Raw genomic sequence first — 54,523 nt, forward strand, 5'->3', positions numbered from 1 at the left:
TTGGGGGGCGGGTTCGCGGGGTCGGATTCGCCGGCCATCAGATGGTCGGGATGCACCGGGGCGATGGGCAGGTGCGCGGGCGGGTGCAGCGAGGCCGCCGCGGAATAGATGCCGGTCTGGCGCAGGCCCGCGGGCGCAGCGGGCGCGGGCTGGGCGGCGACGGTGGCCGGCGTGATCTTGTGCAGGGGGTGGCAGCGCCGGCTCGCGACACGGATCGGTGCGTTGGTCGCGCCGCCGTCCCAGGCCGGGTCTTCGATGCTGTCGAATACATGGCGCAGGCGCTCGCCCCAGCTGTCGTGCAGCAGCCGGTAATAGGGGTTGCTTTCGTCTATGCAGACGATCTTGTCGCTGGCGAACTGGTCGGCTTCGTAGACGATCAGGTCCAGCGGCAGCCCGACCGACAGATTGGACTTGATGGTGCTGTCCATGGAGATTAGCGCGCACTTGGCGGCTTCGTCCAGCGGTGTCTGCGGCGTGATCACGCGGTCGAGCACGGGCTTGCCGTATTTCGATTCACCGACCTGGAAATACGGCGTCTCGTGCGTCGCCTCGATGAAGTTGCCCGCCGAGTAGACCTGGAACAGGCGCATTCCTTCGCCGCGGATCTGCCCGCCGAGCACCAGCGAGACATTGAAGTCCAGGCCCGCGCGCTTGAGCGCGACGCCGTCGCGGTCATAGACATGGCGCACGGCGGCGCCGAGAATGCGCGCGGCATCGAACATGCTGCGCGCGTTCCAGATGGTGAGCATCTCGCCCGTGCTCTCGTCACGCAATTGCTGCAATTGCAGGATTTCGCGCACCGATTGGGAAATCGACAGATTCCCGGCCGAGAGCAAGACCATGAAGCGGTCGCCCGGCGACTCGTAGACCATCATCTTGCGAAAGGAGCTGATGTGGTCGAGTCCGGCGTTGGTGCGCGAGTCGGCCAGAAACACCAGCCCCGCGTCAAGTTTGATGGCTACACAGTAGGTCATGGCTTTTGAGCGAGTCCTTGAAGAGCGTACAAAAGATCGAGGGCCTCACGCGGGCTCAGCGTATCGAGTTCCAGGGCCAGCAGGCGCTGCTGCAGCAGGCTGACTTCGGCGCGGGGTTCGGGCGTCTGCGGCGCGGCGAACAAATCCACCTGGCGCCGGTCTTCGCCAGCGCGCTCTTCCAGCGCGGCCAGCGTATGCCTAGCATGGTAGAGCACGGCGGTGGGCATTCCGGCAAGTTTAGCCACCTGGATACCATAGCTTCTGCTTGCAGGGCCGGGCTGGATTTCGTGCAGAAACACGATGTCGCTGCCCGATTCGGTCGCGCCCACATGCACGTTCACGGCCTGGCGCGCCTTGGCCGGCAGGTCGGTGAGCTCGAAGTAATGCGTGGCGAACAGCGTGAACGCGCGCGTCTTGTCGTGCAGATGGCTGGCGATGCCGCTGGCCAGCGCCAGGCCGTCGAAGGTGCTCGTGCCGCGGCCGATCTCGTCCATCAGCACCAGGCTGTGCGGCGTGGCCGCGTGCAGGATCTGCGCGGCTTCGGTCATCTCGAGCATGAAGGTCGACTGCGCGTTGGCCAGGTCGTCGGCCGCGCCTATGCGCGTGTGGATGGCGTCGATGGGCCCGAGGCGGCAGGACGCAGCCGGCACATGGCTGCCCATGCTGGCCAGCAGCACGATCAGCGCCACCTGGCGCATATAGGTCGATTTACCGCCCATGTTGGGGCCGGTGATGATCTGCATGCGCGCATTGGCGTTCATGCGCGTGTGATTGGCGATGAAGGCGCCGCTGGAGGTTTCGGCCAGCCGCGCTTCGACCACGGGGTGGCGGCCGCCTTCGATCTCTATGCAGGGCTGGCCCACGAACTCGGGCGCGCACCACTGCAGCGTCAGAGAGCGTTCGGCCAGCGTGCACAGCAGGTCCAGCGTGGCCAGCGCACCGGCCACGCGCGTCAGGCCCGGCACATGCGGCTGGAGCTGGTCGAGGATCTGCTCGTAAAGCCACTTCTCGCGCGCCAGGGCGCGCTCGTTGGCCGACAGCGCCTTGTCCTCGAAGTTCTTGAGCTCGGGCGTGATGTAACGCTCGGCGTTCTTGAGCGTCTGGCGGCGGCGGTAGTCGTCGGGCACGCGGTCGAGGTAGCTGGTCGTGACTTCGATGTAGAAGCCATGCACCTTGTTGAACTGCACGCGCAAATTGGGAATGCCGCTGCGCGCCTTCTCGCGGGTTTCGAGGTCGAGCAGGAAGCTGTCGCAGTTGGTCTGGATGGCGCGCAGCTCGTCGAGTTCGGCGTCGAAGCCCGACGCGATCACGCCGCCGTCGCGCACCAGCGCGGCGGGTTCTTCCAGCAGCGCGGCCAGCAGCAGCGCCTCGCAGCCCGCGGGCGGGAGGGTGTCGGCAAAGACCTGGTTCAGATAGCTGGACGGCGAAGCGCCGGTCGCGGCCAGCAGCTGGGCCTTGGCGAGTGTCCTGGCGAGCGCCACGAGTTCACGCGGGCGCACCTGGCGCAGCGCGATGCGCGCGGTGATGCGCTCGACATCGCTCACACCCTTGAGTTCTGCGCGCAGCATCTGCCACGGCGCCGCGCCCGAGGCCTGGTGGCCGCGCAGCACTTCGGTCGCCGCGAGGCGCTCGCGCGCGGCGCTGCGGTCGCGTTTCGGTTCGAGCATCCAGCTCTTGAGCAGGCGGCTGCCCATGCCGGTCTGGCAGGTGTCGAGCAGCGAGAACAGCGTGGGGCTGTCTTCGCCGCGCAGCGTCTTGAGCAGCTCGAGGTTGCGGCGCGTGGCCGGCGGCAGATCGATCAGCTCGTCGTCGCGCTGCACCTGCACGCTGTGCAAGTGGGTCAGCGTGCGGCCCTGGGTGTGCTCGGCATAGGACAGCAGCGCGGCCGAGGCCGCATGCGCCAGGCCCAGGCCTTCGGCATTCCAGGCCAGCAGGCTGGCCGCGCCCAGTTGCTCGAGCAGCTTGCGCTCGCCCAGCGCCTGGTCGAACTGCCAGTCGGGCCGCGGGCTCAGCGGGCAGGCGAGGCTGCCGTTCTGGCGCAGGCCGTGGAGCTGCTTCTCGAAGCGCTCGGTCACGCCGGCGCTGTAGATCACTTCGCTGGGCGCGATGCGCACCAGCCAGTCGCCGAGTTCGTCGGGCGAGCATTCGGCCAGGTGCACCCGGCCCTGGGTCACGCTGAGCCAGGCCAGGCCGCAGCGGTTGCGCGCGCCCGCATGCACGGCCAGCAGCATGGCTTCGCTCTTGTCGGACAGCAGCGCCGCATCGGTCAGCGTGCCGGGGGTGACGACGCGCACCACCTTGCGCTCTACCGGGCCCTTGTTCGCACCGACTTCGCCGACCTGCTCGCAGATCGCCACCGATTCGCCCATCTTGATCAGCCGCGCGAGGTAGTTCTCGAGCGCATGGAAAGGCACGCCGCACATCGGAATCGGCTGGCCGCCCGACTGGCCGCGCTGCGTCAGCGTGATGTCGAGCAGCCGCGTGGCCTTCTCGGCATCGGCGTAGAACAGCTCGTAGAAGTCCCCCATGCGGTAGAACACCAGCGTGTCCGGGTACCCGGCCTTGAGGCCCAGGTACTGCTGCATCATCGGCGTGTGGGCGGAAAGCGGCGTGCTGGCCAGCCCCTGGTCGGCTTCGGTATTCTCGATAATCACTTTTGAATCAATAACTTAGGTTGGCTGCTGGAATGGCGTGCAGCCCGAGGATTGCCATGAGCGCATCGCCATTTTGTGCGCTGCGGCGTAGGTTTTGGCGTAGGTTTTTCATCCACGCGGCGGCTTAAGAATTCTGAAGGGACAGCGAAGTTGCAAAGCATGCTGAAGTGTTTTCCCTGCGCTCGCCATGTCCACCCGCCTGAAGCGGGGAATACATTATTGTCGATGACGCGCCGGACCTGCGCCGCGCGTGCAGTGCCACACCCCGGGCGTGGACTTAAGCCGCGCCATCGTCAACACCCGCCGCATTGCGCCGTGCTCTGGCAGGTGTATTAATGAGAATACGTCTCAATTGATATACACTGCGGCGGAGCTCGGACAGCGCCTACCGAAGGGGGCGACACCAGGGCTCGGCCGCCGTACGATGGCCTGGCGCTCCGGGTCATTCTTCGGCATTCATTTTCCTGCGGCCCGCGTGCCGCGACCGCACCCAGCCGAGGCCGACCATGCACCTTGCCGCGCACGAAATCCCGCAACTGATCAGCGAATACCACGCGTTGATGCGCCACTTTGGCCAGGCGCAGACGCGCTGCGATGCGCTGGTGCGCGCCCAGGCCGCAGAAATCGAGCGCCTGCAAAGCCAGGCCATGCGCCTGCGCGCTGCCGTGATCGTGCGCGACACGGCGCTGTCCTGGGAGCGGTCGCAACGCATGGATGCGCTGCGCATCTGCATGCAGAACATGGCGCTGGAGCGCATGCAGTGGCAGTTGCGCGATCAGGGCGCGGCGGCCGATGCCGCATTTGCCCGAATGGAGGCCGATGCCGTTCACCAGGCGGATGCCGATATGCCGGTCGAAGACCTCGAAGGCAGCTTTGAAGCCGCCGACCTGGTGATCTGCCAGACCGGTTGCCTCAGCCACGGTGCCTACTGGCGCGTGCAGGACCACTGCCGGCGCACGGGAAAGACCTGTGTGCTGGTCGAGCAATCGGCGGCCGCGAGCATTACCGGCTTTGAGCCGTCGCCGCAGTTCGAAAGCGCCATCGAATGGTTGGCCGCGCCTGCATCTTGACCCCTGCGGTGCGTTTCCTGCGGGCGCGCCCTCTTTTTTTCAGGGGTAACCCGTGCCAGGGTTGTTAGTATCTGCCAGCGGATTTGCGCGATGGTGTCACCACATCAGTGCGCAGACCGGGCGGAAACGGGCACTACAGGCCCGTCTGCCGAGCGGCAGATAACAATGAAATGCTGGATCGCGGCGGCCACAAGCCGGTCGCGATGCACAGAGGCAAGAGGGCTGGCATGCGGGATCAGAGTGAACGAATACGGGCGATGGCGGCTTGGCGCCAGGGCCTGAATGCCATGGAGGGGTGGTTTCCGGGAGGGCCTGCGCCCACGCGCCGGGGCTCGCGCCTGCGCGATCTGCTGGGGCTCGCGCTCGCGGCCGGCATGGGCGCGCTGCTCGCGGTACAGGCGGTGACGCTGTGGCGCCTGGACGATCGCGCGCAGCAGCGCCAGCGCATTCTCGATGAGACCCGGCAGGCGCTGCTCGCGCAGACGCTGCACAGCGCCACGCTGTCGGGCGCGGTCGCGGTGGGACTGGCCGATCCGGCGATCAAGGATCTGGCGCGCGGTCTCGATGTGCCATCCGAAGTGGTGCAACTGCACTTTGCGCAGTTGCGCATGCGATTGCCGGTGCTGAGCGTGCATGTGATGGACCGCGACGGCCGCAGCATGGCCCGGGACGACAGCGAGCGCGTCTCGCCTGCGCGGCTGCAGGCCTTCCTGCCGTATTTCCGCCAGGCCCTGCAAGGCCAGGCCAGCGTGTTTGCGGCGCTTGAAGTGGGCAATTTCACGCGCAACCTGTTCTATGTGGCGCCCGTGCGCTCCAGCGAGGCAATCGATTCGCCGGTGCTGGGCGTGGTCGTGCTCAAGACCGACGCCGCCGCGCTCGATGCCGTGCTCAACCGCAACGACATGACCACCTTGCTGCTCGACCCGCATGGCGTGGCGTTTTCCTCGACGCGGGCCGACTGGCGCTATGCGATGACCGCGCCGTTGACGCAGCAGCGCATCGACGCCGTGCGCCAGAGCGGACTGTTCGGCGGACATTTCGACAACGGCGTGGCCTCGGCGCTGCCGTTTGCCGAAGACAGCCGCGAAGTGCGCGTCGACGGGGGCCTGCATGTGGTGGACAGGCGCGCGCTCAACTGGAACGACCCGGAAGGCGCGTGGCAGCTCGTGGCGCTCGACAACGTCAGCGCCTTGATGACCTGGCGCGACCGCTGGTGGGTGGCATCGGTGTCGTTTGCGCTGCTGCTGCTGGGGGGCGCGATGGTGCTGCGCCTGCGTGCGCTGGGTCGGTGCCTGCAAGCCGTGCAGCAGCGCCATGATGTGCTGCTCGAGGCGTTGCGCGTAAGCCCGGTGGCTGCGGTGCTGACCGATGCCGACGGGCGCATCGTCTGGGTGAATGCACGCTATGAGCAGGAGAGCGGCCACGCGCTGGCCGCGCTGCGCGGCAACAAGCCGTCGATGGTGGCCAGCGGACAGACGCCGCAGGCGACCTATCGCGACCTGTGGTCCACGCTGATGGCGGGCCAGCGCTGGGAGGGCCGCCTGGTCAATCGCGACAGCGCGGGCCGGCTCCATGAGGAACTGGTGCAGATCATGCCGGTGTTCGACCGCTGCGGACGGCGCATCGCGATTGTCGGCTGGCACCAGCGCCTGGGCAGCGCGGCGCCGGTGACGCCCGCCTTGCCTGCGCCCTGAACGGGGCTGTACAGGCGAAAAAAATGCCGCCTGACAAGGCGGCATTTTCTTTCAGGCGCCGGGAATCAGGCCTGGTCGTCCGCGGGAGCGGGAGCTGCTTCTTCAGCGGCCTGCGCGCCGTCTTCGGCCAGGGCCTGGCGCACGCCGGCCTTTTCGCCCGCACCGGCAAACTTGCTGTACTTGCCCAGCAGGCTGACCAGATTGCCATAGATGCGGGGGTTGCCGGCCATGCACTCGCGCTGCTCGAGGAAGTCGGCTTCACCGGTGAAGTTGCCGACCAGGCCACCGGCTTCGGTGACCAGCAGCGAGCCGGCGGCGACGTCCCAGATGCTCAGGCCGTTATGGAAGAAGCCGTCGCTGAAACCGGCGGCGACATAGGCCAGATCGAGCGCCGCCGAACCCGACTGGCGCACGCCTGCCACGCGCGGCATGACGTCGTTCACCATGGCCATATAGGCCTTGAAGTTGTCGCCCTGGCGGAAAGGAAAGCCCGTGATGATCAGGCTGTCGCGCATCTGCGCGCGCTTGCTCACGCGGATGCGGCGGTCGTTGAGGAAGGCGCCGCGGCCGCGCGTGGCGGTGAACAGGTTGTTGCGGGAAGGGTCGTAGACCACGGCGTGCTCGATCTTGCCCTTGACGGCCAGCGCGATGCTCACGCAGTACACGGGCATGCCGTGGATGAAGTTGGTCGTGCCGTCGAGCGGGTCGATGATCCAGACGAAGTCGGAATCCTTGGCGCCGAATTCCTGGCCGGTTTCCTCGGCGAGGATGCCGTGGCCGGGGTAGGCGGTCAGCAGCGTTTCGATGATGGCTTTTTCGGCCGCCTGGTCTGTTTCGGTCACGAAGTCGTTGACCTGCTTTTGTGCGATGCGCACGGATTCCACGTCAAGGGCCGCGCGGTTGATGAGGGCGCCGGCGGCGCGTGCGGCTTTGATAGCCACGTTGAGCATGGGATGCAGGGTAGACGACATAGATTGTGAGCGTTGGCGCCGCGCTGCAAAAAGGCAGCGCAACACGCGGGTAAGAACAGGGGAAGGCCGGCCTCGGCGATGCGGGCGGCGACAATGGCTGGCGATTTTACCCGGCCTGCCCGATTTGTGCTGCGCTTTGTGCTGCAACCTTTGGTGCCTGCCGCCTTTTGCCAACGCTTTTGTGAATGCCATGAAGACCCGATTCGTCCTGATCCAGACCAGCCATGCCGGCAATGTGGGGGCCGCCGCCCGCGCCATGAAGACCATGGGTTTCGACGACCTCGTGCTGGTCGCGCCGCGCTGGGAGAATGTGCTGCGGCGCGAGGAAACCATACAGCGGGCGAGTGGCGCGCTCGATGTGCTGGCCCGGGCGCGCATTGTCGAGACGCTGGACGAGGCGCTCGACGGCATGAGCCACCTGTGCGCCACGGCCATGACGCCGCGCGACTTCGGCCCGCCCACGCGCACGCCGCGCCAGCACCTTGAAATGCTGGTCCAGGGGAAGCTGCAGCCGGCGTCCGCCGAACCCGCTGCGCCCGCTGCTGCCCCCGAGACCGGCGTGGCCTTTCTGTTTGGCTGCGAGCGCTTCGGCATGGCCAACGAGGACGTCTACCGCTGCGATGTCGCGCTGTCGATTCCGTCGAACCCGCAGTTCGGCTCGCTCAACCTGGGCGCGGCCATCCAGCTGATTGCCTATGAATGGCGCCAGGCGCTGGGCGGTTTCGCGCTCGAGAACGCCGCGCCTGCGCAGCTGCCCGACCGCGCCGATGCGGCCCAGGTGGGGGGCATGCTCGCGCACTGGGAGCAGGCGCTCACGCACATCGGATTCCTTGATCCGTCGGCGCCCAAGAAGCTCATGCCGCGCCTGAACCAGCTTTTCAATCGCGCGCAACTGAGCCCCGAGGAAATCCACATCCTGCGCGGTGTCGCCAAAGCCATGCTGCAAAGCACGCCGCCAAACCGCTAGACTGATCGACTCCCCACTATTTTTTCCCCGCGATGCTCGCACGCCTGCGCTCCGATATCCAGTGCATTCTCGACCGTGATCCTGCGGCACGCAGCACCTGGGAAGTGGTGACCTGTTACCCCGGCCTGCATGCCATCTGGCTGCAGCGGCCCGCGCATTGGTGCTGGAACCATGGCCTGCGCTGGCTCGGGCGTTTCATTTCCCACCTGGGCCGCTGGCTCACGGGCATAGAGATCCATCCCGGCGCGGTGATAGGCGAGCGCGTGTTCATCGACCACGGCATGGGCGTGGTGATAGGCGAAACCGCCGTCGTCGGCGACGGCTGCACCATCTACCACGGCGTGACGCTGGGCGGCACCTCGCTGTACAAGGGCGTCAAGCGCCACCCTACGCTGGGCCGCGATGTCGTTGTGAGCGCCGGTGCCAAGGTGCTTGGCGGCTTCGAGGTCGGCGATGGCGCGAAGATCGGCAGCAACGCCGTGGTCATCAAGCCCGTGCCGGCGGGCGCGACGGCCGTGGGCATTCCCGCGCGCATCCTGCCGTCCAAGGCCGGCCAGAGCGCCGACGTCGTCGACCACGATGCGCCCGCGGCCGCGCCGCGCGCCTTCACGGCCTATGGCGTGACCCAGGAAGACGACCCGATCTCGCAGGCCATGCGCGGCCTGAGCGAAGGCGCTGCGGGCCACGAGCAGCAGATTGCGCTGCTGTGGCAGGCAATCGAGAAGCTCTCGGCCCAGACCAAGACCGACGACTGCGTGCCCTGCGAATCCGAGCGGCCGCAGAAGTTCGAGAAGGACAAGATCGACCAGTTGATGGGCAAGTAGGGCGGGGCCGCACAGGGGGGTTCGCAGCGTTCGTATCAGCAACAGCCCACGCAACTGGCGCGGCCCAACTCAGGGGCCGCGAGGAAGGGCCGTCCCGCACCGAGGCTGCCGTCCCCCTCCACCGAAGGTTGAGAGGGGGAAGCGGCGTGAGCCGCTCAGGGGGTGAGTAATTCCACCTTTCCGCTGTCCAGGTCGTAACGCGCTGCCACCACGCGCACCTTGCCCTGGGCAACGCCCTGGCCTATGGATTCGCTGCGCGTGGCGATGGCCTGCGCCGTGCGGCGCGCGTTTTCGCGCACCGCATTGTCGAGAAAATCGCCGGGCTGATCGAGCACGGCGCGCGCCGCGGGCACGATGGCTTCGACCAGCGGGGCGATGAAGCCGGGAAAGCGGGCGTTGTCCCGCACCGCCGCGCAGGCCGCGGCCACCGCGCCGCAGCGCTCGTGGCCCAGCACCACGATCAGCGACACGCCCAGCATGCTGCAGCCGTATTCGAGCGTGCCCAGCGTGGCGCTGTCGGGCAGATGGCCCGCATTGCGCGCGACGAACAGCTGGCCCAGGCCCAGGCCGCCGAACAGCAGCTCGGGCGGCACGCGGCTGTCGGCGCAGGAAACGATGGACGCCCACGGCGCCTGGTGCGTCGCGAGTTGCGCGCGCTGCTTACCCAACCGCGCCGCGCACAGCTGCGGTGCCTGGACGAAGGCCGCATTGCCGGCCTGCAGCCGGGCCAGCGCGTCGTCGGGGCTGACGGAGGGCGCGGGTGGCAGCCCTGCTGCGCGACTGCCGGCCGCGGCGCTGCACAGGCCCGCTGCGGCCAGCGTCAGAAAAGCGCGCCGGCTGCCGGCACGCGCATCGCAGATTTCACACATGATGTTCCTCTAAAGGAAGGTTAGTGGAAGCCGGCCGCCATTGTGTTCCGTCTGCGGCGGCTAGACTCGTGCGCATATCGTCTGGAGGACCCCATGCCATGAATGTGAAAGATGCCCTGCATGCGCGCCGCTCGGTGCGCGCTTTCCTGCCCCGCGTGCCCGAGGCCGCGGTGGTGCGCTCCATGCTGCACTCGGCCGCGCGCGCCGCGTCGGGCGGCAACCTGCAGCCCTGGCGTGTGACCGCGCTGACCGGTGCGCCATTGCACAAACTGCTGGCAGCCGTGGCCCAGGCAGAGCCCCGGGACGGCCCCACGGGCACATCCTATCCTCCCAGCCTCTGGGAGCCGTATCGCAGCCGCCGTTTCGAAAACGGTGAAGACCTGTACCGCACGCTGGACATAGCCCGCGAAGACAAGCCCGCAAGGTTGAACCAGCTGGCCCGCAATGCGCAGTTCTTCGGCGCGCCTGTGGGCATCTTTGTGAGCGTGGACGCGCGCATGGGGCTGGCGCAATGGGCCGACCTGGGTATCTATCTGCAATCGCTGATGCTGCTGGCCGTGGAGCAGGGGCTGGCGACCTGCGCCCAGGGATTCTGGCGCCGCTTTGGCGATACCGTGGCCACGCAGCTGGCGCTGCCCGAAGGCTATGAGGTGGCTTTCGGCATCGCGCTCGGTTGGGAAGACGTGAATGCGCCCATCAACCGCCTGCGCGCGACCCGCGCCGACCCTGGCGAATGGCTGGACCTGCAGGGCTTTTGAGGCATCCAGGCTTTGCCTGCGCTGCGCAGGGCCGCGATTTCAACGCAGCCCTGGCCTGCCGTGGCGCGGTCGGGCATGGACAAGACCTTGCTCTGGCCACTGTCAATCCAGAACGCGCATGTACATTTGCATTCGCAGTTCTTCCTTCAGGCGCTTGATCTCGGCGGTCAATTCTTCAATATCCCTGCTGCTTTTGTATGTCTTGCGTGATTCTTCACGCAGCAATTCATTCTTCGTGGAAATCTGCGATTGCAGCTCGCTGATTTTTTTCTGGAATTTGTATTTCTGATAGGCTGGCGTATATCCCGAAAGAAAATCGCTCTCGGTGTTTGGTGGGCAAAATCCGCGGTGATATGTGCCGCCATTTTGTCCATGGTAGCGGCCTGACGAAGCGGTGCAGAAACCGATGAGGCCTGCTTGCATGCCGCGATCATAGGATGATTTGTCCGCGCCCAGACCATGCTTTCTGCAGGCTTTTTCGCGTGAGGAGAATACATATTCTCCGTTCAAGGCGTCCATTTTTCCCAGCTCGTGCCAATTGGCATTCATGCAATCCGATTTGTCCATCACGGCGCAGCCGGACATTCCAAGAAATATGAAAAGAAAACTGATCCGTAGAAAAATGGATCTTGATTTCTTGTGCATTGCGGTTTCCTTTTTTCAGGTCATTCGTTGTCCATCCTGCGCATCCAGGCGGCGATGGATAGCGCGCGGCGATGGCCTCCAGGTCATTCTTGGTCACAGAAAGCCTGGCAGCGTTCCCTGCGCACGGCCGCGCCTGCTGTTGACCATTCGGCGCAACAAACAGCACCGGGGCTTCCCACACCGCTATACTCGTGCCAGCTCCGGGGTGTGCGTATGCGCTGAGATGCCAGACGGTCTGTGTGAACAGGCCGGCTGGCGAACCCGACGAACTTGATCCGGTTCATACCGGCGGAAGAAGAGCGAGACCCTGAAGCGGGGTGGGGGAGGCAGGTCGGAGTGTCACGGGCGGCGTCATGCGCGCCGCAGGCACCAGCCCAGGCTTTTCATCCACCCGCGCCACCCATGGCTGCTCGTGCACCTGGGTGCGCGTGCGGGGCAAGTCCCCGGCCGGCGGTGGTCCGTCCAAAGCCCTTGCGGCGCGTGGGCGGGCAAAAGGTCCGGCCCGGCATTCCTCGGAGCGTTGTTGATCCAACCACCACCGAGGAGACTGCGATGAATGCCCGCGAAACGGAATTTTCCACCCCCCCATCCACGTCCTTTGCGGATCTGCTCGCGCAATCGCGCCAGCCGTTTCCCGCGTCGCGCAAGAGCTATCTGCCGGGCCAGCTGCATGCCGACCTGCGCGTGCCCGTGCGCGACATTGCGCTGACCAACGGCGAACAGGTCAGCGTCTATGACACTTCGGGTCCCTATACCGACCCGAGCGTGCAGATCGATATCCGCCAGGGCCTGCCCAATCTGCGCGCGCCCTGGATAGACGCGCGCGGCGACACCGAGTGGTACGTAGGCCGCCCGCGCGTGGCGCTCGACGACGGCGGCCGCAGCGATGAGGCGCTGCGCCTCAAGCAATTGCGCGCCGAAGCCGCGGGTCTGCAGCGCCAGCCGCGCCGCGCCAGGAGCGGCGCCAACGTGTCGCAGATGCACTACGCGCGCCGCGGCATCATCACGCCCGAAATGGAGTACGTTGCGCTGCGCGAAAACGGCAGGCGTGAATGGATCGCCGCCTACCAGCAGGACACGGCGCGCGAAAGGCGCCTCGCGGGCAACCCGCTGGGCGCGAGCATTCCGCAGATCATCACGCCGGAATTCGTGCGGGATGAAGTCGCGCGCGGCCGGGCCATCATTCCGGCCAACATCAACCACCCCGAAATCGAGCCCATGGCGATAGGGCGCAACTTCAAGGTCAAGATCAACGCCAACATCGGCAACTCGGCGGTGACGTCGAGCATCGAGGAGGAAGTCGAAAAGCTGGTCTGGGCCACGCGCTGGGGCGCCGACAACGTGATGGACCTGTCCACGGGCAAGAACATCCACACCACGCGCGACTGGATACTGCGCAATTCGCCCGTGCCCATCGGCACCGTGCCCATCTACCAGGCGCTGGAGAAAGTCGGCGGCGTGGCCGAGGACCTGACCTGGGCGATCTTTCGCGACACGCTGGTCGAGCAGGCCGAGCAGGGCGTGGACTACTTCACCATCCACGCGGGCGTGCGGCTGGCGTTCATCCACCTCACGGCCGCGCGGCGCACGGGCATCGTCTCGCGCGGTGGCTCGATCATGGCCAAGTGGTGCATGACGCACCACCGCGAAAGCTTCCTCTACGAGCATTTCGAGGACATCTGCGACATCATGAAGCAGTACGACGTGAGCTTCAGCCTGGGCGACGGCCTGCGCCCGGGCTGCGCCAGCGACGCCAACGACGAAGCCCAGTTCGCCGAGCTGCAGACGCTGGGCGAGCTCACGCAGATCGCCTGGAAGCACGACGTGCAGACCATGATAGAAGGCCCTGGCCATGTGCCCATGCACCTGATCCAGGCCAACATGGAAGAGCAGCTCAAGCACTGCCACGAAGCGCCGTTCTACACGCTGGGCCCGCTGACCATCGATATCGCGCCGGGCTATGACCATATCGCCAGCGCCATCGGCGCGGCCATGATCGGCTGGATGGGCACGGCCATGCTGTGCTACGTCACGCCCAAGGAGCACCTGGGCCTGCCCGACCGCGACGACGTCAAGCAGGGCATCATGGCGTACAAGATCGCGGCCCATGCGGCCGATGTCGCCAAGGGCCATCCGGGCGCGCGCGCGCGCGACGACGCGCTGTCGCAGGCACGCTTCGATTTCCGCTGGCAGGACCAGTTCAACCTGGGGCTCGATCCCGACACGGCCCAGGCCTACCACGACGAAACCCTGCCCAAGGACGCGGCCAAGGTCGCGCATTTCTGCTCGATGTGCGGCCCCAAGTTCTGCTCGATGAAGATCACCCAGGAAGTGCGCGAATTCGCCGCGCAAAAGGGCCTGGCCGAGGATGCGGCGCTGGCCCAGGGCATGCAGGCCAAGGCGCAGGAGTTCCAGCAGGCGGGCGGGCAGTTTTACTTGCCCATCACGCCCGTGTAAGGGCACAGCCCCGAAACTAGGCGAGGCCCAGCGTCGGGGCAGCGAGGAAGGGCCGCCCCGCACCGAGGCTGCCGTCCCTGGCCGGGCGCCCCCCTCCACCGAAGGATGAGAGGGGGAAGCGACGTAGTCGCTCAAGGGGTGGTTAGTTCAGGCTGGCAAGGCGAATCGCGTGGCAATGCGCGACAAGGCGCCGGCCTGCTCCTGCAGGCTCAGCGCCGCGGCCGCCGATTCCTGCACCAGCGCGGAATTGTGCTGGGCATGGTCGCTGAGCGCATGCACGGCGGCGTGCAGCGCGGCGATGTCCTGCTGCTGGCCATGGGCCTGGCTGGTGATGTCGGCCATGCTCAGCGTTGCCTGTTCTATGGCCTTGAGCATCTGCGCGGTGCGCGTGCGCGCTTCGGTCGCCAGGCGGCTGCTTTCGCCGACCTGCGCGCCCGAGGCCTGGACCAGTTGCTTGATTTCCTTGGCCGCGGCCGCGCTGCGGTTGGCCAGCGCACGCACTTCGGCCGCGACCACGCTGAAGCCGCGGCCGTGTTCGCCCGCGCGCGCGGCTTCCACGGCGGCGTTGAGCGCCAGCAGGTTGGTCTGGAAGGCCAGCGCGTCGATCACGCCGGTGATGTCGGCAATGCGCTGCGCGCTGCCGGCCATGTGGTGGATGGTGCCGGCCAGCGCCTCGATGGAGGCACCGCTGGCCTGGGCGCTGACGCTGGCCTGCTGCGCCACCTGCTGGCCGCGGTCGGCGGCCTTGGTGGCCCGCGTCGTGGTTTCCGAGAGCATCGCGAGATGCTCGCTCGCGGCCTGCAATTGCAGCGCGCCGTGTTCGGTGCGCTGCGACAGGTCGTGGTTGCCGCGTGCGATGTCCTGCGAGGCGTGGGCCACATGGCGCGTCGCGCCCTGGAGTTGGCCGACGAGATCGCGCAGGCTGGTCTGCATGCGCGCCATCGCGCCCAGCATCTGGCCGGCTTCGTCGTGTCCGCGGCTTGCGAGGTCGGTGCGCAGGTCGAGCGCGGCCACGCGCTGGGCGGCGCTGTGCGCCAGCGCCAGCGGCTGCACGATCCAGCGGCGCAGCGCCCAGCCCAGCCACAGGCCCAGCAGCACGGATGTCGCGCACAGCGCGAGCAGCACGCGGCGCGCCGTGGCGGCGCTCTCGCCCGCTTCGCGCGCAGCGTCGTCCATGGCCTGGCGCTGGTAGCTCGACAGCGCCTGCAACTGTTGCGTGAGCGCCTGCGCGGCGGGCAGGAACTGCAGGTCCACGGTCTCGCGTATGCGCTGCGTCAGGCCGCTGTCGCGCGCCGTGACCAGCGCCGCGCTCGCGGCGAGAAAACCGGCATGGCGTTGGTCCAGCCCTTGCCACAGTGCCTGTTCGGCCGTGCCGTGCATGCTCTGGTTCACGGTCTGGCGCAGCGTGGCATAGGCGGCTTCGTCGCTCGCCACTTCGGCGCCCAGCACGTCGCCGACTTCGGGCTCGGAACTCAGCGCCATGGCCTTGAGGCGTTCGATATTGCGCGACTGCAGCCAGAACGCGTCGGCGACCTGGCGCTCGGCCGCGCTGCGTTCGGCCATCACGCGGTGCAGCGCATCCTGGCTGCGATCCAGCGCCCACAGGCCTACGCCGGCCGAGCCCCAGCCCAGTGCCAGGGCCAGCGCAAAAATCATCTGCAGCCGGGCACCGAGCGAGCGCCGCCAGGCGATGCGCGTGCGCGCCGGGGGTGTCGAATCAGCAGGGGGGGCGGCCGGAGCCAGCAGGGCCTGGGCCGGCAGTCGAAGAGCGAGGGAGGAGGGCATGGGCGGGCTGTGAAGAGAGCAGGCCCGGCGCGCCTGGGGGCGACCTCGGTGTCCGGGCGGATTGTCACATCCTAGTTACACCATGTGTCACCTATGTGACATTCCCTGTCGCTTTATGACGGACTGTGCAGCGGGCCCGCCCCTGCGTCATCCGCGGTGTTCTCTTGCAAAAAAGGCCCAAAGCGTCATTCCGCTGACGACCAGCGCCGCATGCCCCAGCGCCAGCCACAGCGCGCTGTGGAACAGCAGTGGCACCAGCGCGGAAGTGATGAGCGCGAACAGCATCATCTGCACAAAGCCCTGCAGTGATGACGCCAGGCCGCGCATCTGCGGAAAGAAACCCACGGCCTGCAGCACGACCAGCGGGCTGATCAGCGACCACGACAGCGTGTACAGCGCAATCGGCAGCACCGCCCAGGGAAGGCTGGCCGTGAAGAGCGCGTTGTAGCTTACGTTGACGACGCAGGCCAGTGCCATCAGCGCAAAGCCGATCTGCTTTTGGCGGCGCGGCGACGAACGCGACGCCAGGATGGTGCTGATGACCGAGCCCAGCATGCCGCCGCCCACCAGCGGAATGAACAGCCAGCCAAAGCCGGTCTCGTCCTGGCCCAGCAGCGTGATGACGAACTCCGCGGCCGAGGCGATGTAGACCGCCATGCCCGCGCCCATCAGGCCTATGGCCAGCAGCATGCGGCGAAACGGCTTGTGGCGGATGGCGATCAGGTAATTGTGCGCAATCGGCCGCCAGGCCAGCGGCGTGCGCTTTTCCTGTGCCAGCGTTTCGGGCAGACCGCGCCAGGCCGTGGCCAGCAGCAGCAGCGAAAACAGCGCGAGGAAACCGAATGAAGCGCGCCAGCCGCCATGCAGCTGCAGCCAGCCGCCCAGGATGGGCGCGAGCGCCGGCGCCAGGCCGAAGACCACCATGATCATGGCCATCATGCGCTGGGCCTGCGCGCCGTGGTAGCGGTCCTGCACCATCGCGCGCGATACCACCATGCCCGCGCCGGCCATCACGCCCTGGGCGGCGCGCAGCGCGATCAGCGTCTCTATGCTCGGCGACAGCGCGGCGAGCAGCGACACCAGGCCAAAGCCGGTCACGGTGAACAGCATCACGCGGCGCCGGCCTATCGCATCCGACAGCGTGCCGTAGACCAGCATCATCAGCGCCAGGCCCAGCACATAGACGCTCAGCGTCTGCTGCACCACTGCGGCGTCGACCGAGAATTCCTGGGCGATGGCGTGGAACGAGGGCAGGTAGGTGTCTATCCCCAGCGGGCCTAGCATGGTGAACAGGGCCAGCAGCAGGGTCAGTTTCAGATGTTGCATAAGCGGAAAACGGCAGCGGCCAGGGTGAACCTGGCCGGCCTGAAAATGGAAAAGGCGCCCCATGGGGGCGCGGCCCGTGCGCGGGCCGTGAAGCGCTCAGCCCGCAGCAGGGGGGCGCTGCGCACTCTTGGGGCGAAAGGCATTGCAGACTTCGCTGCGGGTCTCGAGGTAGGGGCCGCCGAGCAGATCGATGCAGTAGGGCACGGCCGCGAAGATGCCGGGCACGAGGCTCTTGCCGTCGGCGTCCTTGAGGCCTTCTAGCGTCTGGGCGATGGCCTTGGGCTGGCCCGGCAGGTTGATGACCAGGCTCTGGCCGCGGACCACCGCCACCTGGCGCGACAGAATGGCCGTGGGCACGAAGCGCAGGCTGATCTGGCGCATCTGCTCGCCAAAGCCCGGCATTTCCCTGTCGGCGATGGCCAGCGTGGCTTCGGGCGTCACATCGCGCAGCGCCGGGCCCGTGCCGCCCGTGGTCAGCACCAGGCAGCAGCCGGCGTCGACCAGCTCGACCAGCGCCTGGCTGATCACCTCCTGCTCATCGGGAATCAGCCGCGACTCCCATGTCACCGGGTTGCGCAGCGCGCGGCCCAGCCAGTCCTGCAGCGCCGGCAGGCCCTGGTCGACGTAGACACCGCTGCTCGCGCGGTCGCTGACCGACACGATGCCTATGCGCACGGGGTCGCAGGGCGCAGCGTTCTCAGTCATCGCTGTCGTCGTCGGCCGTGGGCGCCGCAGGGGGTTGGGCGCCACGAAAGCCATTGCTGCCGGAAAGCTGCTCGCGCAGCAGGGCAAACAGCTCGCGGTAGGCGCGGCTGACCTTGCGCGGAGCGCTGGGCGCGCCGTCTTCGGCGGCTTCGGCCGTTGCCGGGGTGCCGGCGGGAATGTCCTTGCGGGCCTGGCGGATCAGCGCGCGGATCTGCTGCGAATCGGTCGCGGGGAAGCTGTCCAGCCATTCGGCCAGCGCGCCGTCATCGGCCATCAGGCGCTCGCGCCATTGCTCGGCCTGCAGCACCGTGAGCTTTTCGGTCGGCGAGCCGCTGCGCTGCTCTTCCATCGCCGCGTGAATGGCCGCGACCAGGGGTTCCTCGAGCTTGCGCATGATCTTGCCGATGTATTGCATCTGGCGGCGCTTGCCTTCGAAGTTGGTGATGCGGCGCGCTTCGGCGAGCGCGTCGAGCAGCTTGTCGGACAGCTGCAGGCGCGCGAGCAGGTCGCTGCGCAGGTCCAGCAGGTCTTCACCGAGTTTTTGCAGCGCATCGCTTTCGCGCTTCATATCGGTGCGGCTGGAATCCCAGGTTCCTTTGAGTTCGGCCTTGAGTTCGAGGTCGAGTTCGCTGCCTTCGGCAACGAACTGGCCTTTCACAAAATAGCCTTTTTTTGGTTTGCGTGACATGGTAGGGGGCAATAGGGAGGGCAATGCAGGGCGCATCGCAGTGGCAAGTATCATAGCTGTCGCTATGAAAAAACCCCGCCCCCGCTCCGTAAGCACCGCCGCAACGCAGGCCGATTCCGGCTTCAGCTACAGCCGCCCCTTCTTTGAAGACCTTGTGGACCGTGCCTTGGTGCATGCCAAGAAGCTTGGCGCCACCGACGCCGGCGCCGAAGCCTCCGAGGGCTGCGGCCTGTCGGTGAGCGTGCGCAAGGGCGCCCTGGAGACCGTGGAACGCAACCGCGACAAGTCGCTGGGCGTGACCGTCTACCTGGGAAACCGCCGCGGCAATGCCAGCACCTCCGACTTCTCCGATGCCGCGATTGCACAGACCGTGCAGGCCGCGTACGACATCGCGCGCTTCACCGCCGAAGACCCCACGGGCGGCTTGCCCGATGCCGCCGACATCGCCGAACCCGGCACGCACCGTGACCTCGACCTGTTCCACCCCTGGGCGATCACCAGCGAAGAGGCCGCCGCCATCGCCATGGAATGCGAAGCCGCGGCGCTCAAGACGCACAAGCGCATCACCAACAGCGAAGGCGCGGGCGTCTCGGCCCAGCAAAGCCATTTCTTCAGCGCGCATTCGAATGGTTTTCGCGGCGGCTATGCGAGCTCGCGCCACAGCCTGTCGGTCGCGCCCATTGCCTCGCTGCCCGGGCGCAACGCCGAAATGCAGCGCGACGCCTGGTACAGCTCTATGCGCGCGGCTTCCGAGCTGGCGTCGCCGGCCGAAGTCGGCCGCTACGCCGCGCAGCGCGCGCTCAGCCGCCTGGGCAGCCGCAAGATTCCGACCACCGAATGCCCTGTGCTGTTCGAATCCACGCTGGCCGCGGGCCTGCTGGGCGGCTTCGTGCACGCGGTCAGCGGCGGTGCGCTCTACCGCAAGACCAGCTTCCTGCTCGACTCGCTGGGCAAGCCGGTGTTCCCCAAGCACATCGATGTGCTCGAGGACCCGTTCATCCTGCGCGGCAAGGGCAGCTCGCCGTTCGATGAAGAAGGCGTGCGCGTGCAGCCGCGCAAGGTCGTCGATGCGGGCCGCGTGCAAGGCTATTTCCTGTCGAGCTACTCGGCGCGCAAGCTGGGCATGAAGACCACGGGCAACTCCGGCGGCTCGCACAACCTGGTCATGAGCTCGCGCCTCACGCGCGAAGGCGATGACCTCGATGCGATGCTCAAGAAGCTGGGCACGGGTCTGTTCGTGATCGAACTCATGGGCCAGGGCGTGAACTACGTGACCGGCGACTATTCGCGCGGCGCGAGCGGCTTCTGGGTCGAGAACGGTGAAATCGCTTTCCCTGTGCATGAAATCACCATCGCCGGCAACCTCAAGACCATGTTCAAGGGCATTCAAGCCATCGGTGCCGACGCCTACAACTATGGCGCCAAGACCGTGGGTTCGGTGCTGATCAACCGCATGAAGGTTGCGGGTAGTTAAGCGATTCGATTTGCGTGGATGAAGGCCTGTGCCAGCGATGGCCCAGGCCTTTTTTTGCGCTTGCTGGCGGCGCAAGGGAACCGGGGCCGCCGGGATGTGTCTGACCCTCTTTGCACCAAGGATTTTTCATGCGCGTGATGACTCCCACTCTTTCCTGCCTGCGCGTAGCCGCTGCCGGCCTGCTGCTGGCGCTGCCGTTCGGCGCCGCCATGGCCCAGGGTGCCCACCACGGCCATGGCGCGCCGGCCCAGGCCTCGCCCATGCAGCGCGCCTATGTCGAGTCCATGGGCAAGATGCATGCCGACATGGAAAAGAGCGCGGCCGAAACCGACGCCGATGTGGCCTTTGCCAAAGGCATGCTGGCCCACCATGAAGGCGCGATCGCGATGGCGCGCATCCAGCTGCAATACGGCAAGGACCCGGCCATGCGCCAGCTCGCGCAGGAAGTGATCGCGGCGCAGGACAAGGAAATCCAGCTGATGCAGGACTGGCTCAAGGCCAGGCGCTGAGGCGGCAGCCCGGCCCCTCGACCCTTCGACCCTTCGACAAGTTCAGGACTCGGGGTGAGAGGTGGTTTCAGGGCGCGGTGAAAAATCCGTTCGGGCCGAGCCCGTCGAAGCCCGGTATTCAACGGGGGCGGCCGTTCGTGTGGAGTCGGTCGAAAGATGAGCGGCCTGCCGCCCGATACACCCACAGCACGAAAAAAGAGCGCCCTCGGGCGCTCCATTGCGATGATGCGCGGCGTATCAGCCGGCCAGCGCAGCCTTCACGGCGGCAGACACCTGGCCCATATCGGCCTTGCCCGCGAGTTGGGTCTTTACCGCGCCCATGACCTTGCCCATGTCGCCCGGGCCCTTGGCGCCGAGTTCGGCGACGATGGCCTGCACGGCGGCAGTGACTTCCTCGGCCGACATGCGCTGGGGCAGGTAGACCTTGAGCACTTCGAGCTCGGCCTTTTCCTTGTCGACCAGGTCCTGGCGGCCTGCGGTCTCGAACGCGGCAATGCTGTCCTTGCGCTGCTTGATCAGCTTGTCGACGATGGCGATGATGGCCACATCGTCGAGCACCACGCGCTCATCGACTTCCTTTTGCTTCATGGCCGCCATCAGCATGCGAATGGTGCCCAGGCGCTCGCTGTCCTTGGCGCGCATGGCGGTCTTCATGTCTTCTGTGATCTGGTCTTTGAGGCTCATGGCATTTCTCCTGAGGGTGGAAATAGGCAATCGGAAATCGTAATTCGGAAAACAAAAAACCCGCGCCTGGCGTCCCGAGCGCGGGTTTGCGGCTTTTGAAGGCCGGCTTGAGCTTAGTACAGCTTCTTGGGCAGCTGCATGCTGCGAACGCGCTTGTAGTGACGCTTCACGGCAGCGGCCTTCTTGCGCTTGCGCTCGGAAGTGGGCTTCTCGTAGAACTCGCGAGCGCGCAGGTCGGTCAGCAGGCCGAGCTTTTCGATCGTGCGCTTGAAGCGACGCAGAGCGACGTCATAGGGTTCGTTTTCTTTTACGCGGATGGTGGTCATTAGCTAATGTTTCCAAATATTTGTTGCCGACAGCGGGCGCACGGGAGATCGAGCCTGTGCGCCATGTGCGGCGGTTGTTCCCCGTCTATAACTAGTATTGGCCGACGGGGCATTGCCAGCAAAGCCAAGGATTATAGACTAGTAATTGCCGGCTGCAGAGAATTCGCGCAGGCATGGGCACTGGCCCAGGCCCACTGGAAGTTGTAGCCGCCCAGCCAGCCCGTGATGTCGACCACTTCGCCTATGCAAAACAGGCCGGGCTGCGCCCGGCACTCCATGGTCTGCTGCGACAGCACGCGGGTGTCGACGCCGCCGAGCGTGACTTCGGCTTTCTTGTAGCCTTCCGAACCATTGGGCGTGATTTCCCAGCGGCTCAGGCGCTCGGCGAGGCGGTTCAAGGCCTTGTCCGAAGCTTCGGCCACGGGCCGCTGCCATTCGGCGTCCTGGGCGACCCAGGCATCGGCCAGGCGGCTGGGCAGCCAGGCGGTGAGCTCGTTGGCGATCAGCTTGCGCGAACGCAGCTTGGCCTGTGCCAGTGCCGCGGCCAAATCCACATTGGGCGCGAGGTTGATAGACAAGGGCGTGCCCGGCTGCCAGTAGCTCGAGATCTGCAGCACGGCGGGGCCCGACAGGCCGCGGTGGGTGAACAGCAGGTCTTCGTGGAAGGCCATGCGCTCCTTCTTGCTGCCGGTGCTGATTTCGACCGGCAGCGCCAGGCCCGACAACTGCGCATAGGGTGCCCAGGCGTCGCCATCGAACGTCAGCGGCACCAGGCCCGGCGTGCGCTCGATCAGCGGCAGGCCGAACTGCTGGGCCAGCCGGTAGCCGAAGTCGGTCGCGCCGATCTTGGGAATCGACAGGCCGCCGGTGGCAATCACCAGGTTGGGTGCACGCACCGGGCCGCGGTCGGTGGCCAGCAGGTAGCCGCCTTCGCCATGGCTGACGCTGCCTGCCTTGCACGGCTGCCAGCGTTCGACGCCGCCGGCCGCGCATTCGGCGAGCAGCATGGCGATGATGTCTTCGGCCGAGCGGTCGGCAAACAGCTGGCCCTTGTGCTTTTCATGGTGGGCAATGCCATGGCGGTCCATCAGCGCGATGAAATCCGCGGGCGTGAAGCGCGACAGCGCCGAGCGGCAGAACTGCGGATTGCGGCCGACGAAGTGCCTGTGCGGCTGGCGCACATCGAGTTCACGGTTGGTGAAATTGCAGCGCCCGCCCCCCGAAATGCGGATCTTTTCGGCGACCTTGGCCGCATGGTCGATGAGCAGCACCTTGAGGCCGCGCTGGCCCGCCTGGGCGGCGCAGAAAAGGCCGGCAGCGCCGGCGCCGAGAATGATGGCGTCGTAGGAAAGAGGGGTGGTCACAGGCAGGCAGGGCAGGTCGGTGCGCCGTAGGCGCGGATGCGCGCAGCGCCGGGAGCAGCGTTGCGGGCCAGCGCGCATTGTCCCCGAGCCGCGCTCGCTTGCCCCGGCGCACGCGAATAGCCCGCGACCGGCCGCTGGTTCGCCATGTTTTTACAATCGCCGCCATGAACCAACCTGCACACCAACTCAGCATGACCGTGCTGATGTCGCCCGACATGGCCAACTTCTCCGGCAATGTGCACGGCGGCGCGATTCTCAAGCAACTCGACCAGGTCGCCTACGCCTGCGCCAGCCGCTATGCGGGCCGCTATGTGGTCACGCTGAGCGTGGACCAGGTGATGTTCCTGCAGCCCATCCATGTGGGCGAGCTCGTGACCTTCCTGGCCAGCGTCAACCACACCGGCACCTCGTCGATGGAAGTCGGCATCAAGGTGGTCGCCGAAGACATCCGCAACCAGAGCGTGCGCCATGTCAACAGCTGCTTCTTCACCATGGTCGCCGTGGATGACGATCGCAAGACCGTGCCCGTTCCCCCGCTCAAGCCGTCGAACTACGACGAGCGCCGCCGCTGGGGCGCGGCCGTGCTGCGCAAGCAGATCCGCAAGGAACAGGCCGAGCGCTTCGAGCAGGTGCGGCAGGCGGCAACACTGAGCACCCCCTGAGCCGCTGGCGCGGCTTCCCCCTCTCATCCTTCGGTGGAGGGGGACGACACCGTCGCTGCGGGGCGGCCCTTGCTCGGTGTCCCTCACCTGGGGGAGCGTCAGCTCTAGACGCTGCGCCGCAGGGACGGATGGGTTGTGTTCAGGCCACGTGTTGGGCCTGCGTCGGCGCAGCCGCCCAGGCGGCCACGCCTTGCACCACATCGCCGACCACGATCACGCTGGGGCTTGCCAGCTTTTCGGAGTCAATGGTCGATTGCAGCGCGGCCAGCGTGGTCACGCCATGGCGCTGCTGGGGCAGGCTGGCGTTCTGGATCACGGCCACGGGCGTCTGTGGCGCCAGGCCTTGGAGCAGGCCTTGCTGGATGTGCGCTGCGCCGCGCATGCCCATGTAGATCACCAGCGTCAGGCGCAGCTCGCGCGCCGTGATGGCCAACTGGGCCCAGTCGGTGTCATCGGCGCCGGGCTGTGCATGGCCGGTGATGAAGACCACGCCGCGCGCATGCGCGCGGTGGGTCAGCGGCGCACCCAGCGAAGTCAGGCCGGCCAGACCGGCGGTGATGCCGTTGACGATCTCGACTTCGATGCCGGCCGCGCGCAGGTGCTCGACCTCCTCGCCGCCGCGGCCGAAAATGAACGGGTCACCGCCCTTGAGCCGCACCACGTTGTCGCCGTCCAGCACGGCCTGCAGCATCAGCTTTTCGATGAACGCCTGGGGCGTGCTCTTGCAGCCGCCGCGCTTGCCCACATAGACGATGCGCGCCGTGGGCGCGGCGTGGGCGACGATGGCATCGCTGACCAGGTCATCGACCAGCAGCACGCTCGCCGCCTGGATGGCCTTCAAGGCCTTGAGGGTCAGCAGTTCCGGGTCGCCAGGGCCGGCGCCGACCAGGGTGCAACGGCCAGTGAGTCGGGAAGAGGATTGGTTCATGGCATGAACTCCGTCAGACGCTGGGCGCCAGTGGGGTCGGTGCGGGCGCGGCTTCGAGCGCCTGCACGATTTGCAAAATATAGGCGACCTGCTGGGCGATCGCCTCGGGCACGGGCAGTTCGCCCGCAAGTACGCGACGGGTGTAGTCGGCCGTGGTCGCGACATCGATGGCCTCGGGCAGGCCAGGCACTTCACTCGCCGTTCCAGGCTGCTGCTCCTGCAACAGGCGGTGCACGCCGTGCACAAAGCCGTCATAGCGCGGTGAGCGGCGCGGGTCGGCGACCACTTCACCTTCGAGCCCGCGCGACAGCAGCGCCGACGCGCCCTGGCCTTGCAGGCAGTCGTGCAGCATGCTCGCGTATTCGGGATGGGTATAGCTCGTGACCAGCACGCCGGGGCCGGCACAGGGGATGTACAGCTTGGCCGCGCTGTGGCCCGGATTGCGCAGGCCTATCACTTCGCGCACCGCCAGCAGCCGCGCGAGCCCGGGCTGCAGTTCGCCCGTGGCAATGTGCGCGACCGTGCCGGGGGCGATTGCGGGCAATTCCTTCGACAGGTCCGTGGGCGCGTGTGTGGCCGCAATGCCCAGGGCTTGCAGCACATCGCTGGCCAGCACCCGGCGCGCTTCGGTGCGCATGCCGTGCAGCAGCACCGGCAGGCCTTCGCGCGCCAGCAGCAAGGCGAGCAGCGGCGTGAGCACCGGCAGGCGGCGCGCGCCGTTGTAGCTGGGCAGCACCACGGTCGGGCGACTGCCTGCCGCGAACTTGCGGCTGCGCGCATGCAGCGCATCGAGAAAGCCGCCCATCTCGTCGGCGGTCTCGCCCTTGATGCGCATGGCAATGCAGAACGCGCCGATTTCCAGGTCCGTGACCTGCCCGTCGAGCACCTGCCCCAGCAGATCCCGCGCCTGCGCGCGCGTGACCGCACGCGCGCCCCGCGCGCCGCGGCCTATGTCTTTGATGTAGTGGCTGATGCCCATGAATGCGCTACCTGGATTGGTTGGTAGCGTTATTTTCGGGTATTTTTTATAACTTTTGGTTATATGGTGGTTGCAATGGTCCGCAGAGCTTGGGTATTGCGCTACGAGTGAGGATGCTCAGGGGATTCACTGGTCGTGTGGCGCTGCATGCTCAACTCGTGTCTCGTCGCTAGGACTCCGGGGGGGCTGAAGCGCGTGTGTACCTTGCTACTAGGGGAGTTGCTTGAGGGTAGATCCTGCTTGTTGAGTGGCTATCGATCTTTGAATTCTTACGAATAAGATTCTATATTTTGTTAATTTTCTTCTAGATATCTTCGTATGGTGCGTTGATTAGCGTAATTTCTATTTCTTTTTTTCTCTTTTCGTACCATGCATTATTTATTTTTTTGAATAGATGAAGTTCATGTTCGAATATTAATCTTCTGCTATCTTTGTTTTCTTTCCTATGGTTTAGCTCGTATTCAACGGAAATGTCGAATACGATGTCGCTTACTATCCAGTAGATTAACAGGTCAAGACTGTCGGTAGATTTTTTCTGGAAAATATTTCCCCGCTCCTCTATTATGTAGTGGTACTGGTTGTTGTTGGTATTTATGTATGGCGTTCCATCTGGTTGCGGGCTGTTGAAAACAGTTAATAATTCTTTTGGGGAATTGATTATTTTCCCAATTTCTATAATAATTTTTTGTATTTCATTGATGGTTTTCATTCTGAAATCCTTATATATTTATTTTTCATTAGCCAGTTGATGTTCGCTTCGATTCCTAGGTCCGGTATTATCTGTAGCCCACCCCCTGCTTGACCAAATGCAGGCGATACTCGTCCTTCAATTACCGGTAAGGGTTTGATGACTTCATAAGTGTAAGCTGGTAATCCGCCGGATCCAGGAGGCAGTGATCTGGCCTCATATAGGGTGCCGGCGGGAGCTAAGAACCTGCCTGTTGGCTTTCCTACTCTATCTAGCTTGGTGCCGATTGGTAGAATTTTCTTGGTTGTGTTTCCAATGAATCCAGAATTCTCTGGGTAAATCCATGTGTTGGAGTATTGGTATTGAATATACTGCAGGCCGTCGTCAACACGGGTGTTTAATTCTGACTTGCTTGTCGAAAATGCTGTGGGAATGTCAGCCCGTGTTCCAGTGCGATGGATGTTTTTGGTCGCGGTAAGTTGCTCTAACGCTTTTAAGCTTTCGACAGGTCCTGCTGCTTGGCTAGGTTGAAGAAGAATCTTTACGCCAAATTTTCCTATGTCTAGAATTGCTTTTGCATCCAGTAGCCATGATTCTGGATAAATATGCGTATCACCTTGGGCTTTGCTCTGCGTTACTGCCCAATATTTGTAAAGTGGGCCAGCATCCTTGCATACATTCGGAACTGGACATCCCAGCTCGTGCAACTGAGATTGAATATGGTTGCTGACCTCGTTGCACTTACTCCCCTTGCAAGTAGCGACAGCATTGGCAAGCAGTCGGTTGCTTAACTGGTCTTTTTTATTGAGCGCCGCTGCTGTCTCGCAGGCCGATATGTCACCCTCGGCGTAGCAGCTTTTCAGGGATTTATACAGTAGTCTTCGTTCAGCGTGCGGAAGAAAATTGTTTGTGGCCTCGTTAAATGCAGCAGAAGCCCCCGCAGCCCCGCCAGTCAACGCTCCAGCGGCAGTGCTCGCCAATGCAGTCAAGACATCGACCAACGGGGCTGGAATATCGTTTTCGCGCAGTGCATTGGCTACAAGCGGCACTGTAAGAGTGCCCGAAATAGCACCGGCCGCGCCTGGGGTTCCCCCCGTGAGTCCGCCGATCACGCCGTGCGCCAGCACGCGCACCACGCCCTCGCTGCCCCAGTTTTTCTCAATGCCTTGTGCTTGTGCGTTGAGTTCAGCCGCGCGCGCTGGTTCTAGCTGCGCCTGCTGGCGCAAATCCGCCGCCGTGGCCATCTGCTGCTGTGCATATTGACCAATCGCTCGGCTCGCCTGCTGCCCAAAAGAGGCCGCGATCTGCGCATTGGCCGCCTGCTCCTGTATCAACCTCTGCCCATCCCACTTCCTGGTAAGCCCCGGGCTTGGATCCCCGGTGCGTACATCGCGGTTGATGCTGGCCACGGCTTCGGCGGCGGTCTGGCCGGTCTTGGCTTGTTGGGCGGCGTCGTCGGTGATGGTGAGTTGGCCGGGGCTGATGCCGCTGCGTGTGATGCTGCGTTCGCTTGCGCTGTCGCGACTGACGCCGGCGGCGGCGGCGCCCGCGCCTGGCCTGCCCTGGTTTTGCGATGACCACCGGGCGGGATCGGTGACGGTGTCGCTGCCGGTGGACTGGCCCTGTTTCTGGCCGCTCGTCGTGAAGCCGCCCGAGAGGTTGAGGCCGCTGGCCTCGAAGTCGCTGCGGTTTTCGATATCGCCGTGGGTCAGCGTGCGGGTTTCGAGGCGGTTGCGGTGGTGGTCTATGGCAGCCTGGGTGCTGGCGATCACTCCGCCCTTGAGGTCGGTATTGCCCTTGACTTCAATGTCAAAGCCGCCGTCTCCCGACTGGATGCCGCTGGGTTCGGTGGTGCTGGCGAAATCGCCCCGGGCGCGGCTGGTGCTGTAGCCGGCGCTTGCTGCGGCATGGCCGAAGCCGAGCACGCCCGAGCCGGCCAAGCTGCTTTGCCTGCCGTCAAAACGGCTGGTGCCCTGCAGGCTTTCGATTTTCAGATCGCCGCCCACATAGCCGCTCACCTTGGGGCCGCTGATGACTGCCTCGCGTATCACCGTGTCGCCGCCGGAATGGAAGTTCACCCCCTCGCCGCCGGTGACACGGGTTTTTCTGTGCCCCTGTTCTTCGCCATGGGCGCGGCCCTTGCCGGCGCTGGCACTGGCGCCGATGGCGGGGCCCGTGGCGCCCAACGACAGGCCAAGGCCCGCGCTCCTGCTGCTGCTGGCGCCCGATTCGCTGCGTGTTTCAGGCGTGGTCAGCAAACTGACCCGGTTGTCGGCAAACAGCGTTGCCACCTTGCCCGCATGGACATCGCTGTCCTGGATCAGGAGGTTGCTCTGCTCGCCTGCGCCGGTGGCAATCAGGTTCACATTGCCTGCGGCCAGCACCTGGCTCGGGCGCAAGGTGCTGCGGGACCAGGCGCTATCACTTTGGCTTTTGCTCGAGCCCAGCGCAAGGTCGAGGCGCAAGCCCAGGTCCTTCACTTCGCCTGTGGCCAGCCCTTGGAGTGCGTCCTGCTGGGTATAGACATTGAGCGCGGCCGCGCCGGCGGCGAGCGCCTGCATGCGGCCGTCGCTGGTCTTGCTGGCTGCATCGGCCAGGCTGGACGCGGTTTGCGCCATGCCTATCAGGGGAGAGGACAGCGAGAGGCTCAGGCCGCTTTGCCTGAAGCGGCTGCGCGCGCTGCCCTGCTCGGTCTCGGGGCTGCCGGTGATCTGGATGGTCTTGGCCAGCACGTTGATATCACCTGCGGGCGCGAAGGTGTTGCTGCCAATCTGGCGATAGGCATTGCCAGGAATGATGTCGACATTGCCCTGGAGACTGCCAACGGTCGACGGCGCACTGGCCGTGCGCTGCACGCTCTGTTCGGTGCTCTGGCGCTGGCTGCCTATCGTGAAGCCCAGTCCGCCGCTACCGAACACTCCGCTGCGCGTGCTTTGGTGCCGGCTTTGCTGGCTGGAAGTTTCGGGGGCCGCGAGGATGCTGATATTGCGCTTGGCCTCCAGTCGGGTGTGCATGTCCGAGAGCACATTGCTGCCGGTGATGTCGATGTCCTCGCCTGAATGGATGCGAACCGTCTTGCCGCCGAAGTTGCTGGCCAGCGCCTCGGTGGCTTGCGTCTGATGCGCAGCGGTGGTGCTGCTGGAACTCAGCAAGCTCGAGCGCCGGGTGAAGTAGGCGTCATCGAGTGAACTTGTGGCCTGGCCGGCACCGATGCGCACGCTGCCGACCGCCTTGACTTCCAGGTGCTCTGTACTTTGAACCTGTGCGGCGCGCGCGCTGATGTCCTGATCCGCGAGGATCTGCGTGAGGCCCCTGGTATAGATTTCCGTGCCGACTTCCTTGCTGCCGCTGAGGAGCAAATGGTTTTTCGGGTCCCAGGTCACGCCGTGGTCGTAGGAGGTGGTGACGGTGCCAAGGTGGACATTGCGCTTCGCGACAACGGAGGTCTCGCTGCCTTCGACCGCATTCCAGATCTGCGTGGCCTGCAGGTTGATGTCTCTGCCGGCGGACAGATGCAAGCCGGACGGGGCGGGGCTGCCTCCTGCGCCTTGGCCGGGCGCGGCTGGGCTTTCACTTTGTTCAGGCAGGAGCGCAAATGCCGCAACCTGGTCGACCACGGTGTTCTTGCCGTCCGGCGTGCTGCGCGTGGTCGAGGCCGCGTTGATATCCCGGTCGGCATGCGCCAACAGGGCCTCGGTGGCCGAGATGGTTCCGCCCTCCACATTGATATCGCGCCTGGCATGCAGGCCGATGCGCTGGCCGGAAATGTTGCCCGCCACGTTGTTGATGTCATGGGCGGTGATCTTCACCAGTCGCCGGCCGGCAATGGTGGCGCTGTTGTATGCATCCTGGTCGGTGTCGAAGACGATCTCGTCTGCGCTGATCAGGCCGCCCTGGACATCGAGGTCGCCCGGCCGGGCAAGCACATAGACCTGGGGGGCGAGCACGGTTTGCACCGAGCCATCGGGCAGGGTGAGCTTTTGCTCCACGAGCCAGACCATATCGCTGGTGAGCTTGGCCATCTGTGCGGCGCTGAGCGCCACGCCGGGGCGCAAGCCATGGGCCTTGGCAAAGGTCGCGCCGCTTTGCAGCAGCGCCTGGTATTGCGCATCGTTGCTGCTGTAGTCGCCGAGAAAGCGCCGGCCTGTGAGTTGCCCCACCTGTTGCTGGACCAACTGCTGCTCGTAGAAGCCGTCGCCCAGCCGCTTTTGCAGCAGCTCGGGATCAAATGCCTCGAGCATCCGATCCGAGGCGGTCCATTGCCGGCCTCGGGTGAATGCGGAATCGGTTTCGACCAGCGGTTGGTTGGCGCTTGCCGGGTTGAGCACATACAGGGCGCTTTGCGGCAAGGCTGCACCCGCCTCGAGTGTTCGGGCGATCTGGCCGGATTCGGTGTCGTGCGTGCGCACCACGGGGGTTGGACGCTGTGCGTGGTGGCCGGCGTTGGGGTGGGCGTCCAGGGGCATGGCCGCTCCCCGGGGGTGGTACTCCTTGAAGACCACGGTGGGGAGGTCAAAGCTGGTGTGGGCGGTGTGGGTATAGGGCGTTGGTTGCGAGGCGTGCCGCCGTTGCCTGTCATGGAATCCGCCGCTGTGCTCCCATTGGTAGCGTATGGCATCGCCGTAGGTCAGTGTTTTCTCGTTTCCGGGCGTGGCCTGGTTGTTGGGTTTCTTTGTGCCCTCGATGGCTTGACCCGCAGTGACAGTGGAATCGACATTGTTCAATTGGCCGGTGAGTCTTATTCCGCCGCCGGCCTCGATGCGTGCACTTTTCGTCTCTGTGACCCTATCCCGGTAAACGGTTTGGGCGACATTGGAAATCCTTGTGTATATGCGCGAGTTGTCCAGGGTCTGGTTGTTCTTCTCAACGATGGCCAGAATGGCGGCGTTGAGCTGCTTCGCCGCTTCAATGGACTCCTGATAGGAAACCAGGGCCGCATCGAAAGCCTTTCTGTCCGAGCCGTGGTTCCATTCGACGCCGCCAGCGTCGTTGAGGAGGGCGCCAAACTTCCAGGGAGCGGGCGCGGTGGCGGTGTAGTTCTTGGGCAGCGCAATGCCGAACGCGGCAAAGCGCGCCGAGCCTTCGGGCTCCAGCTGCAGATGAATATCTTTGGGGAAATCCTCGCCATATTTGCTGGGCGTTTCGGTGGCGATGAAAGCCGCGGGCAGGGTGCTCAGGAATTTGTCGGGATGTACGGGCTTGAACATCCGCCCGTCTGAATACGAGCCGGGAATGCCCGCTTTTTCGATGAATCCCCCCTTGCTTGCGGAATAAGGCACGAACGTGCCCGGCTGCACTTCCCTGTAGAGCGATGCGCTCTCGGGCTCCTTGCCCAAGAGGGCAATCAGGTCTTCCCCGGCCTTGTTCTCCACATCCGCCAAGGACGCAATTTCCAAACCTGCATTGAGGTTGTTGATGTCGCGCATATCGAGCTGCATATCGCCCTGCGCATCGACGTGCGCGCCGATGTTGTCCAGGCGCTGACCCTGCCCCGTGGCACGCCGGTCGGCGTCCAGGCTTTCTCCCAGCCGCATGTCACCTAGGCTTTGCAGCGTTGCGCCACCTTGATTGACAACCACCGGCACGCCCAGATCCAGCGCCTGGCGCGCGGCGATGATGGGAGTGGTGTCGGCAACATGTTCCAGGCGGTTTTCAAGCCGCTGGGCGGCAATGGACAAATGGTCGCCATAGATCCGGCCCGTGCCGATATTGTTCACGGCGTCGGCATCGAGGCGCGTGTCCTGGCCGTCGATCAGGCCGCGATTGCTAATGTCCTGGCTTGCCCGCACGGTCGTGGTGTTCTGTCCGGCGCTGATTTCCGCGCCATGCTGGTTGTCGATCCGCGTGCCCACGATCTCTGTGCCCGTGCCCCCGAGCAACTGGCCCTGATTGATCAACTGTCCAGCGGTTTCAACCCGCAGCTTGCCGTTGGCCGCCATCGTCCCCTGGGGTAGGAGGTCGTTGGCCAGTTCCAGCGTCAAGTCACCCAGCGCATCGAGGCGGCCGGCACCTGTGAAGGCCTGATTCCGGATATGCAAGGTGTTGGCGGAAAACAGCGCCCCACCCTGGTTGGACAGCGTTTGCGTGGATTTGTCGAGCGCAGCGCCGGCCGCCACGCCGGAATCGCGCACAGAGAGCGCGTTGCCAGCCTGCAGACGGCCCTGGCTGTTATCGACCAGCCCGCTGCTTTGGATCAGCAGATCCCGTCGGGCCACGATCGCTGCGCCCGTGTTGTTGATGGGCGCGGTTGCGGCAAAAAGCTGCAGGTCACCGCTGGACTGAATCAGTCCGCCGGCGCTGTTGTCAATGCCTGCGCTGCTGTTGACGTGCAAAGGACTCCGGGTGCCCGTGGTCTGCAGGGTGCCCCCCCTGTTGTTCAGCGTACCGCTTTCGATGTGCAGGCCCTGGCCGGCCGCAATCCGCGCCCGCTGATTGTTCAGCGTCTTTGCAATGATCAGGCGCACGTTGCCGCCATGGCTCACGAGGTGAGCGCTGCGGTTGTTTTCCAGTTGCTGCGCGTGGAGGGTCAGGTCTGCGGCAGCGCTGAGCGTGCCGGCGTCATTGGTGACCGTGCGCGCCTCGGCGGACAGGGATTGCGCACTGCGCAGGGCTCCGTGGGTGTTGTCGATATGGCGGGCCACCAGGCGCAGATCGGTCGCGACGAAAATCGAGCCTTCGGCGTTCAGCACGGACATCTGCGCGCCCGTCAGACGCTGCAGCTGCAATACGCCCTTGCGGTTATCGAGCAGGTCTTCGCTGTGCAGCTCGCGCAGGTTCGCTGCCGCGCGGTTGACAAAGGAACGAATGGCTTTGACGTCGGTCGCCCCGTTGGCAAGCAACTGGCCGGTGTTGTCCAGACGCTCCGTGGTGTAAATCCTGCCGCGGCGCAGTGCTTCAGTCGCCACTGCCGGCTGCCCGGGCGCAGCGCCATCCGCAGGTGCTGGCGCTGCGGCTTGTGGCGCAGGCAGGCCCAGCACGGCTTTTTCGCCCGTATTGGACACTGCGAAGCTGTTGATCTCCAGCGCTTGCTGGCCGGTCTGGGCGATCTGGCCCGCGTTGACCATGCGTGCGGCGGTGAGTTCCAGGCGCTGGGCGGTCAGCGTGCCCGCTTCCTGGTTGTTCAGCTGTCCCGCCTGTGCGAGCAATTGGCGGCCCGCCGCGATCATTCCGGCGTTGACGGTTTTTTTTCCCCCGTCAGTGAGAATCGTATCGCGCTGGCTGGTCAGCGTGCCGCTGTTGGCCATGCCTTGTGCCGAGAGATCAAGGTCTGCGCCAGCGCCCTGGCTCGCGATTACGCCGGTGTTGCTCAGCTGGCCATTGGCCGACAGCGTCAGGTGGCCCACCGTGGCTGCGAGCGTGCCTGCATTGCGTACGCCCAGCCCGGCCTCGGTGCCTACGAGCGTGATCTTGTGCGCATACATGCCGCCCAGGTGCGCGACGTCCAGTGCAAACTGCGGTTGGTGCTGCGCGCCGTTCGCGGCGCCGGACTGCCATTGGCCGTCCGCCGCGATTTCATTGGCCCCCGTGACCACGCGCAGATCCTGGGCCCAGAGGCCCGCATTGAGCGTGACCGCCCGGGCCAGCACCTGCGCATAGTTGGCCTGGCTGGCATCGAGCCCCTGGCCTTCGAGATGGATGGCACCGCCGCGCACGCTGAACCCGTCGAGACTGCCGTTGGCCCCATGGCGCGGCGCACCCGTGGTCAGGGTCACGCCTGCTGCATTGATCAGCGACAGCCCGTTGACGACCAGGCCTGAAGGGTTGGCGATGATGACGTCGGCGCGCTGCCCCGCGACTTCGAGCGCGCCCGCGAGCCGCGACTGGGCCGCCGACCGGACTTCATTGACGATGACCCTGGCGCTGCCTTTTGCCAGCCAGGGATTGCCCGGCACCCAGCCGCCGATCTGGCTTTGCACGGCCGCGCGGCTGTTGTTGAGGATGGCGCCCCGCTCGCCCTGCTGGCCGATGTCGAACTGCTGGTAGCGGTTGCGGCTCACGCCGGCCGCGGAAGGGGTCTGGATCTGAACGGTCGGCGTGCCGTTCGCCGACTTCAGCACCATGGGGCGCTCGCGGCCTGGCGCTGTCGGGTCGGCGATGATCTGCGCAAGGCCGCCCGGCGCGGCGAGCAGGGCGCATACGGCAACGACCGCTGAACGGCCTCTCGCGGACGGGGCACCATGGCGGCCGGTGGCCGTCTCCTGAACGACCATCCGCAGGCCGCGCGCCCGGTTGAAAATGACGCGGTAAAAATGCTGGTTCATGGCCGCACCTCACAAGCCTATGCACCATGCTGAACCCCCAGAGGGTCGCAAAGATTCAGCGCCGCGCCGGTTTTAGGATAGGTATTGCGAGAAGCACTTCGTCAGACAATTCGCGCAAGAAACGAGGCCTCGTGGGGCGCGCGAATTGTGAACAATTCCACTTGACGCCATGGGTTGTCGGGGCAGGGCTTTTCCCCCGCGGTTTTGCGCATACCATGCCGCTGAAGATCTCTTTTTTGTTGAAACGTGCGCCGGGCCGTTGGGCATGGCGCGAAGGACCGCACCATGAATTCCTCGAACTCCTTGACCAACGAACTGCTGAGCCAGCTCCAGGGCGCGCCCATGCAAAGCATGGCGCAGCAGCTGGGCATGGGCAGCGCGCAAACCGAACAGGCCGTGAGCACGGCCTTGCCCATGCTGCTGGGCGCGCTGGGCAGCAACGCGACCCAGCCCCAGGGCGCGATGGCCTTGTTCGGCGCGCTGCAGCGCAACCATGCGGGCGCGGCCTCGGGCAATGGCCTGGGTGACATGCTGGGCGGCGTGCTCGGCGGCCTGCTGGGCGGCGGCGGTGGTGGCCAGGCGCAGGCGCCCGACGGCGCGTCCATCCTGGGCCATATCTTTGGTGGCAAGCAGCAGCAGGCCGAGTCCGGCCTGGCGCAGGCCACGGGGCTGGGCGCCAATGCGGGCCAGCTGCTGCAGATTCTTGCGCCCATCGTGATGGCTTTCCTCGCCAAGCGCGTGCAGGCGGGTGGGCTGGATGCCGGCGGTCTGGGCCAGTTGCTGGGCCAGGAAAAAGCCCAGGTACAGCAGCAGGGCGGTGCCGCGGGCGACCTGCTCTCCGGGCTGCTCGACCAGAACGGTGACGGCAAGCTCGACATGGGCGACCTGTTCAAGCTCGGCGCGGGTTTTCTCGGCGGCCGGCGCTGAAGGCGGCCTGCGGGCCCGGTGAGGCGGGCGGGCTGCGCGGCAGGCTTTTTTGTCGGTTGAGCGGTTTTGGTTATTGCATTGCCGCCCGGCTGCGCCGACACTGGTCATGCTTGTTCGACTTCAGGAGCCAGGTATGACGACTGTCGCAGACATCCTGCGGGCCAAGGGGAGCGCCGAAGTGCATTCCGTGAGCCCCGACGATTCCATGCTCGACGCATTGCAGCGCATGGCCGAGCACCGCATCGGTGCGTTGATGGTGCTGGACGGCGCGCAATCCGGTCATATCGCCGGCATCGTCACCGAGCGCGACTATGCGCGCAAGATCGTGTTGCAGGGCCGCAACTCGGCAACCACGTCGGTGCGCGAAGTGATGACGGCGGCGGTGCACTGCGTCGATGCGGCGCAGACCTGCGAGGAGTGCATGGCGCTGATGACACGCCAGCGCATCCGCCATCTGCCGGTGCTCGATGCGCAAAACCAGTTGATCGGCCTGGTCTCGATCGGCGATCTGGTCAAGGCCATCATTTCGGAGCAGCAGTTCACCATCGACCAGCTCGAGCACTACATTTCCGGCCAGCGCGGCTGAGCGCAGGCGGCGCAGGGCCATTTGCGCGCGCGGGCGCGCGGCGGCCCCAAGGGGTTCTACACTTCAGCCCATGAGCTTGCTGATACTGGGTATTGAATCTTCGTGCGATGAAACCGGCGTGGCGTTGGTGCGCCTGCAGGACCTGTCGGAAGGCGGGGCCGTGCCCACGCTGCTGTCGCACGCCCTGCACAGCCAGATCGAAATGCACCAGGCCTATGGTGGCGTGGTGCCCGAGCTGGCCAGCCGCGACCATATCCGCCGCGTGCTGCCGCTGACCGAGGCCGTGCTGGCCGAGTCGGGCCAGCAGCTCGCCGATGTCGACGTCGTGGCCTTCACGCGCGGCCCGGGCCTGGCCGGCGCGCTGCTGGTCGGCGCGGGCGTGGCCTGCGCGCTCGGCGCGGCGCTGGACAAACCGGTGCTGGGCATTCACCACCTCGAAGGCCATCTGCTGTCGCCCTTCCTCAGCGCGGACCCGCCGACGTTTCCGTTCATCGCGCTGCTGGTGTCGGGCGGCCACACGCAGCTGATGCGCGTCGACGGCGTCGGTGCCTATGAAATCCTCGGCGAGACCATTGACGATGCCGCCGGCGAAGCCTTTGACAAATCGGCCAAGCTGATGGGCCTGGGTTATCCCGGCGGGCCGGCGCTGTCGAAACTGGCGCTTGAAGGCGACCCGCAGGCGTTCAAGCTGCCGCGGCCGTTGCTGCACAGCGGCGATCTCGATTTTTCGTTCGCGGGCCTCAAGACCGCAGTGCTGACCCAGGCCAGGAAGCTCGGCGACGAACTGCCCGCGCGCAAGGCCGATCTGGCCGCGAGCACCGAGGCCGCTATCGTCGACGTGCTGGTCAAGAAGACCCTGGCCGCGCTCAAGCAGACCGGCATGCAGCGCGTGGTCGTGGCCGGCGGCGTGGGCGCGAACCGCCTGCTGCGCGCCCAGCTCAATGCGGCCTGTGCGAAGATGAAAGTGCGCGTTCACTATCCAGAGCTGCACCTGTGCACCGACAACGGCGCGATGATCGCCATGGCCGCGGCGATGCGCATCCAGTCGGGCCGCGAGCAGCCCGTGGCCCACTATGCATTCGATGTGAAGCCGCGCTGGCCGCTCGATTCGCTGGCCTGAACGCGGGCGCGCTGGCGCGCCGCGTTCCACCCTATTTCCAGCCTCTGTCCCGCGCACCCGCTGCGCAGCTTCGTGCGTGGCGCAGGCCCGGCGCTGGCTGCGCATGCCCTGGCGCTTTTCACGGGGAGTGCGAGGGCGCGTGCCATGAAGTCAATTTATTTGATGTATGGATGAAGAATATTTCGATTTATTGATGTGAGTCAAAAACATAGACTGGTCTTCGCCATCGGGGAAAGTGCCCGAAACGAAGGAGACAAGAGCTATGAACGAGACACGCAACCGCCCCATGCCCTGGTACGCGCAGGACGTGCAGCGCGACCTGGGCTGGGTACAGCGCCTGAGCGCCGAGGAAGTGGAAGGCTTCGACCAGGCCCTGGCGCATGCCAGGCGCCACCCCAAGCCGCTGCTGGCCATGCAGCAGCAGGACTTTCCGCTGCCGCCGGCGGCGCGCAACGCGCTGCAGCGCGCACTGGCAACCACGCAAGGCCGCTGGGGCATGTGCCTGATCAAGGGCTTTCCGGTGGACCGCTGGACGGAGGATGACTGCCGGCTGGCCTATTGGGGCATGGGCCTGTACCTGGGCGTGGGCCGCACGCAGAACAAGGCCAGCGAAATCATCAACGACGTGCGCGACGTCGGCGGCGACTACAAGGTCAAGGGCGGGCGCGGCTACAACACCAATGCCCAGCTGGACTTCCACCAGGACTCCTGCGATGTCGTTGCGCTGCTGTGCCGGCGCACGGCCAAGTCCGGCGGCATGAGCAAGGTCATCAGCTCCATGGCCTTGCGCGAGCAGGTGCAGGCGCTGCGGCCCGACCTGATTGCCGTGCTCGAGGCCGACTTCCACCACAGCTACCAGGGCACGCAGGACCCGACGCAGGCGCCGTTCTACCGCTGCCCGATCTTCAGCAAGCCCGGCCATGCGTTCACCGCGCGCGCCAACCGCAAGAACACCGTCGCGGCGCAGCGCGACTTCGACGAGGTGCCGCGCCTCACGCCCGCGCAGACCGAAGCGCTGGACCTGCTCGACGTTCTGATGCCCAGCGAGCAGCTGTGCTATTCGATGGAGCTGGAGCAGGGCGATCTGCAGCTGCTCAACAACTATGTGACGCTGCATTCGCGCACCCACTTCGAGGACCATGAGCGGCCCGACGACAAGCGCCACCTGTTTCGCCTGTGGCTGGCCGTGCCGGGCTCGCAGCCCCTGCCGCCCGAGTTCGAAGCCTATTTCTACGACGTGCGGCCAGGCTCGGTGCGCGGCGGCGTGCGCGGCAGCGCGATCACCGATGCCTTCCTGGAATACGAGCGCCGCCAGGCCCAGGCGCTGGGCATGCTCTACAAGCCCTGGGTGCCCGCGCGCGAGACGGCCGCCGTCGCCTGAAGACCCGCGCAGCGCCCGCGCCTGCGCAGGCGCTGCCTTCGTGCATTTCAACGCCAGATCATAAAAAAGAGAGACAACGATGAAACGTCGCACCTTATTGCAGCATGCGGGTCTCGCCGCTTTCGGGCTGGCCCTGCCGGCCTGGGCCCAGACCGCGGCCGCCACCCGCCTTCTTGTCGGCGCCCCACCGGGCGGCGGCACCGACATCCTGGGACGCGCGCTGGCGCAGGAAATGGGCAAGCAGCTGTCCCGGACCGTGATCGTGGAAAACCGCCCGGGCGCGGGCGGCAATATCGCCGCGCTGGGCGTGGCCAAGGCCGCGCCCGACAGCGGCACGCTGCTGCTGAGCTATACCAGCCATGTGATCAACCCGGCGCTGTATAAAAAGCTGCCTTTCGACCCGGTCGCCGACTTCACGCCCATCGTGCCGATTGCCACCGCGCCCAGCATCTTGCTGGTGTCGGCCAAGTGCCCGGCGCGCAACCTGCAGGAACTGGTGGCCATGGCCAGGGACAAGCCCGGCACCATGAACGTGGCGATCGCTGGCCTGGGCGGCGCCAACCATCTGGCCGGCGAGATGCTGCGCAAGATGGCCCGGATCGATGTGCTGGGCATTCCCTACAAAGGCACTTCGGGCGCGCTCACGGACCTGATGGCCGGGCAGGTGGACATCGTGTTTTCCGGCTATGGCGCGGCCGGCGGCCTGATCAAGTCGGGCCGCGTCAAGGCGCTGGCCGTGACCAGCGCAGCGCGCATGGCCGCGCTGGCACAGGTGCCGCCCGTGGCCGATCTGCTGCCCGGCTTTGACTACAGCGCCTGGTACGGCTTGTTCGGCCCCGCGGGCATGGCCGCGAAGGACGTCGATGCGCTGCGCGTCGCGGCCCATGCGGCGCAGCAGGCGCCTGGCTTGCGCGAGCAGCTCGAGCGCGAAGGCATGGACCTGCTGCAGATGGAGACGCCGGCGTTTCGCAGCTTCCTGCAGTCCGAACTGGACCGCTGGAAGCTCGCGGTCCAGGCTTCGGGCGTGGAGTTGATGTAGGCGCTAGCCGGCGTCCCTGGCCACATCGGTCAGCACCTGGACCAGGGCCTGCACGTTGCGCTTGTCCTGGTCGGCCTGGCGCAGCAGCAGTGCGTACTGCAGGCGCGGCGCGTCGGCGGGCAGTTTCACGACCTGTACGTCGTCGGCCTGCAGCAGGCGCGGGTCGGCGATCTGCAGCAGCGCCACGCCCATGCCCAGCCCGACCATGGAGATGATCGCCGGAATGCTGTCGAACTCCATGTCCAGCTTGCGCAGGCCGTATTTGTCGGCGAGGTAGCGGCTGGCCAGCTGGCCGGTGACCGTGGCGCGGTCATAGCCGATCAGGCGGTGCTGGGCGAGCAGCGCCTTCGCGGTCTTTTCCTGGCTGGCGCGCGGCGCGACCAGCACGAAGTCGCGCTGCAGCAGCGGCAGCCATACCAGGCCGCGGGCGGTCTGCGGCTCCTGCGGCGGCAGGGCCAGCAGCGCCAGATCCAGCTCGGCGGAGCGTATGCGCTGCATCAGCGCGCGGCTCTTGCCGCGATCCACGCCCACATGCAGCAGCGGGTGGCGCTGTTGCAGCTGCGAGAGCGTGCGCGGCAGCAGCAGGGGCAGCAGGGTGTCGACGATCCCCAGGCGCACCGTGCCTTGCACGCGCGTGTCGGGCCGGTCGCGCAGCGCTTCGACCCTGGCCAGGGCTTCTTCCATGATGGCCGCGACTTCATGCGCCAGCGGCACCGGCTTGATGGTCTGGCCCGAGCGGTCGAACAGCGCCGTGCCCATATAGTCTTCGAGCTGCTTCATCTGCATGCTCAGCGCGCTGGGTGTCAGATTGAGCACCTGGGACGCCTTGGCCAGGGAACCGGTCACGATGACGGTGTGCAGGGTACGGAATGCGGCGATCTTCAAGGCAGTCCTTTCGTGGCATGCATGGTCTGGGCATTATCCGCAGGGCTGCATTTGCTGCACTGCGGGCGCGATTTACAAAAACTTCATGCGCCCGAAGCCGGGCTGACAAAGGCGGGCGGCACAATGGCTCCCATGCCTACCCTGACTTTGCAGAACAACCCCCTTGCAGCGCGCCGGCCGTCCGCGGCGCTGGCTGCTGCGCTGGTCGCGCTCGCGCTCGCCGGCTGCGCCACGATGCAGCCGCCCGGCACGGCCTTGCCGGCGCTGACCGTGCCCGCCTCCTGGTCCGCGGACCATCTGGTCCATGTGCCCGATGCCGATCCCCAATCGCTGGCGCGCTGGTGGCAGGGGCTGGGCGATGCCCAGCTCAGCGCACTGGTCGAGCAGGCGCTCGCGGCCAACCCCTCGCTGGCATCGACCCAGGCCGCGCTGCGCCAGGCGCGCGCCCAGCGTGACGTCACGGCCGCGGGGCTGTCGCCTTCGCTCGACGGTTCGGGCTCGGCGCAGCGCTCGCGCTCGGGCAATGCGACAGGCAACAGCTTTTCCGCAGGCCTCGATGCGAGCTGGGAAATCGATGTATTTGGCCGTATCGCCAGCGGCGTCGCGGCCAGCGACGCCGACGTGAACACGGCCCGGGCCACGCTCGAAGGCGCGCGCGTTTCGCTCGCGGCCGAAGTGGCGCTGGGCTACATCGAGCTGCGCAACCTGCAGCAGCGCCTGGCGATTGCGCGCAGCAACCTCGCGAGCCAGCAGGAAACCCTGCAGATCACCGACTGGCGCATGCAGGCTGGCCTGACCACGTCGCTGGCCACCGAGCAGGCGCGTGCCGCCGCCGCGCAGACCGCGGCCCAGGTGCCCGCGCTCGAGGCCAGCCTGGCCCAGACGCGCCATGCGCTGGCCGTGCTCACGGGCCAGAATCCGGCGGCGCTCGACGCGCAGCTCGCCGCCCCCGCGGCTGTGCCGCGCGCGCCCGATGCGCTGGCACTCCAGATTCCCGCCGAAACCCTGCGCCAGCGTCCTGACGTGATCGCCGCCGAATCACGCGTGGCCGCGTCCTTGGCGCGTGTCTCGCAGGCCGATGCCGCGCGCTACCCGAGCTTTCGGCTTGGCGGCTCGCTGGGCCTGCGTGCACTGACGCTGGGCGCGCTGACCCAGGGCGGCTCGGTCGTGGGTTCGCTGCTGTCGGGCATTTCCGTGCCGCTGCTCGATGGCGGCGCGGCGCGCGCGCAGGTGCGCGTGCAGGAAGCATCTCTCGAGCAGTCGCGCCTGAACTATGCCGCGACCGTGCTCACCGCCTTGCAGGAAGTCGAAGACGCGCTGGCCGCGCTGCAGGGCGACGGCCTGCGCCTCGAACAGCTGCGCATTGCGGCCGAAGCCGCGCAGAACGCCGCGCTGCTCGCGCAGCAGCGTTTCAGCAGCGGCCTCGTCGACTTCCAGACCGTGCTTGAAACCCAGCGCACCCAGCTGTCCTCGCAGGACAGCCTGGCGAGCGCCCAAGCCACGCTCACGGCCGACCATGTGCGGCTGTACAAGGCGCTCGGCGGTGGCTGGACGCCCACGGCCACCGAAAGCAGCGCCGCGGCACCGGCCACGAATTGAATTACCGACGGATCACGAAAATGAACAACAAATCCCAAGCCATCACCAGCAAGGAGGCGCTGCTCGGCGCCACGGTTTCGCGCCCCTGGTGGCGCCGCACGTCGGTGTGGGCCGGCGTGGCCGTGCTCGTGGCCGCAGGTGCGGGCCTGGCCTATTGGCAGTCCGTCAAGGCGGCCCGGGCCCTGCCGCAGTATGTGAGCCAGGAAGTCAAGCGCGGCAATCTGCGCCTCACGGTCGCGGCCAACGGCACGCTGGTGCCCACGCGCCAGGTCACCATCGGCAGCGAATTGTCGGGTACGGTGCGCAATGTGCGCGTGGACGTGAACGACCGCGTGAAGAAGGACCAGGTGCTGGTCGAACTCGATACGGCCAAGCTCAGCGCGCAGGTGGAGCGCTCGCGCGCCTCGCTGGCGTCGGCCCAGGCCCGGCAGGCGCAGTCGCAGGCCACCGTCAGGGAAGCGCGCGCGAATCTGGGCCGGCTCGAGGAAGTCGCGCGCCTGTCCGGTGGCAAGGTGCCGTCGGCGGCCGAACTCGACACCGGCCGGGCCACGTTCGAGCGGGCCGTCGCCGATGAAAAGGCCGCCGCGGCTTCGGTGCAGGATGCGCGCGCTGCGCTGTCCACGGACGAAACCAACCTGTCCAAGGCCTCGATCACCTCGCCCATCGATGGCGTGGTGCTGACGCGCGCCGTCGATCCCGGCAATGCGGTCGCCGCTTCGCTGCAGGCCGTGACGCTGTTCACGCTGGCCGAGGACCTGTCGCGGCTCAAGCTCGAAGTCAACGTCGACGAAGCCGATGTCGGCATCGTGCTGCCCGATCAGAAGGCGTCGTTCACGGTCAGCGCCTACCCTTCGCGCAGCTACCCGGCGCTGGTCACGCGCGTCGCCTACGGCTCGACCAAGACCGACAATGTGGTGACCTATATCGCCACGCTCGACGTTGCCAACGAAGACCTGAGCCTGCGCCCCGGCATGACGGCCGCGGCGACGATCACTTCGACCGAGCGCCAGGATGTGCTGCTCGTGCCCAACGCCGCGCTGCGCTTCACGCCCAGCGTGCCGGGCGCGGCGCCCGCGGCTGCCGGCGGTGGCAGCATCATGTCGCAGCTGATGCCGCGCGGCCCACGGCCCGGCGGCGGCCAGCGCCGCCAGGGCGCTGCCGGCGCCCAGCCCGAAGGCGGCGAGATTCCGCGCGAAGTCTGGGTGCTCGAAGGCGGCAAGGCCGTGGCCGTCAAGGTGGTCACGGGCATCAGCGATGGCCGCATGACCGAAGTGCGCAGCGACGCGCTGCAGCCCGGCATGGCGGTGATCACCGACCAGCGTTCCGGGAGCACGAAATGACGACCGCGGGTGAGCAGGTGCTGATCCGCTTGCGCGACATCACCAAGGTCTATGGCGAAGGGCGGCTCGCGTTCCAGGCGCTCAAGGGCGTGGACCTGGACATCGCGCAGGGCGACTTCGTCGCCATCATGGGGCCCAGCGGCTCGGGCAAGTCGACGGCGATGAACATGCTCGGCTGCCTGGACCGGCCGACCACGGGCGAATACCTGTTCAAGGGCGCGCATGTCGAGACGCTCACGCGCGACGAGCGCGCGCTGCTGCGGCGCCAGTTCTTCGGCTTCGTGTTCCAGGGCTTTCACCTGCTGGCGCGGACCACGGCGCTGGAAAACGTCGAGCTGCCGCTGCTGTACCGCGGCGAGCCGACGGCCAAGCGCCATGCGGCGGCGAAGAAGGCGCTCGCGGCCGTGGGCCTGAACGGCTGGGAGCACCACACGCCCTCGGAACTCTCGGGCGGGCAGCAGCAGCGCGTGGCGATCGCGCGCGCCATCGTCACCGAACCGGTGGTGCTGCTGGCCGACGAGCCCACGGGCAACCTCGACAGCCAGCGCAGCAACGAAATCATGGAGCTCCTGTGGCGCCTCAATGCCGACCAGGGCATCACGGTGCTGATGGTCACGCACGAGCCCGACATGGCGGCCTATGCGCGACGCATCGTGCGTTTTGTCGATGGGCGGCTCGACACCGACAGCCTCAATCCGGCACCGGTGGTGCTGGCGCGTGAGCAGGGCCTCACCCTGCCGACGGAGGTGCACTGATGTTTCTGAGTTCCATCCTGCTTGCGCTGCGCTCCATCCGGCGCAACCTGCTGCGTTCCTTTCTCACCATCCTGGGCATCGTGATCGGCGTGAGCGCGGTGATCACCATGGTGACGCTGGGCAATGGCGCGACCCTGGCGGTGCAAAACCAGATTTCGGGCCTGGGCACCAACCTGCTGCAGATCCGGCCCGGCCAGCGCATGGGCCCGGGCAGCGGCGGCGCGCCGACGTTCAAGGACACCGACGTCGACGCGATCGCCCAGCAGATCGGCGGCATCTATGCGGTGGCGGCCGAAGGGCGTGCGACGGCAACCGTGGTCGCGGGCGGGCGCAACTGGTCGAGCAGCGTGATCGGCAGCACCAACGAATGGCTCAAGACCGGCAATTGGCAACTGGCCAGGGGCCGCGAGTTCACCGCCGAGGAAATCCGTGCGGGCTCGGCAGTGTGCATCATCGGCGCGACCGTGGGGCGTGAATTGTTCGGCAATGCCGATCCCATGGGCGAGCTGATGCGTGTGCGCGAGTTCTCCTGCGAGATCATCGGCGTGTTCGCGTCCAAGGGGCAGGGCGCGTTCGGCAACGACCAGGACGACATGGTGCTGGTGCCGCTGAACACGCTGCAGCGGCGCATCACCGGCTCCAAGCGCATCAATACGCTGCTGGTGTCGATGGCCGACGGCAGCGAGCCCGAGCGCGTCAAGGCCAGCCTGCGCCAGTTGCTGCGCGAGGTGCGCAAGCTCTCCGATGGCGACGAGGACAATTTCAACATTCTCGACACCAAGCAGCTCGCCGACACACTGTCGGGCACGACCAAGGTGATGACCATGCTGCTGGGCGCGGTCGCGGGCGTGAGCCTGCTGGTCGGCGGCATCGGCATCATGAACATCATGCTGGTCAGCGTGACCGAGCGCACGCGCGAGATCGGGCTGCGGCTGGCGATCGGCGCGCTCGAACGCGAAGTGCTGCTGCAGTTCCTGATCGAGGCGGTGGTGCTCGCGGCGCTCGGCGGCCTGGTCGGCATCGCGCTGGCGACGCTGGCGTCGGTGGTGCTGGCCGGCGTGATGGGCGTGCCCTATGTGTTCAACGTGAGCGTGAACCTGCTGTCGTTCGTGTTCTCGGCGGGCATAGGCGTGGTCTTCGGCTACTTCCCCGCGCGCCGCGCCGCACGGCTTGACCCCATCGAGGCACTGCGCCACGAGTGAGATCGGGCGCTTGCAAGCGACAAAAAAGCCCGGCCGATCGGCCGGGCTTTTTCATGGCCGCCGCAGCGTGGCGTCACTCGATGTGGAGCGTCACGGCCTTGTCGACCGCTGCGAGCTTGGCCAGGCGCAACGTGAGCACGCCGTTTTCGAGCTTGGCGCTGCTGGCTGCCACATCGATTTCATGGCCCAGTTCCCAGGAGCGCTGTACCTTGCGCGGCGCGCCTTCGACGCTGGTCAGGTGCACCTGCGCGCCTTCGAGGCGCAGCTGCAGCTGCTCGCGCGACAGGCCGGGCACATCGAGCTGCAAAGTGGTGGACTGCTCGTCCTGGGTCGCGGTGAAAGCCGTGCTGGCCGATGCCGAGGCTTCGCTCAGACGGTTGAGCGGGGTGGTCAGCGTGGACTGCAAAAAGCGCTGCAGTGCCTGATCGGCGGCGCGCGGGAAACCTTGGCTGGAACGGCGAATCATGGGTGCAGTGAAGATCATCACGAAAGCTCCTGGTGGGTAGTGCGCGGCGCTCAACGCGGCGGCCGCTTGGAACTGACATGACGTCGGACAAGCAGGATTTCAAGGAAAGAAAGTGATGAATATTTCAGCACCGAGGCCCTTGAAAAAGGGCGCTCAGCCGCCATGCGGGCGCGGTGAAAGGGCGGCCCAGGCCCTTCGACCCTTCGACGGGCGTCTGTCCCGGAGTGGGTCTGCTCAGCGCGCGCGGGGCGCGCGTGCTGCCTCGCGTGCCGCGCGGACTTCGGCGCCCAGCTCGATCACCGACAGCGCGTAATAGCTCGACCAGTTGTAGCGCGTGATCGCGTAGAAGTTCTCGGTGCCCGCGATGTACAGCGGCGCATCGGCGCCGTTTTGCAGCTCCACCAGCGCCAGCGGGCCGTTGTGCGCGTTGCCGGGCGGCTGCACGCGCGCGCCCAGCGCCAGCATGCGCTCGGGCGTGAACGTCGGCAGGATATCGGGGCCCAGCAGCTCGCTCATCTGTTCGGGCGTGCTGTCGAGCGCGACCGGGTAATGGGTCGCCATGCCGGGCTTCCAGCCGTGGGCTATGAAGTAGTTGGCGACCGAGCCTATCGCATCGACCGGGCTGGCGAACAGGTCGATGTGGTCGTTGCCGTCGAAATCCACGGCCCACTTGACCCAGCTCGAAGGCATGAACTGGCCCAGGCCCATCGCGCCCGCGTAGCTGCCCCGCAGCGCGAACGGGTCCATGGCGCTGCGGTGCGTGAAGCTCAGGAACTGCTCGAGTTCGCCGCGGAAATACGCGGTGCGCGCCGCGGCCCGGGGGTGGGCCTGGGGGAAGTCGAAGGACAGCGTGGCCAGCGCGTCGATCACGCGGAAGTTGCCCATCTGCTGGCCGTAGACGGTTTCGACGCCGATGATGCCGACGATGATTTCCGCGGGCACGCCGTATTCGCGTTCGGCGCGCGCCAGCGCCGCCGCATGGGTCTGCCAAAAGCGCACGCCCGCACGGATGCGCACCGGGTCGATGAAGCGGCCGCGGTAGGCGTTCCAGTTCTTCGCCGTGCCCTGGGGCGCGGGCGTCATCAGCCGCGGCACCTGGGGCAGAAAGCGCGCCTGGCCCAGCGTCGCCTGGACCCAGGAAAGCGGCAGGTCGCGGCGCGCGGCGATATCGGCCGCGAACTGCATGGCTTCACTGCGCTCTGCGTAGGGCGTCGTGCCCTGCACCGCGCTGCGCTGTTTCGCGGTCTGCGCGAAAGCGGGCAGGGTGATGGCGGTGGTGCAGGCCGCGAGGCAGACAAGGGCGGTGGAAAGCAGTCTTTTCATGGATCTTGGGGCCGACCGGCGCGTGGCCAGGTCAGGGATTTGAATTCGCGCCGCAGCTCGGACAGGTGCTGGGCCGGGTGGGCATCGGCGGCGGGGCCGGCGTAGCGCTGGCGCTCCAGGCGCAGCAGCCAGTCCGCGATCGCCGCCGCATCGTCCCCCCATTGTGCGCTGGCCAGTGAGGCCATCGTGCGCGGTGGGGCATGCGCGGGCAGCGTGAGGCCGGCCTGCTGCAGCCGCGCGTGGGCCTGGCGCCGCAGGCGCTGCCAGCCGTCGGCGGGCGCGCGGCGCGCGCGCCACAACCAGGCGCAGACGGCCAGCGCCGCGACGCCGGCCAGGCCCGCGAGCCATTGCAGCAGCGTCTGCCATGAGGGCGATGACAGGCCCAGCTGGCGCAGCAGATCGGATTGGCGGGTTTGCGTGTAGTTCAGCACCCACTGGTTCCAGCCGTTGTTCATCGCTTCCCAGGCCGCGCGCAACTGCTGCACCAGGCCGGGCGCGATGACGCTGTCCATGGCCTGGCCGAAAGCGCCGCGCGGCGGTGCCAGGCGCTGCAGTTCGCTGGTGCGCCCGGGCGCGACGGCCGTGGTCGGGTCCACGCGCACCCAGCCCCGGCCCGCGAGCCAGACTTCGGCCCAGGCATGGGCGTCGCTGTTGCGCACGGTCCAGTAGCCGTCGACCGGGTTGACTTCGCCGCCCTGGTAGCCGGTGACGATGCGCGCGGGAATGTCGAGCGCGCGCATCAGCACCACGAATGCCGAGGCGATGTGCTCGCAAAAGCCCTGCTTGCTGTCGAACCAGAAGTCGTCGGCCGTGTGCGCGGCGATCACGCCCGGCTCCAGCGTATAGCGGTAGCCGCCGGTGCGCAGGCGCGCGAGCGCGGCTTCGACCAGTGCCGCGTTGGCCGCCGCGGCGTCCCCGGCCCGCTGCGCTGTTCCCAGGTTCGTGCGCATCTGCGCGGCCAGCGCAACGGTGCGCGGGTCGGAGCCATCGGGCAGCACCGTATAGGCGGCAAGCGAAGGCCGGGCCTGCAGCGGGCCGTGCTGGAAATCCACATGGCTTTGCGCGCGGTAGCGCAGCACATCCGTCACGGGCCGCTGGCTCAGCCATTGCAGCTGGGGCGTCATGCGCGCGCGCTGGCCCGGCAGCTCGGGCGCGGTTTCTGCGGCGTCCAGCGTCAGCAGCCAGCGGCGGCGGTGCGGCTCGAGCGTGGCCTCGTACGATATGGCCGGGCCATTGACCTGCAGTTGCGCGGTCTGCTCATCGGCTTCCCAGGTGTCGGGGTTGAAGCGCGGCGCTTCACGCCACTGGCGGCCGTCGAAGACCGACAGCACCGGGCCGCGGAAATACAGCGCCGAACGCGGCGGCTGCGGCGCGTCAAAGCGCACGCGCAGCGCGACGCTGTCGTCGAGCGCCAGGCGCGCGACCTCGCCCACGGTCATGTCGGGCGACAGGCCGCTGCGCCCCGCGAGGTCATCGCCAGGCAGGCCCCACAGCGGCGCCATGCGCGGGAACAGCACGAACAGCACCAGCATGACCGGCGTGCCCCAGAGCACGAGCTTTGCCGCGATGCGCGCCGACGCGCTCAGCGGCGGCCGGCCCACGGGCAGATGGGCGTTGACCACGGCTGTCAGCAGGCCCAGCAGCGCGATCAGCAGCGCCGCGGCAATCGGCAGCGACTGGGAGTGGAAGAAGTGGCTCAGCAGCGTGAAGAACGCGAGAAAGAACACCACCAGCGCGTCGCGGCGCGCGCGCATCTCCAGCGTCTTGAGCGCGAGCAGCAGCACGACCAGCGTCACACCCGGATCGCGCCCCACGAGGCTGTGGTGCGTGAGCCAGGTCGCACCCACGGCCAGCAGCAGCAGCGCGCCCATGACCCAGCGCCCGGGCAGCGGCTGCGCGCGCCAGGCCAGCAGGCCGCGCCAGACCAGCAGGCACAGCGCCAGGCCCAGGGTCCACCAGGGCAGGTGGCTGGCATGCGGAGCGATCACCCAGGCCACCACCGCGAGCAGGAACAAGGTGTCGCGCGTGTCGCGCGGCAAGGCGTCCAGGCGTGCACGCAGCGTCATGGCGTGGCTCCAGGCGGTGCATACACCGCGAGCGCTTCCAGGCAGCGCTCGCGGTGGGCCGCGCCGCTGTCGGGCGCAAGGCGCACGGCGCCGGGCAGCTCCAGCCCCCACTGCAGGCCCTGGCGATCGGCGGCCAGCACCCAGGCCGTGAGCCGCGCGATGCGCGCTTCGGAATCGGCCAGGCCGGTTGCTGCCGGGTCAAGCCACAGGCGCCCGGGCTGGGCCTGGGGCCGGTCGCGGCTGACCAGCGCGCCGCCCGTGGCCCAGGCCTGGGCGGCTTTCTTCCACACGACCTGCTTGAGCGGGTCGCCGCGGCGGTAGGTGCGCACGCCGTCGAAATCCTCGGCGCCGGCGGCGCGCGTGCCCGCACGGCCCGTGCCCAGGGGGCGGGCGGGCGGCAGCGGCGGCGCTGCGGCCTCGGCTTGCGGGTAGACCAGCAACTGCGTTGCCGGGCGCCAATAGCTCCAGGCGCGAAAGCTGCCCAGCGGGAAACGGGTTTCGGCCGTGACGCGGGGCAGCAGGTGCCAGCCCCTTTGCTGCGGCACGAACGCCAGTTCGACCACGGCGCCGGCCTGCGCTGGCACATCGGTCCAGGCCCATTGCGGCGGGCCGTCGAGGTCCTGGGTCACGGCCAGCGCGATGCCGTGGCGCGCGCGCCGTCCGGGGTTGTCCAGGGTGATGCGCAGCGCGCAGCGCTGGCCCGCGAACACCGGCGCGGACGGCTGCAGCTGCAGCACCAGGCCGCGCAGGTTCGCATGGCCGACCAGCATGCCCGCGGCGGCGCTGCCGGCGAGCAGGAAGGTCAGCAGATAGCCGAGGTTGAGCTGGTAGTTGATGCTCGCGACCAGCAGCACGGCCAGCGTCAGCGCGAGCATCCAGCCGGCGCTGGTCGGCAGGATGAAGACATTGCGCTGGGTCAGGGGCAACTGGTCGGTGCGCGGCAGGCGCGCGAGCCAGCGGTTGTGCAGTTCGCGGCGCAGGGGACGCAGCGGGTTCCAGCCGCGGGCCGCTCGCGTGCCGCTCATGCGAGCGGCGTGGCGTCGAGCATGGCGCGCACCTGCTCGAGCGCGCCGCGCCCCGCATGGATGGCCGGCACCAGTCTATGGGCCACGGTCTGCGCGAGAATGGCCTGCACGTCGTCGGGGGCCACATAGTCGCGCCCGCTGATCAGCGCCTGGGCCTTGGCCGCGCGCAGCAGGCCTATGCCGGCGCGCGGCGACAGGCCCTGCACGAACCAGCGGCCCGAGCGCGTGGCGTCGATCAGGTCCTGCACATAGTGCAGCAGCGCGTCCGACGCATGCACGGCCAGTACCTGGGCCTGCAACTGCGCGAGCTCGCTGGCGTCGATCAGCGGCTGCAGGGAGTCCAGCAGGTCGCGCCGGCCATTGCCGCGCAGCAATTCGCGCTCGGCCGCGCGGTCGGGGTAGCCCAGGGAAATGCGCATCAGGAAACGGTCGAGCTGGCTTTCGGGCAGCGCGTAGGTGCCGAGCTGGTCCAGCGGGTTCTGCGTGGCGATCACGAAAAACGGCTGGGGCAGGCGGTGGCTGTGGCCTTCGACCGACACCTGCTTTTCTTCCATGGCTTCGAGCAGCGCGCTTTGCGTCTTGGGGCTGGCGCGGTTGATCTCGTCGGCAAGCAGCAGCTGCGTGAACACCGGGCCCGGGTGGAAGACGAAATTCTCCTGGCCGCGGTCGTAGATGGACACGCCCGTGAGATCGCTGGGCATCAGGTCGGCGGTGAACTGCACGCGCGAGAACTGCAGGCCGAAGGTATGGGCCAGCGCATGTGCCAAAGTCGTCTTGCCCACGCCCGGCACGTCCTCGATCAACAGGTGGCCGCCGGCGAGCAGGCAGGCGACGCAGTCCTGGACCTGCGCTGTCTTGCCCACAATCACCGTGTTAAGCTGATTCAGTAGCGATTGGATGTGGGGCTGTGCTTGCATGGCGCCACGTTAGCCGAAAAACGACTGCGGAGACATGACAGTGGGCAAGACGGGCTATTTTTCCCATCGGGAGTGCTGGAAACACGAAATGGGTCCTGGGCATCCGGAATGCCCGCAACGGCTCGATGCGATCGAAGACCGGCTGCTGATCTGCGGCGTGGGCGATGCGCTCGAGCGGCGCGACGCACCTGCTGCGCCGCTGGCCGATATCGCCCTGGCGCATGACGCCGAATACCTGCAGGCCTTGCGCGTGCGCTGCGAGCAGCTCGAGCAGGCCAAGCTGATCGGCGGCGCGCCCTATGCGCAGATCGATCCCGACACAGCCATCAACGCCCATACCTGGACGGCCGCGCTGCATGCCGCCGGCGCCGGCGTCGCGGCCACCGATGCGGTGATTGCCGGCGAACTCGAGAATGCGTTTTGCTCCGTGCGCCCGCCCGGTCACCATGCAATGCGCGACCAGGCCATGGGCTTTTGCTTCTTCAACAATGTGGCGATTGCTGCGCTGCATGCGCTCGAGCACCACCACCTGGAACGCGTGGCCATCGTCGACTTCGACGTGCACCACGGCAACGGCACGGAGAACATCCTTGCCGGCGATCCGCGCGTGCTGATGGTCAGCGTCTTCCAGCACCCGTTCTTTCCTTTTTCCGGCGACCAGCAGCCTGCGTCCAATATGGTCAACGTGCCGCTGCCGGCCTATACCAAGGGCATGGACATCCGCGAAATCGTCGAGATGATGTGGATTCCGCGGCTCGAGGCGTTCAAGCCGCAGATGATCTTTGTCAGCGCCGGCTTCGACGGCCACCGCGAAGACGACATGGGCCAGTGGGCGATGAACGAGCACGACTATGCCTGGATCACCAGCCGCATCAAGGACCTGGCGCGGCGCTATTCCAAGGGCCGCATCGTCTCCTGCCTCGAAGGCGGCTATGCGATGAGCGCGCTGGGGCGCAGCGTTGAAGCGCATCTGCGCGTGCTCGCCGATCTTTGAGCGCGCACGCCTTGCGGCCTTTGCTTTTTTCAGGGGGTTTTTCACATGCCTGACGCTTCCACGATGGCGGGCACCAGCGGCCCGGGTGCCGATCCGCTGGTGCAGGTACGACGCGATGCGCGCGGCGTCGTCACGCTGACGCTCAACGACCCGGCGCGCTTCAACGCGCTGGGCAGCCCCATGCTCGCGGCGCTGCAGTCGGCGATCGACAACGTGGCCAGCGACGCGTCGGCGCGCGTGCTGGTGCTGGCCGCACAGGGCCGGGCGTTCTGCGCGGGCCATGACCTCAAGGAAATGGCCGCGGCCAGCGATCTGGTGAGCCACCAGAAGTTGTTTGCGCAGTGCAGCCGGATGATGCTGAGCCTGCAGAAGCTGCCCGTGCCGGTGATTGCCCAGGTCCAGGGCATGGCCACGGCTGCGGGCTGCCAACTGGTCGCGCAGTGCGACCTGGCCGTGGCCAGCAGCGCGGCCAGCTTCGCCACCAGCGGCATACGCTATGGCCTGTTCTGCGCCACGCCCAGCGTGCCCCTGGTGCGCAACCTGCCGATCAAGAAGGCCATGGAGATGCTGCTCACGGGTGACTTCATCGACGCGGCGACGGCGCTGGACCAGGGCCTGCTCAACCGTGTGGTCGCACCCGATGCGCTGGGCGAAGCCGTGGAGCAGCTGGTGCAGGCCATTCTCGACAAGCCGCGCGTCGCCGTGGCCATGGGCAAGGCCCTGGTCTACCAGCAGCGTGAACTCGGCGTCGAGGCGGCCTATCAACTCGCGGGCCAGACCATGGCGGTGAACATGCAGGATGCCGACGCCCAGGAGGGCGTGAGCGCGTTCGCGCAAAAACGTACGCCGCAGTGGAGCGCGCAAACATGAATACCCGCGGGCTCGACGCTTTCGAACGCCTGATCGACGATTTCCAGCGCTCGAGCAGCTGGACCGAGTTTGCATTGCTCGCGCTGAGCCTGGCGCTCGCGTTCGGCATCACGCGTGCGCTGCGCCTTTACTACGGCGGTGGCACTTCGGTGTGGCTGGGCCAGACGACGCTCAATGGCGCGCTGTTTCCGCTGCTGTCGCTGGTGCTGGTCTGGTGCGCGCAGGCGCTGCTGTCGCAGTACCAGCCGGTGTTCTGGCTGCGCATGGCGGTGTCCATCCTGCTGTCGCTGGCGGTGATCCGCTTTGTCGTGCGCGTGCTGGTCAAGACCTTCCCGGACTCGACGGGGTCACGGCTGTTCGAGCGGATTTTCTCCTGGCTTGTCTGGGGCGTGGCCGTGCTCGCGAGCCTGGGCCTGCTGCCCAGCGTGCTGCAGGACCTCGACAGCCTGCATCTGTCGCTGGGCAAGACGTCGCTGAGTCTGCGCACGCTGATCGAAGGCGTGTTCTCGGCGGGGCTGATGATGGTCTCGGTGCTCTGGGCGGCATCGCTGTTCGAGCAGCGCGTGCTCAACCAGGTGATCACCGACCTGTCGATGCGCAAGGTCGCGATGAACATCATGCGCACCGTGCTGATCGCCGTGGGGCTGCTGATTTCGCTGTCCGCCGTGGGGGTGGATCTGACGGCGCTGTCGGTGATGGGCGGCGCCGTGGGCGTGGGCCTGGGCTTTGGCATGCAGAAGATCGCGTCCAACTACGTCAGCGGTTTTCTGGTGCTGATCGAGCGCGCACTGCGCATCGGCGACAACGTGCGCGTCGATGGCTTCGAGGGCCAGATCACCGACATCCGCACCCGCTTCACCGTGATCCGCGCATCCAACGGCCGCCAATCCATCGTGCCCAACGAGACGCTGATCACCCAGCGCGTGGAAAACCTCACCTATTTCGACCAGCGGTTTTCGCTCACCACGACCATCGTCGTGGATCTGGACAGCGATGTGGAACAGGTGACGGCGCTGCTGCTCGCCGCAGCCCGGTCCCAGCCGCGCGTGCTCGAAAAGCCTGCGCCTTCGGTGCTGCTGGTCGACATCCTGGCGTATGGCCTGCAGTTCACCCTGACCTATTACATCAACGACCCCATCAACGGCCAGGGCAATGTGCGCTCCGATGTGAACATGGCGGTGCTTGCCGGCCTGCGCGCCGCGAATGTGGCGCTGGCCGTGCCCCAGCAGCGGCTGTCCTGGCCCATCGATCCCGAAGCCCAGGATGCGGCGCGCGGCGAATGGCGCCCTCCGGCTGGGCCGGCCGGGAAAAATGGCGGTGTATCCACCGATAAGGCTTAGAATAGAACGATCGTTCTTTTTTCGCCTGTGCCCTGGCAGGGGCGCTGATCGCTGCATGGAATGCTGCTTTGCGGCATAAAATGTTTGAGGTTTACGTTTACGTCAATTCAACTCATAAATCGAGGAGCCGCAGCAATGAAGGTACTGGTCCCAGTCAAACGCGTCGTGGACTACAACGTCAAGGTCCGCGTGAAGTCCGACGGCACGGGCGTCGATATCGCCAACGTCAAGATGAGCATGAACCCGTTTGACGAAATCGCCGTCGAGGAAGCCGTGCGTCTGAAGGAAAAAGGGGTGGTCACCGAAGTCATCGCCGTGTCCTGCGGCGTGGCCCAGTGCCAGGAAACGCTGCGCACCGCCATGGCGATTGGCGCCGACCGCGCCATCCATGTGCTGACCGACGTCGAACTCCAGCCCCTGGCCGTG

The 54,523-nt window shown here is 66.5% G+C and carries 41 protein-coding genes, 3 pseudogenes and 1 riboswitch; of the genes and pseudogenes, 22 read left to right on the top strand and 22 right to left on the bottom strand.

The window, feature by feature from the left end; translation table 11 throughout:
- Together GVL12_RS20965 and mutS are read right to left on the bottom strand one after the other, a co-directional pair.
- Positions 1–974, bottom strand: a 974-nt coding sequence (locus tag GVL12_RS20965; protein ID WP_306770612.1) for a proteasome-type protease, incomplete at its 3' end; no start/stop codon positions are given.
- Positions 971–3,628, bottom strand: coding sequence for a DNA mismatch repair protein MutS (gene mutS / locus GVL12_RS20970; protein WP_235033934.1), 2,658 nt, complete (start codon positions 3,626–3,628; stop codon positions 971–973). The genes mutS and GVL12_RS20965, both read right to left, overlap by 4 nt.
- A 506-nt stretch (positions 3,629–4,134) precedes the next feature.
- Between mutS and GVL12_RS26390 the strand changes: the two genes are divergently transcribed.
- Both GVL12_RS26390 and GVL12_RS20980 read left to right on the top strand, forming a co-directional pair.
- Positions 4,135–4,698, top strand: coding sequence for a DUF2325 domain-containing protein (locus GVL12_RS26390; protein ID WP_200843967.1), 564 nt, complete (start codon positions 4,135–4,137; stop codon positions 4,696–4,698).
- Between the two features lie 257 nt (positions 4,699–4,955).
- Positions 4,956–6,392 (top strand): PAS domain-containing protein, encoded by a 1,437-nt coding sequence (locus GVL12_RS20980; protein ID WP_159917505.1) that lies wholly within the window; start codon positions 4,956–4,958, stop codon positions 6,390–6,392.
- A 194-nt stretch (positions 6,393–6,586) separates the two neighbouring features.
- On the opposite strand, the pseudogene GVL12_RS20985 reads toward GVL12_RS20980, so the two are convergent.
- A pseudogene (locus GVL12_RS20985) lies at positions 6,587–7,351 on the bottom strand (inositol monophosphatase family protein); the annotation flags it as partial.
- A 202-nt stretch (positions 7,352–7,553) separates the two neighbouring features.
- Between GVL12_RS20985 and GVL12_RS20990 the strand changes: the two are divergent.
- A complete protein-coding gene (locus GVL12_RS20990) occupies positions 7,554–8,330 on the top strand; it encodes an RNA methyltransferase (protein WP_159917507.1) in 777 nt (258 codons plus the stop codon).
- 32 nt (positions 8,331–8,362) lie between these two features.
- Positions 8,363–9,154: a serine O-acetyltransferase gene (gene cysE / locus GVL12_RS20995; RefSeq protein ID WP_159917508.1), complete on the top strand. Its 792-nt coding sequence runs from the start codon at positions 8,363–8,365 to the stop codon at positions 9,152–9,154.
- 155 nt (positions 9,155–9,309) lie between these two features.
- Here the strand turns inward: cysE and GVL12_RS21000 are convergent, their stop codons facing one another.
- A complete protein-coding gene (locus GVL12_RS21000; RefSeq protein WP_159917509.1) occupies positions 9,310–10,023 on the bottom strand; it encodes a carbonic anhydrase in 714 nt (237 codons plus the stop codon).
- 98 nt (positions 10,024–10,121) lie between these two features.
- On the opposite strand from GVL12_RS21000, the gene GVL12_RS21005 reads away from it, so the two are divergent.
- Positions 10,122–10,781 carry a nitroreductase gene (locus tag GVL12_RS21005; RefSeq protein WP_159917510.1) on the top strand — a complete coding sequence of 220 codons (660 nt, stop codon included), beginning with the start codon at positions 10,122–10,124 and terminating at the stop codon, positions 10,779–10,781.
- Between the two features lie 102 nt (positions 10,782–10,883).
- Here GVL12_RS21005 and GVL12_RS21010 read toward each other — a convergent pair whose 3' ends face one another.
- The gene (locus GVL12_RS21010) at positions 10,884–11,426 is read right to left on the bottom strand and encodes a DUF2799 domain-containing protein (RefSeq protein ID WP_159917511.1); all 543 of its coding nucleotides are present in this window, start codon (positions 11,424–11,426) and stop codon (positions 10,884–10,886) included.
- A 191-nt stretch (positions 11,427–11,617) separates the two neighbouring features.
- Positions 11,618–11,740, top strand: a riboswitch (TPP riboswitch).
- 316 nt (positions 11,741–12,056) lie between these two features.
- Here GVL12_RS21010 and thiC point away from each other — a divergent pair.
- Positions 12,057–13,781: pseudogene (gene thiC, locus GVL12_RS21015) on the top strand (phosphomethylpyrimidine synthase ThiC); the annotation flags it as partial.
- Positions 13,782–14,030: 249 nt separating this feature from the next.
- Here thiC and GVL12_RS21020 read toward each other — a convergent pair.
- From GVL12_RS21020 to yjgA, 4 genes are all read right to left on the bottom strand, one after another.
- Positions 14,031–15,668, bottom strand: a complete 1,638-nt coding sequence (locus GVL12_RS21020) for a methyl-accepting chemotaxis protein (protein WP_159917513.1) — start codon at positions 15,666–15,668, stop codon at positions 14,031–14,033.
- Positions 15,669–15,815: 147 nt separating this feature from the next.
- Complete coding sequence (locus GVL12_RS21025; RefSeq protein WP_159917514.1) at positions 15,816–16,994, bottom strand: multidrug effflux MFS transporter; 1,179 nt, start codon at positions 16,992–16,994, stop codon at positions 15,816–15,818.
- Between the two features lie 96 nt (positions 16,995–17,090).
- Positions 17,091–17,699 carry a molybdopterin adenylyltransferase gene (gene mog / locus GVL12_RS21030; RefSeq protein ID WP_159917515.1) on the bottom strand — a complete coding sequence of 203 codons (609 nt, stop codon included), beginning with the start codon at positions 17,697–17,699 and terminating at the stop codon, positions 17,091–17,093.
- Positions 17,692–18,387: a ribosome biogenesis factor YjgA gene (gene yjgA, locus GVL12_RS21035; RefSeq protein ID WP_159917516.1), complete on the bottom strand. Its 696-nt coding sequence runs from the start codon at positions 18,385–18,387 to the stop codon at positions 17,692–17,694. The genes mog and yjgA overlap by 8 nt, the downstream gene beginning before the upstream one ends.
- Before the next feature lie 64 nt (positions 18,388–18,451).
- On the opposite strand from yjgA, the gene pmbA reads away from it, so the two are divergent.
- Both pmbA and GVL12_RS21045 read left to right on the top strand, forming a co-directional pair.
- Positions 18,452–19,861: a metalloprotease PmbA gene (gene pmbA / locus GVL12_RS21040; RefSeq protein WP_159917517.1), complete on the top strand. Its 1,410-nt coding sequence runs from the start codon at positions 18,452–18,454 to the stop codon at positions 19,859–19,861.
- A gap of 128 nt (positions 19,862–19,989) precedes the next feature.
- Complete coding sequence (locus GVL12_RS21045) at positions 19,990–20,370, top strand: DUF305 domain-containing protein (protein WP_235033935.1); 381 nt, start codon at positions 19,990–19,992, stop codon at positions 20,368–20,370.
- Between the two features lie 237 nt (positions 20,371–20,607).
- Here GVL12_RS21045 and GVL12_RS21050 read toward each other — a convergent pair whose 3' ends face one another.
- From GVL12_RS21050 to GVL12_RS21060, 3 genes are all read right to left on the bottom strand, one after another.
- Positions 20,608–21,054: a GatB/YqeY domain-containing protein gene (locus GVL12_RS21050; protein WP_159917518.1), complete on the bottom strand. Its 447-nt coding sequence runs from the start codon at positions 21,052–21,054 to the stop codon at positions 20,608–20,610.
- 113 nt (positions 21,055–21,167) lie between these two features.
- Positions 21,168–21,380 carry a 30S ribosomal protein S21 gene (rpsU, locus tag GVL12_RS21055; protein WP_159917519.1) on the bottom strand — a complete coding sequence of 71 codons (213 nt, stop codon included), beginning with the start codon at positions 21,378–21,380 and terminating at the stop codon, positions 21,168–21,170.
- A 131-nt stretch (positions 21,381–21,511) separates the two neighbouring features.
- Positions 21,512–22,744: an NAD(P)/FAD-dependent oxidoreductase gene (locus GVL12_RS21060; protein WP_159917520.1), complete on the bottom strand. Its 1,233-nt coding sequence runs from the start codon at positions 22,742–22,744 to the stop codon at positions 21,512–21,514.
- 164 nt (positions 22,745–22,908) lie between these two features.
- Here GVL12_RS21060 and GVL12_RS21065 point away from each other — a divergent pair, with 164 nt between their 5' ends.
- On the top strand, positions 22,909–23,406 hold the full coding sequence (locus GVL12_RS21065; protein ID WP_159917521.1) for an acyl-CoA thioesterase: 498 nt from the start codon (positions 22,909–22,911) through the stop codon (positions 23,404–23,406).
- Between the two features lie 139 nt (positions 23,407–23,545).
- On the opposite strand, the gene cobA is transcribed toward GVL12_RS21065, so the two are convergent.
- The 4 genes from cobA to GVL12_RS21085 all read right to left on the bottom strand — a co-directional run bounded on the left by cobA (position 23,546) and on the right by GVL12_RS21085 (position 34,262).
- Entirely contained in the window at positions 23,546–24,334 is a 789-nt protein-coding gene (cobA, locus tag GVL12_RS21070; protein ID WP_159917522.1) for a uroporphyrinogen-III C-methyltransferase, read from the bottom strand.
- Positions 24,335–24,347: 13 nt separating this feature from the next.
- Positions 24,348–25,313 (bottom strand): DNA-binding protein YbiB, encoded by a 966-nt coding sequence (gene ybiB, locus GVL12_RS21075; protein WP_159917523.1) that lies wholly within the window; start codon positions 25,311–25,313, stop codon positions 24,348–24,350.
- A gap of 304 nt (positions 25,314–25,617) precedes the next feature.
- Positions 25,618–26,022 carry an Imm63 family immunity protein gene (locus tag GVL12_RS21080; RefSeq protein ID WP_159917524.1) on the bottom strand — a complete coding sequence of 135 codons (405 nt, stop codon included), beginning with the start codon at positions 26,020–26,022 and terminating at the stop codon, positions 25,618–25,620.
- Positions 26,019–34,262 carry a hemagglutinin repeat-containing protein gene (locus GVL12_RS21085; RefSeq protein WP_159917525.1) on the bottom strand — a complete coding sequence of 2,748 codons (8,244 nt, stop codon included), beginning with the start codon at positions 34,260–34,262 and terminating at the stop codon, positions 26,019–26,021. Before GVL12_RS21085 ends, GVL12_RS21080 begins: the two co-directional genes overlap by 4 nt.
- A 285-nt stretch (positions 34,263–34,547) precedes the next feature.
- Here GVL12_RS21085 and GVL12_RS21090 point away from each other — a divergent pair, with 285 nt between their 5' ends.
- From GVL12_RS21090 to GVL12_RS21110, 5 genes are all read left to right on the top strand, one after another.
- Complete coding sequence (locus GVL12_RS21090) at positions 34,548–35,189, top strand: DUF937 domain-containing protein (protein ID WP_159917526.1); 642 nt, start codon at positions 34,548–34,550, stop codon at positions 35,187–35,189.
- A gap of 133 nt (positions 35,190–35,322) precedes the next feature.
- Positions 35,323–35,775 carry a CBS domain-containing protein gene (locus GVL12_RS21095; protein WP_159917527.1) on the top strand — a complete coding sequence of 151 codons (453 nt, stop codon included), beginning with the start codon at positions 35,323–35,325 and terminating at the stop codon, positions 35,773–35,775.
- Positions 35,776–35,845: 70 nt separating this feature from the next.
- Complete coding sequence (gene tsaD / locus GVL12_RS21100; protein WP_159917528.1) at positions 35,846–36,895, top strand: tRNA (adenosine(37)-N6)-threonylcarbamoyltransferase complex transferase subunit TsaD; 1,050 nt, start codon at positions 35,846–35,848, stop codon at positions 36,893–36,895.
- 262 nt (positions 36,896–37,157) lie between these two features.
- Positions 37,158–38,276, top strand: a complete 1,119-nt coding sequence (locus GVL12_RS21105) for a TauD/TfdA family dioxygenase (RefSeq protein WP_159917529.1) — start codon at positions 37,158–37,160, stop codon at positions 38,274–38,276.
- 79 nt (positions 38,277–38,355) lie between these two features.
- On the top strand, positions 38,356–39,315 hold the full coding sequence (locus tag GVL12_RS21110) for a tripartite tricarboxylate transporter substrate binding protein (RefSeq protein ID WP_159917530.1): 960 nt from the start codon (positions 38,356–38,358) through the stop codon (positions 39,313–39,315).
- 3 nt (positions 39,316–39,318) lie between these two features.
- Here the strand turns inward: GVL12_RS21110 and GVL12_RS21115 are convergent, their stop codons facing one another.
- Complete coding sequence (locus GVL12_RS21115; protein WP_159917531.1) at positions 39,319–40,200, bottom strand: LysR family transcriptional regulator; 882 nt, start codon at positions 40,198–40,200, stop codon at positions 39,319–39,321.
- A gap of 132 nt (positions 40,201–40,332) precedes the next feature.
- On the opposite strand from GVL12_RS21115, the gene GVL12_RS21120 reads away from it, so the two are divergent.
- From GVL12_RS21120 to GVL12_RS21135, 4 genes are read left to right on the top strand one after another with little or no spacing between them, the layout of a single operon-like run.
- Entirely contained in the window at positions 40,333–41,799 is a 1,467-nt protein-coding gene (locus tag GVL12_RS21120) for an efflux transporter outer membrane subunit (RefSeq protein ID WP_159917532.1), read from the top strand.
- Between the two features lie 20 nt (positions 41,800–41,819).
- Complete coding sequence (locus GVL12_RS21125) at positions 41,820–43,139, top strand: efflux RND transporter periplasmic adaptor subunit (protein ID WP_159917533.1); 1,320 nt, start codon at positions 41,820–41,822, stop codon at positions 43,137–43,139.
- A complete protein-coding gene (locus GVL12_RS21130; RefSeq protein WP_159917534.1) occupies positions 43,136–43,894 on the top strand; it encodes an ABC transporter ATP-binding protein in 759 nt (252 codons plus the stop codon). The genes GVL12_RS21125 and GVL12_RS21130 overlap by 4 nt, the downstream gene beginning before the upstream one ends.
- Positions 43,894–45,096: an ABC transporter permease gene (locus GVL12_RS21135; protein WP_159917535.1), complete on the top strand. Its 1,203-nt coding sequence runs from the start codon at positions 43,894–43,896 to the stop codon at positions 45,094–45,096. Before GVL12_RS21130 ends, GVL12_RS21135 begins: the two co-directional genes overlap by 1 nt.
- A 73-nt stretch (positions 45,097–45,169) precedes the next feature.
- Here the strand turns inward: GVL12_RS21135 and GVL12_RS21140 are convergent, their stop codons facing one another.
- The 5 genes from GVL12_RS21140 to GVL12_RS21160 all read right to left on the bottom strand — a co-directional run bounded on the left by GVL12_RS21140 (position 45,170) and on the right by GVL12_RS21160 (position 50,893).
- Entirely contained in the window at positions 45,170–45,580 is a 411-nt protein-coding gene (locus tag GVL12_RS21140) for an Hsp20/alpha crystallin family protein (protein ID WP_159917536.1), read from the bottom strand.
- A gap of 216 nt (positions 45,581–45,796) precedes the next feature.
- Positions 45,797–46,885, bottom strand: a complete 1,089-nt coding sequence (gene mltB / locus GVL12_RS21145) for a lytic murein transglycosylase B (RefSeq protein WP_159917537.1) — start codon at positions 46,883–46,885, stop codon at positions 45,797–45,799.
- Positions 46,882–48,951, bottom strand: a complete 2,070-nt coding sequence (locus tag GVL12_RS21150) for a DUF3488 and transglutaminase-like domain-containing protein (RefSeq protein WP_159917538.1) — start codon at positions 48,949–48,951, stop codon at positions 46,882–46,884. The genes mltB and GVL12_RS21150 overlap by 4 nt, the downstream gene beginning before the upstream one ends.
- A complete protein-coding gene (locus tag GVL12_RS21155; RefSeq protein WP_159917539.1) occupies positions 48,948–49,976 on the bottom strand; it encodes a DUF58 domain-containing protein in 1,029 nt (342 codons plus the stop codon). Before GVL12_RS21155 ends, GVL12_RS21150 begins: the two co-directional genes overlap by 4 nt.
- On the bottom strand, positions 49,973–50,893 hold the full coding sequence (locus tag GVL12_RS21160; protein WP_159917540.1) for a MoxR family ATPase: 921 nt from the start codon (positions 50,891–50,893) through the stop codon (positions 49,973–49,975). Before GVL12_RS21160 ends, GVL12_RS21155 begins: the two co-directional genes overlap by 4 nt.
- Positions 50,894–50,981: 88 nt before the next feature.
- On the opposite strand from GVL12_RS21160, the gene GVL12_RS21165 reads away from it, so the two are divergent.
- The 4 genes and pseudogenes from GVL12_RS21165 to GVL12_RS21180 form a co-directional block, all read left to right on the top strand.
- Positions 50,982–51,887, top strand: coding sequence for a histone deacetylase family protein (locus GVL12_RS21165; protein WP_200843969.1), 906 nt, complete (start codon positions 50,982–50,984; stop codon positions 51,885–51,887).
- A gap of 45 nt (positions 51,888–51,932) precedes the next feature.
- A complete protein-coding gene (locus GVL12_RS21170) occupies positions 51,933–52,757 on the top strand; it encodes an enoyl-CoA hydratase (protein WP_200843970.1) in 825 nt (274 codons plus the stop codon).
- Positions 52,754–54,097 (top strand): mechanosensitive ion channel family protein, encoded by a 1,344-nt coding sequence (locus tag GVL12_RS21175; RefSeq protein WP_159917542.1) that lies wholly within the window; start codon positions 52,754–52,756, stop codon positions 54,095–54,097. The genes GVL12_RS21170 and GVL12_RS21175 overlap by 4 nt, the downstream gene beginning before the upstream one ends.
- 135 nt (positions 54,098–54,232) lie before the next feature.
- Positions 54,233–54,523: pseudogene (locus GVL12_RS21180) on the top strand (electron transfer flavoprotein subunit beta/FixA family protein); the annotation flags it as partial.

The organism is Pantoea sp. 18069 (assembly GCF_902706035.1).
Taxonomy (GTDB): Bacteria; Pseudomonadota; Gammaproteobacteria; order Burkholderiales; family Burkholderiaceae_C; genus Comamonas.

Bases quoted from the DNA above. Each gene is read 5' to 3' on its own strand.
- pmbA (WP_159917517.1), top strand. From the start codon at position 18,452: ATGAAAAAACCCCGCCCCCGCTCCGTAAGCACCGCCGCAACGCAGGCC.
- GVL12_RS26390 (WP_200843967.1), top strand. From the start codon at position 4,135: ATGCACCTTGCCGCGCACGAAATCCCGCAACTGATCAGCGAATACCAC.
- GVL12_RS21025 (WP_159917514.1), bottom strand. From the start codon at position 16,994: ATGCAACATCTGAAACTGACCCTGCTGCTGGCCCTGTTCACCATGCTA.
- GVL12_RS21010 (WP_159917511.1), bottom strand. From the start codon at position 11,426: ATGCACAAGAAATCAAGATCCATTTTTCTACGGATCAGTTTTCTTTTC.
- GVL12_RS21165 (WP_200843969.1), top strand. From the start codon at position 50,982: ATGGGTCCTGGGCATCCGGAATGCCCGCAACGGCTCGATGCGATCGAA.
- cobA (WP_159917522.1), bottom strand. From the start codon at position 24,334: ATGAACCAATCCTCTTCCCGACTCACTGGCCGTTGCACCCTGGTCGGC.
- rpsU (WP_159917519.1), bottom strand. From the start codon at position 21,380: ATGACCACCATCCGCGTAAAAGAAAACGAACCCTATGACGTCGCTCTG.
- GVL12_RS21110 (WP_159917530.1), top strand. From the start codon at position 38,356: ATGAAACGTCGCACCTTATTGCAGCATGCGGGTCTCGCCGCTTTCGGG.
- GVL12_RS21120 (WP_159917532.1), top strand. From the start codon at position 40,333: ATGCCTACCCTGACTTTGCAGAACAACCCCCTTGCAGCGCGCCGGCCG.
- GVL12_RS21095 (WP_159917527.1), top strand. From the start codon at position 35,323: ATGACGACTGTCGCAGACATCCTGCGGGCCAAGGGGAGCGCCGAAGTG.
- GVL12_RS21080 (WP_159917524.1), bottom strand. From the start codon at position 26,022: ATGAAAACCATCAATGAAATACAAAAAATTATTATAGAAATTGGGAAA.
- GVL12_RS21130 (WP_159917534.1), top strand. From the start codon at position 43,136: ATGACGACCGCGGGTGAGCAGGTGCTGATCCGCTTGCGCGACATCACC.
- tsaD (WP_159917528.1), top strand. From the start codon at position 35,846: ATGAGCTTGCTGATACTGGGTATTGAATCTTCGTGCGATGAAACCGGC.
- GVL12_RS21135 (WP_159917535.1), top strand. From the start codon at position 43,894: ATGTTTCTGAGTTCCATCCTGCTTGCGCTGCGCTCCATCCGGCGCAAC.
- GVL12_RS21160 (WP_159917540.1), bottom strand. From the start codon at position 50,893: ATGCAAGCACAGCCCCACATCCAATCGCTACTGAATCAGCTTAACACG.
- mog (WP_159917515.1), bottom strand. From the start codon at position 17,699: ATGACTGAGAACGCTGCGCCCTGCGACCCCGTGCGCATAGGCATCGTG.
- GVL12_RS21105 (WP_159917529.1), top strand. From the start codon at position 37,158: ATGAACGAGACACGCAACCGCCCCATGCCCTGGTACGCGCAGGACGTG.
- GVL12_RS21170 (WP_200843970.1), top strand. From the start codon at position 51,933: ATGCCTGACGCTTCCACGATGGCGGGCACCAGCGGCCCGGGTGCCGAT.
- yjgA (WP_159917516.1), bottom strand. From the start codon at position 18,387: ATGTCACGCAAACCAAAAAAAGGCTATTTTGTGAAAGGCCAGTTCGTT.
- GVL12_RS21065 (WP_159917521.1), top strand. From the start codon at position 22,909: ATGAACCAACCTGCACACCAACTCAGCATGACCGTGCTGATGTCGCCC.
- GVL12_RS21045 (WP_235033935.1), top strand. From the start codon at position 19,990: ATGCGCGTGATGACTCCCACTCTTTCCTGCCTGCGCGTAGCCGCTGCC.
- GVL12_RS21175 (WP_159917542.1), top strand. From the start codon at position 52,754: ATGAATACCCGCGGGCTCGACGCTTTCGAACGCCTGATCGACGATTTC.
- GVL12_RS21150 (WP_159917538.1), bottom strand. From the start codon at position 48,951: ATGACGCTGCGTGCACGCCTGGACGCCTTGCCGCGCGACACGCGCGAC.
- GVL12_RS21000 (WP_159917509.1), bottom strand. From the start codon at position 10,023: ATGTGTGAAATCTGCGATGCGCGTGCCGGCAGCCGGCGCGCTTTTCTG.
- GVL12_RS20990 (WP_159917507.1), top strand. From the start codon at position 7,554: ATGAAGACCCGATTCGTCCTGATCCAGACCAGCCATGCCGGCAATGTG.
- GVL12_RS21155 (WP_159917539.1), bottom strand. From the start codon at position 49,976: ATGAGCGGCACGCGAGCGGCCCGCGGCTGGAACCCGCTGCGTCCCCTG.
- GVL12_RS21140 (WP_159917536.1), bottom strand. From the start codon at position 45,580: ATGATCTTCACTGCACCCATGATTCGCCGTTCCAGCCAAGGTTTCCCG.
- cysE (WP_159917508.1), top strand. From the start codon at position 8,363: ATGCTCGCACGCCTGCGCTCCGATATCCAGTGCATTCTCGACCGTGAT.
- ybiB (WP_159917523.1), bottom strand. From the start codon at position 25,313: ATGGGCATCAGCCACTACATCAAAGACATAGGCCGCGGCGCGCGGGGC.
- GVL12_RS20980 (WP_159917505.1), top strand. From the start codon at position 4,956: ATGGCGGCTTGGCGCCAGGGCCTGAATGCCATGGAGGGGTGGTTTCCG.
- GVL12_RS21020 (WP_159917513.1), bottom strand. From the start codon at position 15,668: ATGCCCTCCTCCCTCGCTCTTCGACTGCCGGCCCAGGCCCTGCTGGCT.
- mltB (WP_159917537.1), bottom strand. From the start codon at position 46,885: ATGAAAAGACTGCTTTCCACCGCCCTTGTCTGCCTCGCGGCCTGCACC.
- GVL12_RS21125 (WP_159917533.1), top strand. From the start codon at position 41,820: ATGAACAACAAATCCCAAGCCATCACCAGCAAGGAGGCGCTGCTCGGC.
- GVL12_RS21090 (WP_159917526.1), top strand. From the start codon at position 34,548: ATGAATTCCTCGAACTCCTTGACCAACGAACTGCTGAGCCAGCTCCAG.
- GVL12_RS21050 (WP_159917518.1), bottom strand. From the start codon at position 21,054: ATGAGCCTCAAAGACCAGATCACAGAAGACATGAAGACCGCCATGCGC.
- GVL12_RS21085 (WP_159917525.1), bottom strand. From the start codon at position 34,262: ATGAACCAGCATTTTTACCGCGTCATTTTCAACCGGGCGCGCGGCCTG.
- GVL12_RS21005 (WP_159917510.1), top strand. From the start codon at position 10,122: ATGAATGTGAAAGATGCCCTGCATGCGCGCCGCTCGGTGCGCGCTTTC.